The sequence below is a fragment of the Thermocoleostomius sinensis A174 genome (genome assembly GCF_026802175.1).
Classification (GTDB): domain Bacteria; phylum Cyanobacteriota; class Cyanobacteriia; order Elainellales; family Elainellaceae; genus Thermocoleostomius; species Thermocoleostomius sinensis.
Window position 1 is genome coordinate 173,014 of record NZ_CP113797.1, and the last position, 56,986, is coordinate 229,999.

At 49.4% G+C, this 56,986-nt stretch carries 56 protein-coding genes (1 of these 56 cut by a window edge); 30 read left to right on the forward strand and 26 right to left on the reverse strand.

Features of this window, described 5'->3' with window-relative positions:
- The 4 genes from OXH18_RS00660 to psbN form a co-directional block, all read right to left on the reverse strand.
- Positions 1-587, reverse strand: partial view of a helix-turn-helix domain-containing protein gene (locus tag OXH18_RS00660; RefSeq protein WP_268610465.1) — the start only. 1,318 nt of this gene lie to the left of the window's left edge; only the first 587 of its 1,905 coding nucleotides appear in the window; it begins with the start codon at positions 585-587; its stop codon lies off the left edge, out of view.
- A 235-nt stretch (positions 588-822) separates the two neighbouring features.
- Entirely contained in the window at positions 823-1,263 is a 441-nt protein-coding gene (gene infC, locus OXH18_RS00665; protein ID WP_268610466.1) for a translation initiation factor IF-3, read from the reverse strand.
- 623 nt (positions 1,264-1,886) lie between these two features.
- Positions 1,887-2,957 carry a class I SAM-dependent methyltransferase gene (locus OXH18_RS00670; RefSeq protein WP_268610467.1) on the reverse strand — a complete coding sequence of 357 codons (1,071 nt, stop codon included), beginning with the start codon at positions 2,955-2,957 and terminating at the stop codon, positions 1,887-1,889.
- Positions 2,958-4,360: 1,403 nt separating this feature from the next.
- A complete protein-coding gene (gene psbN, locus OXH18_RS00675) occupies positions 4,361-4,492 on the reverse strand; it encodes a photosystem II reaction center protein PsbN (protein WP_268610468.1) in 132 nt (43 codons plus the stop codon).
- Positions 4,493-4,570: 78 nt separating this feature from the next.
- Between psbN and psbH the strand changes: the two genes are divergently transcribed.
- From psbH to pth, 3 genes are all read left to right on the forward strand, one after another.
- Complete coding sequence (gene psbH / locus OXH18_RS00680) at positions 4,571-4,774, forward strand: photosystem II reaction center phosphoprotein PsbH (protein ID WP_268610469.1); 204 nt, start codon at positions 4,571-4,573, stop codon at positions 4,772-4,774.
- A 165-nt stretch (positions 4,775-4,939) separates the two neighbouring features.
- The gene (locus OXH18_RS00685) at positions 4,940-5,263 is read left to right on the forward strand and encodes a TatA/E family twin arginine-targeting protein translocase (protein WP_290428431.1); all 324 of its coding nucleotides are present in this window, start codon (positions 4,940-4,942) and stop codon (positions 5,261-5,263) included.
- Positions 5,264-5,317: 54 nt separating this feature from the next.
- Positions 5,318-5,959, forward strand: coding sequence for an aminoacyl-tRNA hydrolase (gene pth, locus OXH18_RS00690; protein WP_268610470.1), 642 nt, complete (start codon positions 5,318-5,320; stop codon positions 5,957-5,959).
- Positions 5,960-6,044: 85 nt separating this feature from the next.
- Here pth and OXH18_RS00695 read toward each other — a convergent pair whose 3' ends face one another.
- Positions 6,045-7,655 carry a DUF4912 domain-containing protein gene (locus tag OXH18_RS00695; RefSeq protein ID WP_268610471.1) on the reverse strand — a complete coding sequence of 537 codons (1,611 nt, stop codon included), beginning with the start codon at positions 7,653-7,655 and terminating at the stop codon, positions 6,045-6,047.
- 515 nt (positions 7,656-8,170) lie between these two features.
- Here OXH18_RS00695 and trpD point away from each other — a divergent pair.
- Positions 8,171-9,265 carry an anthranilate phosphoribosyltransferase gene (gene trpD, locus OXH18_RS00700; protein ID WP_268610472.1) on the forward strand — a complete coding sequence of 365 codons (1,095 nt, stop codon included), beginning with the start codon at positions 8,171-8,173 and terminating at the stop codon, positions 9,263-9,265.
- A gap of 20 nt (positions 9,266-9,285) precedes the next feature.
- Here trpD and OXH18_RS00705 read toward each other — a convergent pair whose 3' ends face one another.
- The 3 genes from OXH18_RS00705 to OXH18_RS00715 all read right to left on the reverse strand — a co-directional run bounded on the left by OXH18_RS00705 (position 9,286) and on the right by OXH18_RS00715 (position 11,848).
- Positions 9,286-10,257 (reverse strand): retropepsin-like aspartic protease family protein, encoded by a 972-nt coding sequence (locus OXH18_RS00705; RefSeq protein ID WP_268610473.1) that lies wholly within the window; start codon positions 10,255-10,257, stop codon positions 9,286-9,288.
- Positions 10,258-10,397: 140 nt separating this feature from the next.
- Complete coding sequence (gene surE, locus OXH18_RS00710; protein WP_268610475.1) at positions 10,398-11,075, reverse strand: 5'/3'-nucleotidase SurE; 678 nt, start codon at positions 11,073-11,075, stop codon at positions 10,398-10,400.
- A 200-nt stretch (positions 11,076-11,275) separates the two neighbouring features.
- On the reverse strand, positions 11,276-11,848 hold the full coding sequence (locus tag OXH18_RS00715; protein ID WP_268610476.1) for an SRPBCC family protein: 573 nt from the start codon (positions 11,846-11,848) through the stop codon (positions 11,276-11,278).
- A 491-nt stretch (positions 11,849-12,339) separates the two neighbouring features.
- On the opposite strand from OXH18_RS00715, the gene OXH18_RS00720 reads away from it, so the two are divergent.
- The 5 genes from OXH18_RS00720 (at position 12,340) to OXH18_RS00740 (ending at position 15,158) form a co-directional block, all read left to right on the forward strand.
- Positions 12,340-12,525, forward strand: a complete 186-nt coding sequence (locus tag OXH18_RS00720) for a hypothetical protein (RefSeq protein ID WP_268610478.1) — start codon at positions 12,340-12,342, stop codon at positions 12,523-12,525.
- Positions 12,526-12,561: 36 nt separating this feature from the next.
- Complete coding sequence (locus OXH18_RS00725) at positions 12,562-12,786, forward strand: hypothetical protein (RefSeq protein ID WP_268610479.1); 225 nt, start codon at positions 12,562-12,564, stop codon at positions 12,784-12,786.
- 116 nt (positions 12,787-12,902) lie between these two features.
- Positions 12,903-13,277 (forward strand): hypothetical protein, encoded by a 375-nt coding sequence (locus OXH18_RS00730; protein WP_268610480.1) that lies wholly within the window; start codon positions 12,903-12,905, stop codon positions 13,275-13,277.
- 36 nt (positions 13,278-13,313) lie between these two features.
- The gene (locus OXH18_RS00735) at positions 13,314-13,616 is read left to right on the forward strand and encodes an acylphosphatase (RefSeq protein WP_268610481.1); all 303 of its coding nucleotides are present in this window, start codon (positions 13,314-13,316) and stop codon (positions 13,614-13,616) included.
- A gap of 141 nt (positions 13,617-13,757) precedes the next feature.
- Positions 13,758-15,158, forward strand: coding sequence for an HlyD family type I secretion periplasmic adaptor subunit (locus OXH18_RS00740; RefSeq protein WP_268610482.1), 1,401 nt, complete (start codon positions 13,758-13,760; stop codon positions 15,156-15,158).
- 94 nt (positions 15,159-15,252) lie between these two features.
- On the opposite strand, the gene OXH18_RS00745 is transcribed toward OXH18_RS00740, so the two are convergent.
- Positions 15,253-15,612 (reverse strand): septal ring lytic transglycosylase RlpA family protein, encoded by a 360-nt coding sequence (locus tag OXH18_RS00745; protein ID WP_268610484.1) that lies wholly within the window; start codon positions 15,610-15,612, stop codon positions 15,253-15,255.
- A 207-nt stretch (positions 15,613-15,819) separates the two neighbouring features.
- Positions 15,820-16,827 carry a TauD/TfdA family dioxygenase gene (locus OXH18_RS00750; protein WP_268610486.1) on the reverse strand — a complete coding sequence of 336 codons (1,008 nt, stop codon included), beginning with the start codon at positions 16,825-16,827 and terminating at the stop codon, positions 15,820-15,822.
- A gap of 639 nt (positions 16,828-17,466) precedes the next feature.
- Between OXH18_RS00750 and dnaK the strand changes: the two genes are divergently transcribed.
- On the forward strand, positions 17,467-19,362 hold the full coding sequence (gene dnaK, locus OXH18_RS00755) for a molecular chaperone DnaK (protein ID WP_268610487.1): 1,896 nt from the start codon (positions 17,467-17,469) through the stop codon (positions 19,360-19,362).
- A 434-nt stretch (positions 19,363-19,796) separates the two neighbouring features.
- Entirely contained in the window at positions 19,797-20,552 is a 756-nt protein-coding gene (locus OXH18_RS00760) for a glutamine amidotransferase-related protein (protein ID WP_268610488.1), read from the forward strand.
- Between the two features lie 51 nt (positions 20,553-20,603).
- Here the strand turns inward: OXH18_RS00760 and cax (OXH18_RS00765) are convergent, their stop codons facing one another.
- Complete coding sequence (gene cax / locus OXH18_RS00765; RefSeq protein WP_268610490.1) at positions 20,604-21,722, reverse strand: calcium/proton exchanger; 1,119 nt, start codon at positions 21,720-21,722, stop codon at positions 20,604-20,606.
- A gap of 174 nt (positions 21,723-21,896) precedes the next feature.
- The gene (gene cax, locus OXH18_RS00770; RefSeq protein WP_268613259.1) at positions 21,897-22,991 is read right to left on the reverse strand and encodes a calcium/proton exchanger; all 1,095 of its coding nucleotides are present in this window, start codon (positions 22,989-22,991) and stop codon (positions 21,897-21,899) included.
- A gap of 156 nt (positions 22,992-23,147) precedes the next feature.
- Here cax (OXH18_RS00770) and OXH18_RS00775 point away from each other — a divergent pair, with 156 nt between their 5' ends.
- Complete coding sequence (locus OXH18_RS00775) at positions 23,148-24,227, forward strand: class I SAM-dependent methyltransferase (protein WP_268610492.1); 1,080 nt, start codon at positions 23,148-23,150, stop codon at positions 24,225-24,227.
- Between the two features lie 79 nt (positions 24,228-24,306).
- Here OXH18_RS00775 and OXH18_RS00780 read toward each other — a convergent pair whose 3' ends face one another.
- Entirely contained in the window at positions 24,307-25,161 is an 855-nt protein-coding gene (locus OXH18_RS00780) for a hypothetical protein (RefSeq protein ID WP_268610494.1), read from the reverse strand.
- A gap of 268 nt (positions 25,162-25,429) precedes the next feature.
- Here OXH18_RS00780 and OXH18_RS00785 point away from each other — a divergent pair, with 268 nt between their 5' ends.
- From OXH18_RS00785 to acs, 3 genes are all read left to right on the forward strand, one after another.
- Complete coding sequence (locus OXH18_RS00785; protein WP_268613260.1) at positions 25,430-25,981, forward strand: peroxiredoxin; 552 nt, start codon at positions 25,430-25,432, stop codon at positions 25,979-25,981.
- A gap of 173 nt (positions 25,982-26,154) precedes the next feature.
- Positions 26,155-26,604: a 4a-hydroxytetrahydrobiopterin dehydratase gene (locus OXH18_RS00790; RefSeq protein WP_268610496.1), complete on the forward strand. Its 450-nt coding sequence runs from the start codon at positions 26,155-26,157 to the stop codon at positions 26,602-26,604.
- A gap of 236 nt (positions 26,605-26,840) precedes the next feature.
- A complete protein-coding gene (gene acs / locus OXH18_RS00795) occupies positions 26,841-28,811 on the forward strand; it encodes an acetate--CoA ligase (RefSeq protein WP_268610497.1) in 1,971 nt (656 codons plus the stop codon).
- A 106-nt stretch (positions 28,812-28,917) separates the two neighbouring features.
- Here the strand turns inward: acs and OXH18_RS00800 are convergent, their stop codons facing one another.
- From OXH18_RS00800 to OXH18_RS00810, 3 genes are all read right to left on the reverse strand, one after another.
- Positions 28,918-29,319 (reverse strand): phage holin family protein, encoded by a 402-nt coding sequence (locus OXH18_RS00800; protein ID WP_268610498.1) that lies wholly within the window; start codon positions 29,317-29,319, stop codon positions 28,918-28,920.
- A 154-nt stretch (positions 29,320-29,473) separates the two neighbouring features.
- Entirely contained in the window at positions 29,474-29,662 is a 189-nt protein-coding gene (locus OXH18_RS00805; RefSeq protein ID WP_268610500.1) for a YqaE/Pmp3 family membrane protein, read from the reverse strand.
- Between the two features lie 168 nt (positions 29,663-29,830).
- A complete protein-coding gene (locus tag OXH18_RS00810) occupies positions 29,831-30,025 on the reverse strand; it encodes a hypothetical protein (RefSeq protein WP_268610502.1) in 195 nt (64 codons plus the stop codon).
- A 19-nt stretch (positions 30,026-30,044) separates the two neighbouring features.
- Here OXH18_RS00810 and OXH18_RS00815 point away from each other — a divergent pair, with 19 nt between their 5' ends.
- Positions 30,045-30,401: a hypothetical protein gene (locus OXH18_RS00815; RefSeq protein ID WP_268610503.1), complete on the forward strand. Its 357-nt coding sequence runs from the start codon at positions 30,045-30,047 to the stop codon at positions 30,399-30,401.
- 197 nt (positions 30,402-30,598) lie between these two features.
- Entirely contained in the window at positions 30,599-31,123 is a 525-nt protein-coding gene (locus tag OXH18_RS00820) for a universal stress protein (protein WP_268610505.1), read from the forward strand.
- Positions 31,124-31,150: 27 nt separating this feature from the next.
- Here the strand turns inward: OXH18_RS00820 and OXH18_RS00825 are convergent, their stop codons facing one another.
- Positions 31,151-31,810: a dienelactone hydrolase family protein gene (locus OXH18_RS00825; protein ID WP_268610506.1), complete on the reverse strand. Its 660-nt coding sequence runs from the start codon at positions 31,808-31,810 to the stop codon at positions 31,151-31,153.
- 189 nt (positions 31,811-31,999) lie between these two features.
- On the opposite strand from OXH18_RS00825, the gene recG reads away from it, so the two are divergent.
- Complete coding sequence (gene recG / locus OXH18_RS00830; RefSeq protein ID WP_268610508.1) at positions 32,000-34,486, forward strand: ATP-dependent DNA helicase RecG; 2,487 nt, start codon at positions 32,000-32,002, stop codon at positions 34,484-34,486.
- A 54-nt stretch (positions 34,487-34,540) separates the two neighbouring features.
- Here recG and rsmA read toward each other — a convergent pair whose 3' ends face one another.
- On the reverse strand, positions 34,541-35,368 hold the full coding sequence (gene rsmA, locus OXH18_RS00835; protein WP_268610510.1) for a 16S rRNA (adenine(1518)-N(6)/adenine(1519)-N(6))-dimethyltransferase RsmA: 828 nt from the start codon (positions 35,366-35,368) through the stop codon (positions 34,541-34,543).
- Positions 35,369-35,418: 50 nt separating this feature from the next.
- On the opposite strand from rsmA, the gene OXH18_RS00840 reads away from it, so the two are divergent.
- From OXH18_RS00840 to ppsA, 7 genes are all read left to right on the forward strand, one after another.
- Positions 35,419-37,374, forward strand: coding sequence for a S8 family serine peptidase (locus tag OXH18_RS00840; RefSeq protein WP_268610512.1), 1,956 nt, complete (start codon positions 35,419-35,421; stop codon positions 37,372-37,374).
- A gap of 121 nt (positions 37,375-37,495) precedes the next feature.
- A complete protein-coding gene (gene pds / locus OXH18_RS00845) occupies positions 37,496-38,941 on the forward strand; it encodes a 15-cis-phytoene desaturase (protein ID WP_268610514.1) in 1,446 nt (481 codons plus the stop codon).
- Between the two features lie 171 nt (positions 38,942-39,112).
- Positions 39,113-40,042: a 15-cis-phytoene synthase CrtB gene (gene crtB, locus OXH18_RS00850; RefSeq protein WP_268610516.1), complete on the forward strand. Its 930-nt coding sequence runs from the start codon at positions 39,113-39,115 to the stop codon at positions 40,040-40,042.
- Positions 40,043-40,202: 160 nt separating this feature from the next.
- On the forward strand, positions 40,203-41,351 hold the full coding sequence (gshA, locus tag OXH18_RS00855) for a glutamate--cysteine ligase (protein WP_268610517.1): 1,149 nt from the start codon (positions 40,203-40,205) through the stop codon (positions 41,349-41,351).
- A gap of 91 nt (positions 41,352-41,442) precedes the next feature.
- Positions 41,443-41,814 carry a DUF2237 family protein gene (locus tag OXH18_RS00860; protein ID WP_268610519.1) on the forward strand — a complete coding sequence of 124 codons (372 nt, stop codon included), beginning with the start codon at positions 41,443-41,445 and terminating at the stop codon, positions 41,812-41,814.
- Positions 41,795-42,517, forward strand: a complete 723-nt coding sequence (locus OXH18_RS00865; RefSeq protein WP_268610520.1) for a hypothetical protein — start codon at positions 41,795-41,797, stop codon at positions 42,515-42,517. The genes OXH18_RS00860 and OXH18_RS00865 overlap by 20 nt, the downstream gene beginning before the upstream one ends.
- A gap of 659 nt (positions 42,518-43,176) precedes the next feature.
- Positions 43,177-45,705: a phosphoenolpyruvate synthase gene (ppsA, locus tag OXH18_RS00870; protein ID WP_268610521.1), complete on the forward strand. Its 2,529-nt coding sequence runs from the start codon at positions 43,177-43,179 to the stop codon at positions 45,703-45,705.
- Positions 45,706-45,726: 21 nt separating this feature from the next.
- Here ppsA and OXH18_RS00875 read toward each other — a convergent pair whose 3' ends face one another.
- Positions 45,727-46,677, reverse strand: coding sequence for a core-2/I-branching beta-1,6-N-acetylglucosaminyltransferase family protein (locus OXH18_RS00875; protein ID WP_268610522.1), 951 nt, complete (start codon positions 46,675-46,677; stop codon positions 45,727-45,729).
- Between the two features lie 367 nt (positions 46,678-47,044).
- On the opposite strand from OXH18_RS00875, the gene psb27 reads away from it, so the two are divergent.
- A complete protein-coding gene (gene psb27 / locus OXH18_RS00880) occupies positions 47,045-47,443 on the forward strand; it encodes a photosystem II protein Psb27 (protein ID WP_268610523.1) in 399 nt (132 codons plus the stop codon).
- A gap of 93 nt (positions 47,444-47,536) precedes the next feature.
- Here the strand turns inward: psb27 and OXH18_RS00885 are convergent, their stop codons facing one another.
- From OXH18_RS00885 to OXH18_RS00895, 3 genes are all read right to left on the reverse strand, one after another.
- Positions 47,537-47,929, reverse strand: a complete 393-nt coding sequence (locus OXH18_RS00885; RefSeq protein WP_268610524.1) for a RidA family protein — start codon at positions 47,927-47,929, stop codon at positions 47,537-47,539.
- 126 nt (positions 47,930-48,055) lie between these two features.
- Positions 48,056-49,366 carry a TldD/PmbA family protein gene (locus OXH18_RS00890; protein ID WP_315874800.1) on the reverse strand — a complete coding sequence of 437 codons (1,311 nt, stop codon included), beginning with the start codon at positions 49,364-49,366 and terminating at the stop codon, positions 48,056-48,058.
- A 71-nt stretch (positions 49,367-49,437) separates the two neighbouring features.
- A complete protein-coding gene (locus OXH18_RS00895) occupies positions 49,438-49,638 on the reverse strand; it encodes a hypothetical protein (protein ID WP_268610528.1) in 201 nt (66 codons plus the stop codon).
- 374 nt (positions 49,639-50,012) lie between these two features.
- On the opposite strand from OXH18_RS00895, the gene OXH18_RS00900 reads away from it, so the two are divergent.
- The 4 genes from OXH18_RS00900 (at position 50,013) to OXH18_RS00915 (ending at position 52,805) form a co-directional block, all read left to right on the forward strand.
- Entirely contained in the window at positions 50,013-50,156 is a 144-nt protein-coding gene (locus OXH18_RS00900; RefSeq protein ID WP_268610530.1) for a hypothetical protein, read from the forward strand.
- Positions 50,157-50,433: 277 nt separating this feature from the next.
- The gene (locus tag OXH18_RS00905) at positions 50,434-50,580 is read left to right on the forward strand and encodes a hypothetical protein (RefSeq protein ID WP_268610532.1); all 147 of its coding nucleotides are present in this window, start codon (positions 50,434-50,436) and stop codon (positions 50,578-50,580) included.
- Between the two features lie 592 nt (positions 50,581-51,172).
- Complete coding sequence (locus OXH18_RS00910; RefSeq protein ID WP_268610533.1) at positions 51,173-52,477, forward strand: CCA tRNA nucleotidyltransferase; 1,305 nt, start codon at positions 51,173-51,175, stop codon at positions 52,475-52,477.
- Positions 52,478-52,616: 139 nt separating this feature from the next.
- Positions 52,617-52,805 carry a hypothetical protein gene (locus OXH18_RS00915; RefSeq protein ID WP_268610534.1) on the forward strand — a complete coding sequence of 63 codons (189 nt, stop codon included), beginning with the start codon at positions 52,617-52,619 and terminating at the stop codon, positions 52,803-52,805.
- A 203-nt stretch (positions 52,806-53,008) separates the two neighbouring features.
- Here the strand turns inward: OXH18_RS00915 and OXH18_RS00920 are convergent, their stop codons facing one another.
- The 4 genes from OXH18_RS00920 to OXH18_RS00935 all read right to left on the reverse strand — a co-directional run bounded on the left by OXH18_RS00920 (position 53,009) and on the right by OXH18_RS00935 (position 56,835).
- Positions 53,009-54,127 carry a hypothetical protein gene (locus tag OXH18_RS00920; protein WP_268610536.1) on the reverse strand — a complete coding sequence of 373 codons (1,119 nt, stop codon included), beginning with the start codon at positions 54,125-54,127 and terminating at the stop codon, positions 53,009-53,011.
- 80 nt (positions 54,128-54,207) lie between these two features.
- Positions 54,208-55,320, reverse strand: coding sequence for an LptF/LptG family permease (locus OXH18_RS00925; RefSeq protein ID WP_315874801.1), 1,113 nt, complete (start codon positions 55,318-55,320; stop codon positions 54,208-54,210).
- Between the two features lie 81 nt (positions 55,321-55,401).
- Positions 55,402-56,145, reverse strand: a complete 744-nt coding sequence (gene lptB, locus OXH18_RS00930) for an LPS export ABC transporter ATP-binding protein (protein ID WP_268610540.1) — start codon at positions 56,143-56,145, stop codon at positions 55,402-55,404.
- A 117-nt stretch (positions 56,146-56,262) separates the two neighbouring features.
- A complete protein-coding gene (locus tag OXH18_RS00935; protein ID WP_268610541.1) occupies positions 56,263-56,835 on the reverse strand; it encodes an LptA/OstA family protein in 573 nt (190 codons plus the stop codon).
- Positions 56,836-56,986 lie beyond the last annotated feature (151 nt).

Consider the following 56,986-nt stretch of genomic DNA (forward strand, 5'->3'; position numbering starts at 1 on the left):
GCAATCGACGGCGGGTGCGATCGAATTCCTACTAATTTTTCCAGATCCTCTAGCGAGAACCCACTGAGGTCTAACTGTTGCAACCAATCGCTAGCTGTGTGAAATGCACAGGCACTAATCACGATCGATTCTTGCCAAGCTGCATCTGCTGACACCGACGCCGACGCGGCATCCATTCCCACTGACAACAGATCGGGAATAGAGCAGTCAGATGGCATTCGTCCGTCCGTATCCCATTGTTGAAGCCGCGTTTGTATCCAGTTTGCCGCCTGTGTCCAAAAGACCTCTTGCTTCACCACGGGCCTAAACAACCGCTCTAATTCCGCGATCGATTGTTTTTGCAGCCGTCCAAGTGTTTCAGTTTCGCTGTAAACAGTCACAAAACCAGACGATCCGGTGGCTTTGCCTCGCTGTCGCCGCAAGCGATGGTGGTTGATGCCCGTTGCCACATTGATCAGCACAAGCTGGAGAAACGCCTTACTCGATCGCAGTTGTTCAGCATAGGCTTGTAGGCGCGCTTGCACCAGTTCTGGGTTGGCAGCCTGCTGATCCAGTTCATGGTTCAATTGCTGATAACGAACACTCATTGACATGATTGGAGCACAGGAACACTGGCTTGGGGCTTAGGAACCCCATTAGTATAGCGATCGATCGATTTTTGACAACCTAAACTTGCCACAATTTTGAAGTGAATGAACCAGCACCGACGGATCACTCGCTTGTTCAAACTACTGATAGTTGCACCAAATAAAAGAAACTAGGAGGATTGGCAGCAAACAGACCGCCCATCCCCCTTTAAGAAACATCGCTTGTTGTGATTCTTCAAGCAGGAACCATCTGCACAATCAGCGCTTGTCGATCAAACGATTGCACCTTGCCCGCTTTGCCTAAATCTAGAACAATGCGATCGAGCAATTCCATCGCCCGATTGCGGTGTTGATGTTCTCGCCCGCGCAACCGCACCTGAAACTTCACCGAATCCCCTTTGCTCAACCATTCCGTTGCTCGATGGATGCGTAAACTGTAATCTGACTCACCAATGTTGGGACGTAATTTCACTTCTTTCAGCGTTGGTCTAGCGCTCTGGCTTTGGCGCTTTTTCTGCTGATATTGATACTTGCCATAGTCCAGAATCTTTGCCACGGGCGCGTCTTTGTTTTCGGACACAACCACCAGATCTAATCCAGCCATTTCGGCCAGTTGCAGGGCTTCGCGAGTATCGATCAGCCCTCGGTTGGTGTTCTGTTGATCAATCAAAAGCACCTGAGTGGCTCTAATTTGGCGGTTAATCAATTGTTTCTTAACGATAATCCTGTTCCTCTTAATGTCAACGTGCGTTTATTGCGTTTATGCAGATACTACTAGGGTAGCGCAGCCACGCTGAAGTCCGATCGACTGCAATATTTCGACTTCATCCCCAATTGACCACCCGAACCAACCGATCGAACTTTATAACCTATTTGAATAGGCAATTTTGAATAGGCAATAATTTCCTGCTCTCTGTGACTAACTATCTCTTAGCCGTCTAGTGAGGCGAGGCAAAAGGTCCAGCAATGCCTAACCTCTGAGCTACAGAACCTTGCGCTTGGGAGCAGGCGAGGGCTGAACAAGTGTGGAATCAGTGATGCCGATCGCTACCGATAAAGAAGGCGGATTCAATGGCATTGTGTTGAGCACTGATTTTTGATATCGCAATGCGAATGAACAAAGTTGACACATAAGCATCCGTAAATTAAGTGTAGCTTTCCGTAAAGACAGTTTCACTGAAATCTTCACAATCGGTGTCAGAAGATTATTTGAACCGGATCAACGATGGCTCAAACTGCCCTCACCTCACCCTCTTCCAGAGGAGGTAGGGGATGAGGGGCGTAAAATTTGCGACTTTGCTATTTACACACAATGTAGTAATTGTTCTGAAAATCGTGGTCTAAGCGTCTGATTTCTACATGTCGAAACCCGGCATCTTCTAACATATTCAGCGCCATTTCCTCACCCCACATCGCCCCCAAGCCCATACCACCAGACGCAAGCGATACAGTCATACAGTGCATACAAGAAATGGTGTAGAGTAATGGGCCTGCCGGATGATTGAGGTTATTATCGACGTAGCTAGAGGCACGAATATCTTGCATCAGGTACACTCCATCGAATCGCAGCGCTCGATAAATACCTTGTAGTACAATATCGGGCCTTGCCTGATCGTGAATTGCATCAAAGGTCGTGATGAAATCGTACTGTTTTATTTCTGTTAACGTTTCAGCGTTTTGAATCTGAAATTGAATGTTTGTAAGACCCAGTTGCGCCGCTTCATCTCTAGCCGTTGCGATTGCCTCCTCGGAAATGTCGTAGCCCGTGAAGCGACTATTTGGATACAGGTTTGCCATCTTGTTCAGTGCTCGACCACTGCCACAGCCCACATCGAGGACATCAATTCCCTGGGTAAGAGCATCTATGAGTCCGGGTACAAGCGGTAGAACAAATTCTTCCAAGGCTGCAACGATCGTTTGTCCACTATCTTCTGCCATGACTTGATGGAATCGTTTATAAGCAGAATAGGGGACGCCGCCGCCATGCCGAAAGCAATCAATAATTTGATCTTCAACCGTTCCTAACAGTGCAATATATTGGGCAAATGCCGCAATATTGTCAGGGCTAGCCGATCGCGTCAAGAAAGCAGCATGTTCAGCCGGGAGCCAATAACAATCACTGGTCATATCGTAGTTAACGAAGTTTCCAGTCACCATAGCACCCAACCATTCGCGCACATATCGTTCATTCAGTTGGGCCATATCTGCAATCTGTTGACTGGTTGCCGGTGGTAGCGTTGCCATTACATCAAATAGTCCAGTTCGATGTCCGATCGAGGTCATTAGCGCCATCGCACCACTGTTCAACATTTGTAGCAAATGCCCAGCAAAGGCTTCTGCTTTGGTTTGATCAAGGAGTTGGGTTGTCATAGGGGGTAGGGAGGAGGGAGGAGGGAGGAGTATTAAGCAGGGTGTAGCAAGTTGAGTACTTTGTGAGTTGAATCGTCACTCGAATCAAATGCGCACGTCTGTAGAGAGTCAACTACAAATGAACTAATAATTCAAAATATGTAGTTATGAATAATTGAGCACAGCATAACCAGATAATGTAGAATCCCATTAACTAGAATCCTATTAACTAAGTGGAAAGCGAATCAGTCCAAGTATGATTGCATTCTCTAGAATTGAATACTGCTGCCGATTGCAATAATTATGATTGAGCCGCTGATTATTACTCTCAACACCACTAACCATAGTACTGGTGATGCTATGAGACCGATTGCAAGATGTATCTTGTGTTAATTTAGGGGATTGAATCGGATAAGTAGAATTTCTATTTTGAGTAGCTTCAGGGAACATCATAGGAAATATACCTTTCACCTCTAGAGAGCGATAAACAGAAGGAGAATATAACTAGAATGAATCTATAGGTTGTGTACCTATTTCAACAGTCTGTATCCTGTTTAGGCGATCGACGTTAGACTATTGGGAGTAATATGCTTTTCGGTTTCTAACCTAACTAGAGAGTGTGAAGATATCGGGAAGAAGGAGTGGGTTCTCAAGGTTTCATTCAGAACGCCTTCAGCTAGGCAAAGAGGATGAGGAGGATGAGCGAAAACCCGTTACGGTGAGTGACGGCAATTTTGCAACTATAATGATCAGGGCGATCGCCCCGGGAACCTATCATGATTGCAAATTAATGCATTTGCCCTTCTCCCCTACCCCCTTCTCCCACGGTTGAGAGGAGAGGAGAAAAAAAGGCGTCAATGTCCCTCTTCTACGCATAGGAGAGGGATTTGGATGAGGGCGCAAAGGTGATTTAAACACATTGCCTCTCTCGCCCTCAGAAGTTATCGAGGGTCAATGCAAAAATGTTCGGCGTTGCTGAACGCCGATAGGAATTGCCCTCATCCTCAACCCTGCTCCCCAGGGAGAAGGGAGCTAGGACTGTTGTTTCCTCTGCTTGGGGAGAGGGCTAGGGTGAGGACTGCAAGCATCTCCAGCCCAAGAATCATACTTCTGTTTAGCAACGCCAAATGTTCCGCAGCATCAGGTGCAGCCAAAAGTGCCGATCGATGACCTGATAGTGCACGGAGTGGCGACAGATGTCTAGTGGAGTTCAATGGAGATGTTTGCCTTGGTTATTTCAAACCTTCAATGAAGGCTGAGATAGCCTCTACTAGGATTAAGGCTTGATCGAAGCTTCAGCCGCATGAAAATTTGCAACAAATATTCACAGAATGCATCCAATTCTGCTTCAGAAAAGTTTAGGAGTAATTAAGATGTGCCTCCAACCAATCCCTTACGTTTGTGGGATGGTTGGCCAGTCGATTCTAGTCTTCATGATCCTCAAACGGATCGCTCAATTCTTTGGACGGTGGGCCAAACGAGGTATAGATAGAAATTCCTGTCACGGCAATTAAAAAGGCCCCGATCGTGATGATAAGAACTGTTGCAGATTCCATATTCTGAAAAAGCTTGAATAGTATTATTCTTATATTATTACGGAACATTAAAAACTTAGAGAGATATAAAGGTCACCCATGGCACAGCGGACTCGGTTGGGAGATATTCTAAAACCCCTAAACTCTGAGTATGGTAAGGTTGCTCCTGGTTGGGGAACTACGCCTTTGATGGCAGTTTTTATGGGGTTATTTTTCGTATTTTTGCTCATCATTCTGCAAATTTACAACTCCTCTTTGCTACTAGAGGGCGTCAATGTTGATTGGTCAAGCTTGGGCAGCTAACCTAGGTTTATTCCAGCAATGTAACTAACGACCCTTGCAAAGGGACCCCGGAACAGCCCGGGGTTTTTTGCTAGGTGTGGCTACATTCTGGTTCGGCATCCTAATTCTGCCCTCCTCCTCTACACTAAAGGGGAAGGGTATTGATCCTGTTCAGGAGAGCGAATCGTGAATTTCTTTAACATCGGATTACCAGAAATGGCGCTGATTTTGGTGTTAGCGCTGTTAATTTTTGGACCCAAGAAACTCCCAGAAATTGGTCGCAGCCTTGGCAAGGCAATTCGAGGGTTCCAAGAAGCGTCCAAGGAATTTGAAACAGAATTCAAGAAAGAAGCCGATCGCCTAGAAAAAACGGTGAATCAGCCGATGAAAGCCACCTTGGAGACGCCAGAACCAAAAGCCCTTGCACCCACTGCTGCTGAAACTACCACGGAAACTGAGTCCGTTGGTGACGCTTCGGTTGAGTCATCCGATCGCCCACAGGAAAGTTAGGGGGATGCCCGTTTAACAAATGACTAAAGAATAGACTGAGACTGACTTGTCCTTATGATCGCAGCAGATACTTCTCCTGAGATGGTTCCACAATTGATTGTGGGGCTAGGGAATCCAGGAGCAAAATACGATCGCACTCGTCATAATGTTGGGTTTGAGGCGATCGATTGGCTAGCTCGGCACTGGCAGATTTCGCTAGCGGAGCAGCGCAAATTTCAAGGTATGTTTGGAGAAGGGGTTGTAGGGCGCGGGGATAAAATCCGTTTGCTGAAACCCCTGACATACATGAATCGATCGGGACAGTCCATTCGTAGCGTGGTGGATTGGTACAAAATTCCGCCCGACGCAGTGCTGGTTATTTACGATGACATGGATTTGCCAGTCGGTAAACTGCGGCTGCGGCAGTCTGGTTCAGCCGGTGGCCACAACGGCATGAAATCGACGATCGCTCACCTAGGTACGCAAAACTTCCCTCGACTGCGGATTGGAATTGGCAGTCCTAATAATGGAGGAACTCGCTCGGATGGGGAAGTCGTGTCGCATGTGTTAGGTCGTTTTTCGCCTACTGAGACGAGGATAATGGCAGAGGTGTTACAGCTAGTTACGGATGCGATCGAACTAGGATTAAAGCAGGGAATCCCCAAGGCCATGAGTCTTTACAACAACCGCAGCGTTGGGCTGAGCTTAAACGAGTAATATCAATTCCTAAGAGTTGTGCAAACCAATTATCAAAAAGCAGAGTGGGCATTGCCCACCCTACATACTCACTCCTCACCTTCGTCTAGGGAAGCCACTCCAAAACCGCTTCATCCTTAGTATTGGTGTGGCGTTCTGGCGTTTCTCGATTAAACCGCATGTGAATCGATCGCATTTGTTCGCCATCGGCTGCCACTGCCATAATCGGGAAATCAATTTCTCCGTCAGGGAAGGACATTTGAAAACGGAACGTGCCATCTGGATTGAGTTGCACAGGCCGACCGCCGATCGTCACGGTTGCATCAGGTTCAGTGGCTCCATATACAATCAGCTCAGCATCGGCAATGAGCCAGAACTTGCGTGGCCGCATCGGCGGCATCGAGGCGGAGAAGCCGATACCAGACATGCCAATCCCGGACATGCTGTACATACCCACACCCGACATACTGTATAGACCAACGCCAGAGGTGGTGTACATACCCACGCCGGACATACCCACACCCGACATCGTCGGGACGCTCATCATGCCCACACCAGACATGCCCATGCCAGAGGTGGTATACATGCCCACGCCAGACATGCCCATGCCAGAGGTGGTATACATGCCTACGCCAGACATCCCAACTCCAGACATGCCCGTAACGCCTAGCCCTATGCCAGACATCATGCCCACACCAGACATGCCCATGCCAGAGGTGGTATACATGCCTACGCCAGACATCCCAACTCCAGACATGCCCACACCCGACATCCCAACTCCAGGCATGCCTACACCCGACATCCCGACTCCAGACATGCCTGCTGCGGCTCCAGACATGCCTGTCACTCCTACCCCAGAGGCCCATTTACCAACCCCTGAAGGAAAGACATAGGAGCTAACGGTTTCTTCGGGCACATGCTGCATAGAGCCAAATACTGAACCTGCTAGGCGTTTAGCTTCGGCTGCTTCTGCCATCTCAAATACTTGAGCGTGCACTGATTCAGGTGCTTTTGTGACCGATCGGGTTGAGTAAGACAGTTCTAGGAAGGTTTTGGCTTGCAGATCTTCTTCCCAAGCAATCGTCAAGAATTGATCGTCAATCCAATCTGAGGGATAAATCGGTGGAATTCGGACGGGCGCCGATTGAGCCAACAGCAACCAGCGGCCATCTACCGCAATATAGCCAATTTCAATCATGTAATCCCGATCGCTGACCGGAACTGGCAAGTACCATTCCCGCGCTAGTTCGTCACATTCATACTGTTGCAGGCTATGGGGACGCTGAGTTTGTAGATTGATATCTGTCACATCGTAGAACCGCAGCGCCAGTCGAATGCCACCTTGCCGCCGCATTTCTTCTTTGCGTTCGTTCGGTACATCCCAGTAGGCGTAAGCCCATTGCGGATCGCGAGGCATTAGCACAATCCGACTTTCGCCATAGCCATCCGGCAAGTCTGCCAACCCTTCATCGACCACAGACAAGGTTTCTTCACGATCGGTCAATCCAACATCAAACTTTGCTGCTTCCACTGCTTCTTGTGCCTCTAAGGAACGGGATTGTGTAGGTTCAAATCGGGTGCGTTGGGCCGCTTGGATAGCGCGCAACAGGTCTTCTTTCCGCATCCGGCTATAACGTGAAATACCGTATTCACTGGCCACTCGGCGGAGTTGGCGCAGGGTCATTTCCTCTAAAGGAGGGCGTTGTGGTGACGACATAGCGAGAAGTTAACCTCCGGTAACTTGGACAACAACTTGAATCGGGCAACAGACAAGATGGAACCCTTTGGCGGTCTCTTAAATCCCTGGTTGACATCAATGAGGGTTAGATTTGGGGATCGCGGGGATCAATTTCTGGTCTCTATAGTGCAAAAAAAACCTAAAGAAAGCAAGAGATGATCCCCTTAAATTTGCTTGATTTTACGAGTTTTCAAGGCAAATGGGGATCGTTATGTCAGGATATTGTGACATTGGTAGCAGATTTCGCGAAACCGGGATCAGTTAATGTTATGTTTTCATGACATTGGCTTGGTGCTGATGCCGATGGGCTTTAGGATGCGAGCACTCCCTTCAAATCCCGATTGTCATCATCGGGTAATGGAACTCTCGGACTAGCGAAGTTCCAGTAAATACTGCTAAATCGACCAACTAAGGTTCGGCGATCGGGTAAACAACCAGTAAAATTTGTCTAATTCCTGTCATGGATTTAATACGCCTATTGGCTGAACAAGGCTATGAGCAATTTTTCTTCCCATCCTGCAACGCCCGATACCAGCGTTTCTGAACAAGATTGGTCGCAGTTGTTGCAACAACTGCTCGATCGACAATCCCTGGAGGTTTCTCAAGCGTCGGTGTTGATGCAGGGATGGCTTACAGACACCATTCCTTCGGTGCTTTCGGGTGCTATCTTGGCAGCTATTCAAGCGAAAGGCGTTACTGCCAGCGAATTGGCTGGCATGGCTCAGGTGCTACAAGCTCAATCTTTAGGAAGTGCCCAAACGATCGCCTTGCCGACTCCTTTAATTGATACCTGCGGAACGGGTGGGGATGGCGCTTCTACATTCAATATTTCAACAGCCGTTGCGTTTGTAGCAGCAGCAGCGGGGATTGCTGTAGCCAAGCACGGCAACCGTGCAGCCTCTAGCCGGGTAGGCTCAGCAGATGTGCTAGAAGCGTTGGGAGTTAACTTGGCAGCAAGTCCCGATCGGATTACTGCTGCTGTAGATCAAGTGGGAATTACATTTTTGTTCGCACCAGGCTGGCATCCAGCCATGAAGTATGTGGCACCGATTCGCAAAACCTTGAAAGTGCGCACCGTCTTTAACTTGTTGGGACCATTAGTCAATCCACTTCCCATCACCGGTCAGGTCATGGGCGTGTTTGATCCGCAATTGGTTGTACCGATCGCAGAGGCCTTACAGCAGTTAGGGCGATCGCAAGCCATTGTGCTGCATGGGCGGGAAAAACTAGACGAGGCCGGGCTATCCGATTTGACCCATCTAGCTGTCTTGTCAGATGGACAAGTGCACTCGATCGATCTCGATCCTCGAACCTTGGGATTGCCGCCTGCCCCCACCAGCGCGTTGCGGGGTGGCGATGTGTCTACCAATGTCGAAATTTTGCGATCGGTTTTACAGGGAGGAGGAACCACAGCGCAGCAAGATGTTGTGGCTCTCAATGCCGCTCTGGCACTGCAAGTAGGAGGAGCCTTGCCAGACAACGGTGATCCCGAAACGACCTATCGTAAAGGAATTGAACTAGCCAAGTCCATCCTTGCCAGCGGCGCCGCTTGGCAGAAAGTCGAAGAATTAGCGGCTTTTTTGAAATAAGCTAGCAGTCTAGTAGCAGTCTAGCGTTCTCGAAATTCAACCTCGGTTTCTCGGATCGTCACATCATAATTACCAAAAAAATCATGCCCTAATAACCCGGTGGACAGTTGTGGCCCAGCGATTGCCACCAGCACATTGTTCGCAATGGCTCCATTAACCCGGATGGAACTGACATAGCCCAGCGGAACAGTGACTCCACGCTGACTAGCTGTGTCTACCATCGCTGCTGCTACCGGCACCACATTCAAGGCTTGTGCCATTTGGTTAGTAATCAGCGTGCCACTGGCTCCCGTATCTACAATCATGTCGAAGGTTTGCTGCTCGTTGAACGTGACCTGAATCACGGGCGTATTGCCTTCACGACGCACGATCGGTGCATAGAAAACAGCAGGGTTGGCAGTCGGCGAACCAGACACATTGCCTACAGATGCGGGCATGATTGGCTCTGTCGATCGCATAGGCATCACGGGTTGCGACTGGGGTGGCTCGGGTTCCGGCTGAGTATGAATCACGACAGTCGTGTCTACTACTGAATCTCCAATCGAGTGATTGGCTTGCTTTTGAGCATAGGTTGCGTTTTGCCGATATTCGAGAATCTTACGCTGAGCGTTGGCGTGGTTGGGGCTAGAGTTGGGCACAGACACCATCAGGTCAATTGCTTGCTGCCAACGACTGGCCACTAAACGCCAATCATCTTGCGATTGTGCCGAGCGACTGAGGGCAAACGCTCTAGAGGCCCGATCGATGGCGCGTTGATAAGCGTCATCTGGCACTGAAAGCTGTGCTGTAGCCGGGGCTGCCTGCGTTGAGCTAGGTACGGGCGCAGTTGTCAACACCTCTTGAAGCGAAGTGGGTGCACTTTCGGTCGCTAAATTTTCTATCTCTAACTTCTCTAAGGTTAAGCGGGTAGCAGAATCACTACAACCACCCATGGCTCCTGCTACTAAACTGGCTAAAATGGCTAAAAAAAGATGATAAAAGGGCTTTGGCATGACTGCACCAAGGTTCAACTAATAGCTGATGGTTAAAACTTGTTGTGAGTGGATGGAGAGGGAATGTTTCTATTTACTACTCGCCCTTCAGCACTGACAACTCGCTACTAATGACTGACTAAGCTCGTCTTTAGTTGCCCTCAAATCTTGACCTGAGTCATCGAAATATGACCAGAGAAGCACACATCAACATCAGAGCCGGGATCGCGAGTCCGCTTGCCATACTCACCAGCATAGTATAAATACTCTCCTTCCAAGCGATACTCAGCGGGAAGAGGTTGGGTACACAGCGGACAGACTATAAGCTCGGGATCTGGAGCACCAGCTTCTAGATGAGGCAAGTTGACATTCCAAAACGTACCCGCTTCTATAGGATACGTTAACAGTTTATCAAGCACCCGCAGAGCTAGCCGAGTTGCCAAATCCCAATCGATCGGACGCTTCCGTTGAATATAGTGAGAAATAGCAATAGCGGGAACACGATGAAGAGCGGCTTCGCGAACGGCTGCCACCGTACCAGAAATATAGATATCTGCCCCCAGATTGCCTCCAGCGTTGATTCCTGCCAAAACCCAGTCAGCATTGGGATAGAGGTGGCATAGCCCTATCCGTGTACAGTCGGCAGGAGTCCCCTCTATAGCATACTCGTTAACCCCGCGTTGTTCCAAATGGATTGGCCGATGCGTTGTTACCTGATGCCCACAACCAGAGTGCTGCTGCTTGGGCGCTACAATGACTCCTCGATCGCCTACCGCTTGCCGTAAGGCTTGCAGCCCTGGCGCTTCAATCCCATCATCATTGGTTAACACAAACACCATTAGCGGTTGTGGGATATACCCAAGTGGAACAATCGGGAAAGCAACTCGTTGACTCTCTTAGAGAATGTTTGACACGTCGCAACTTTTACGCGCTCATTCCTCAACCCCTGCTCCCACGAGAGAAGAAGAGGGAGTGGCCGGTTGCCTCTCCTGCGGGAAAGGGGAGTTTGAGCCATCATTGATCCGGTTCAAACAACCTCTTAGAGGTTGCATAGCACTTGTCGCATCTTTCGCATATTAGCAGGTAAATCCAACCGCATCGCCTGCTGAATCAATTGGCTGGGAACGGGAATTGTTGGTGTGGCTTGCACCGAGTAGGTTAAAAGCGTTCCAGCATGGAAGTCCTGCAATTTCAGCGTCGCCGCAAAATCGTTGAAACTTCCTTTGTCTAGCTGAAACTGAATTTGCTGATAAGCTGCATGGACAGATTCAAACACGTTTAAGTAAATTTCCACCTGAGCCGTGAACAAAAGAAACGCTTTAGCGGCAGCTTGATAAAGACGTTTGCAACCAGAGGTTTCGCAACGAGTGAGCACTTCACTGTGAGTTAAATCGGGAAAAAACTGAGTCCAACGGGGATAGTTGGTCAGTTGGGGCCAGACCTGCGATCGCTTCAGGGGCAAATACATCTGCGCGGTGACTGCCCCTCCCCAGGCTGAGTGCGATCGGGTTTGCAGCAGGATGTCCCCCTGCAAAAGAGATTCTCGCTGTTGCGGAGGCCAATCCAATGTTGTTGTATGGTCGGCATCTACCAGGCTTAATGCTGCGGTCATAACTTTCACTCGTTTTGTCCTAACTGCACATCTCAACTACATCGGCAGGGTAGGCAAAACGCCGACATGGACCAGTTTTTTATCTGTCACATCGGCGTTTCACACAGTATCATCAACAGGGACAAATCAGATGTACAAACCGTTTTGTTAGGTTTTGAAACGTTTTGTAGGACATTGTATAGAACGTTCGTCAGGCTTTCTGCGAGGCTTGCTTGAATTGGTTATCAGAGGAGTGCTGAAACAGAGAGCAAAAGGTTCGGAGTTTACGTAGAATTGAATTTCGCCTCTTCTCAGAAGACTTTACGACAAAACAGTTTATAAATGTTGCATAGTCTGAACAATCGGCTTTACAGTCATGCTCTAGTTGTAGCGTTTGTTTTCTCAAGAAATCATCAATCAACAGGGGTGCAACTGTGAAGATCCTGAAAAATCTCTCCTTGTGCAACAATAGGGGCGACAGTTTTTCTAATGATTAGGAGGTGCTGCTGTTTGTGAATCAATCCCCAAATCCCGCTGTCAGAATTTTTTTGTATATTGTCGGCACACTGCTTGTGTTTATGGCCATTGTTCTGATCCTTCAAGGCTTTGGTGTCATCGTACCCAGAGAGATTATCTATGCACTGGTTGTGTTGGCAATCGGGTCTGGTATTTTAGCTGGCGTTCGTCGCTGGTATTGAACCAAGCTGAGCGATAGTGCTCAGTCAATTGTAGGCATGACCGTTGCATACCCCGTGAACCGCTCCATGAACCGTCCCATGAGTAGACGACTGCGCCCCGATACAACTATTTTCCTAACTGTTCTTTTCATTACCATTTTGGTCTGGGTTCTCAGAGGAGTTGGAATTTTGACCTTTTTACCAGGCAGTGTCATCTGGGTGTTATTGATTTTGACGATCGGCACTGGCGTATTTAGCGGTATTCAGCGCACAAGACGCTGATGTAAAAGGATAAAGTCGTAAGGATAAGGAGCAAAGATTTAGTTCCTAGGTTTAGCCTTCAGCCTGTCGCCTTTGTTCTTGGCCTTGATCTTTTAGCTTTTAATTAAGTAAGCGGCATGATTATCGTTACACGGGAAGAAGTTGAGCAGTATCGAACGGAATTGGCAGATGAAGCCAGCGCCTTAAGTGCCCTCGACATGCTAGAAGACTGTGAAGGAAATTTGGAAGATGCGGCGATCGCGCTGGGGTTGCGCGTAGGGCAAGAACCCGATCGCTCGGAAGATTGGTTAGATGGGTTGGCGAAGCGCTGGCGGGCGTTTGTTTGTCAAACGGGAATTAAGGAGTCGCTTCAGTCTGGCTCGATCGCCACTGCCGTGAAACTGCTGGCGGCCGAGTCTACTATGCCTGATGTATTAGCCTTGCCTGTGGTGTTGTACGTGGTGAAAACCGGAGTTGAAGAATTCTGTAAACCGTTGCAAGAAAAACTGTAACCGTTACGCCTTATTCATTAGGATTCATCAGCCGTTATGCATCAACCGCAATCACCGTTAGATACTGTTCAAGCCCATGTTTTTATTTCTGGAGTGGTGCAGGGAGTGGGTTATCGCTTCTCAGCCCAAGATATGGCGCTGTTGCTGAAGCTGAATGGTTGGGTTCGCAATCTGCGGGATGGTCGAGTTGAGGCCACCTTTGTTGGGTCACCGGCTCAAGTGGATGAGATGATTCGCTGGTGTCACCACGGGCCACCAGCCGCGATCGTGAAGGAGGTGATAGTTGAATACGAACCTCCCGAGAAATTCCAAGGGTTTGAAGTTCGGCGATCGGGGTAGATATGGATCAATTGAGACGGCTAAATGGTGCTGAATTAAAAGTCACTACACTTTGCTTGGTTCTGAAGGAACAAGTGGCCGTGCAGAAACGTATTAAGTTTGGGAAGGATAGACTCAACTCTGTATCGCTTCAAGGTTGGAATGATGGACGCTCAAGAATCGCCCCGACTCGTTACTGCTCCGGCAACTGCCCGCCAAACCCGTCAGCAGTTTGTGAATCCAGAAGACTACCTTTCCTATGAACTGGGCAAAGCAGTGCGGGAACTGCCACCGCTCTATACTCGGCTGTTGGCAGGCACCTTAAGTGCGATCGTGTTTGGAGCCATTGCTTGGGCCCATTTCAGCAAGGTCGATGAAGTGGCGGTAACGCAGGGCGAGTTAATTCCGTCTTCCCAAGTTCGACCCGTGCGGGCCCTTGAGGGCGGCGTGATTAGCGAAATTCGTGTTCAAGAAGGCGATCAGGTGGCGCAGGGCGATGTGTTGATGGTGCAAGACCCAGCCCTTTCGCAAGCAGAAGTCGATCGGCTGTCGCAATCGGTAGACCTGATTCGCCAAGATATCAATCGTTTAGTGGCGGAACAAACCGGGCAAACGTTCACAGGCAATGCTCTACAAGACAATTTATTAGACGCGCGATTGCGAGAATTTGATACCCGTCGATCGGCGGCGGAAGCCGAAGCTGCCCGTTATTTAGCCGCCATTGGCGAAGCCGAGGCACGGTTGGTCCGACTGCAAGAGAACCTTCGCAACGCCAATACTACCCTAGCGAATGCCCAAGAGCGAGAAGCCAGAATGCGATCGTTGGTTGACACGGAAGGAGCCGTGCCTCGCTTTGACTACCTCGAAGCCAAAGATCGATTAACACAGGCGCAAGATCAGGTCAGTTCGCTGGAACAGGAAATTGCTGCACAGCGACAAGCCATTCGGCAAGCAGAACAGGCCCACCAAACAGCGCAGCAAACAGTCAACCGAGTGAGGGCGGAACGCGAGAGCGAAATTTTGTCGCAACTAAAGCAACGCCAAGAAGAACTAACCAGTCTAGAAGGGCAGTTGGCTCAGGCCAAAATCAAATCAGACGGGGATACAATTACCGCGCCTATTTCTGGACGAATTTACAATATCCAAGCCACCTTAGCCGAACGCACGATCGAACCCGGCGAAGAACTGCTCTCTATCTTGCCTGCTGATCAGGACTTGGTATTAGAGGTGAAAGTGCTCAACCGCGACATTGGCTTCATCGAAGTTGGGATGCCTGCCAAAATTAAACTGGCGACCTTTCCGTTTCAAGAATTTGGCACGATCGACGGTGAAGTCATGCACGTTAGCCCCAATGCCACTGTAGACAAAGATCTGGGGCTGGTGTTTACAGCCCGAGTCAAGCTCGATCGCACTACTATGCCCGTTCCGGTGCAGCAACGGGATGTGCAACTGGTTCCCGGCATGAGCGCCACCGCCGAAATTGTCACCCGCCAACGATCGGTATTGACCTTCTTGCTAGAGCCAATCACTCGCCGCTTCAGCGAAGCCTTCTCAACGCGATGAGCGAGCAAAAAAGTGAAAAAAAGTGAATGAGTCGCTTGAGTGGGTGAGTTTTCTACTTTTTTAACTTTATAATCCCCAATTCCTAACACCCAACTTACCAATAAATGCAAACCTGGCGCAGATCAGAGGTTTGATTTGGATCAATGATATTAATCACCGCTGGTGTCATATCTAAAATGCGTTCGCCATCCCACGGCCCGCGATCGTTAATTCGTACCTCTGTAGAAATGCCAGTGTCCTGATCCACAACTGTTACCCATGAATTAAGAGGTAGCCATGGGTGAGCGGCGGTTAATGCACCCGGATCAAACGCTTCTCCATTTGCTGTAACGGTTCCTTGGTCGTAGTAAGCGGCCGTACCGCATTGGCTACCGGCGTGGGCTGGGTCAGCGGAACCCAGTACGGCGATCGCAGAGGCTGCTGATAGCTTGCAAACGAGCACAGGTAATTTCATAGAGCAAATTTTGATAGGGGGCAAAAATCTCCACCCAAGATAAACAGGTGAAAAGACAAAACGCCCCTATCTTACCAAGGCTTTGGCTTAACTTCGTAATTTCTCGAAATTTTCCGCAGTTTTGCCGTTAATTGACGCAAATCAGTGACATTGAGGAATGTAAAGGATAGGATAGATGTTCGCGGCAGAATATAAAGATTTGATTTTCTAGAACAGGGTGCGAATAATGCGCTCTCCTGGATTTCGATCGACCGCCGATTCTCCCAAATCTCGCACGACAAACGACCGTTGTAACCAGCGATCGAAGCCATCATAGCGGGGGGCAAACGACGATCGACCGTGGACCGTGCGGCGATTGTCAATACAGAGTAAATCGCCCACATCTAACTTAATACCGCGATAGACTTGCGCAATTGCCTGCTTCAGCGCTTCCAGTGCCGCTCGGGCTTCATCTGTAATGGCTTCCATCAAATCTTCGTCATAATTCAAAAACGGATCATGACGATTGCCATAGAGCACAGGTAAAACCGGGCCATTTCCCTTGATAGTTTGCAGGTTGCCAAAGGAATAGTCAATACCAGTGCGATAGAGCGGTTGAAACAACAAATCCCGTTGTGGTTCAGAAAGCAACGGTAGCGCTTGTGTAATGCTGGCATAAGTAGTTTCAGCCAGTCGCTCGTGATCGGGACGCAAACAGAACAGCAGTAAATACTCTGGCGCATAGGGATGGAAGACGGTTTCGCGATGAAACTGTAACCGCGTTTTAGAACCACCTGATGATTGAATTTGTTCCTGTTCTTTCACAGGGGCCAGATTTTGAAATAGATCGCCGTTCTTCTCTTGAATATACGAAACTAGATGCCCTAAACGGCTACCAATCATCGCTAAACAGCGCTCACTGACAAAGGTTGTTTTCTCGATCGATCGTTGCGCATTCAAGGGCGTGTGCACGTGATATAGACTAGGATCAATCGGTAAGCCCCGCAACAGCAAAATTCCTTCTGGGTTCGATCGCACTTGAAACTCTAGTAGTGCACGTCGTACATACCGGGGCATCTCATCAGCCCGCATTTCACAATCAAATAAGAACTCTTCTGTTTCTTGATACGGATTTGGTCCAGGTGCCAGAAATAGATTGATCGTGGTCTCGTCAAAGCCTCGGCAGTCTACCACCTGCACATCAGTGGAGACTGACGGCATTGCCATCCTTTGCATCGCCATCTCCTTATAAAGTTTTAATCTTTAAGGGTACGAATATTGAAGCAGATATTCAAAAACAACCCGTATTGCGTAATACCAGCCTAACCTTTTCACCTGATTTCCATAGCTACACGTTATGGAACGCAAAAATCTGATCAGACGGGCGAAGGACGGCAACCACACCTGCAATGATACGGTTCGCCCCAACCCCCGGCTGGCAGATCATCTCTACACTAGGAAGCGTTAGTGAACAAAGACAAAGTTCGGTGATTGGGATGTGGTCAACGGGTTAGATTGTGCCAATGGTTTGTTGTGTCATGATCCTTGCCACCCTATTTCATTTGTTTGAAATCCATTCCTTTAGACTGGCACGATCGATCCCAACGTTGACTTCTAAGCATCTGCATCGGCTAACCGTCCTATCCTATGTTCGGTAAACCCGCCTTCATCGAAACGGAAAAGGTACACAGTATATAAATAGTGCTGCGTCCCTGCTGCATGGCTTTAGTCGCGTGCTTTAAGACCAAGCTGTGCGAACGAGGTAGGACGGTTGGGAAAGCCACTCATAGCCGAGGGAAGTGCAACCCCCAAATGCATTCAAGTGCATTCAGTCAGTTAGGAGCGAGATTTTACTAGAACCGGAGTGTTAGTTTTATGCCAAAAGTTGTTGGAATCGACTTAGGAACAACCAACTCATGTGTCGCAGTTATGGAAGGGGGAAAGCCCACCGTTATTGCTAACGCGGAAGGGTTTCGGACTACTCCCTCGGTTGTTGCCTATGCCAAAAATGGCGATCGTCTGGTGGGACAAATTGCCAAGCGCCAGGCCGTGATGAACCCAGACAACACCTTTTATTCGGTGAAGCGATTCATTGGTCGCCGCTATGACGAAGTGACAAATGAGTTGACGGAAGTTTCCTACAAAGTGCTGAATGTCGGCGGCAACGTCAAGTTGGATTGTCCTGCCAAAGGCGAACAGTATGCACCAGAGCAAATTTCGGCAGAGGTGCTGCGCAAACTCAAGGAAGATGCCAGTAAGTATCTGGGCGAAGAAGTTACTCAGGCGGTGATTACTGTTCCGGCCTACTTCAACGACTCGCAGCGGCAAGCGACCAAAGACGCGGGTCGGATCGCGGGGTTAGAAGTCCTACGAATCATTAACGAGCCAACGGCAGCGTCGCTGGCCTATGGCTTGGATAAGAAAAACAATGAAACCGTCCTAGTATTCGACCTGGGGGGTGGAACGTTTGACGTGTCCATCCTGGAAGTGGGCGACGGTGTGTTTGAAGTGTTGGCTACCTCTGGGGATACACATCTAGGTGGCGATGACTTTGACAAGAAAATTGTGGATTACCTAGCTGAGGAGTTCCGCAAGACCGAAGGCATTGACCTGCGCAAAGACAAGCAAGCCCTGCAACGCCTGACCGAAGCGGCTGAAAAAGCCAAGATTGAGTTATCTAGCGTAACTCAAACTGAAATTAACTTGCCGTTTATCACAGCCACGCAGGATGGGCCGAAACACCTGGACATGACCCTGACTCGTGCCAAGTTTGAAGAGCTTTGTTCAGACTTAATCGATCGCTGTCGTGTTCCCGTTGAGAACGCCATGCGCGATGCCAAGAAAGACAAAAATGGTATCGATGAAGTGGTGCTGGTTGGTGGTTCTACCCGCATCCCGGCGATTCAAGAACTGGTGAAGCGGCTTCTGGGCAGAGACCCCAACCAAACCGTGAACCCAGATGAAGTGGTTGCCGTGGGTGCAGCCATTCAAGGCGGTGTTTTGGCAGGCGAAGTCAAAGATATTCTGCTGCTTGACGTATCACCCCTGTCTCTGGGTGTGGAAACGCTGGGCGGTGTGATGACGAAGATCATTCCTCGCAACACGACCATTCCGACCAAGAAGTCTGAGGTGTTTTCCACCGCTGCTGATGGTCAAACCAATGTAGAAATTCACGTTCTACAGGGCGAGCGGGAAATGGCAAATGACAACAAGAGCTTAGGAACCTTCCGGTTAGACGGTATTCCTCCCGCTCCGCGTGGCGTACCGCAGATTGAAGTCACCTTTGACATCGACGCAAACGGTATTCTTAACGTCACAGCGAAGGATAAAGGCACTGGTAAAGCGCAGTCAATCAGCATCACCGGAGCTTCGACCCTGCCCAAGGACGATGTGGAGCGTATGGTTCGTGAAGCCGAGCAAAATGCCTCTGCCGACAAAGAACGTCGTGAGAAGATTGACCTGAAGAACCAGGCGGATTCCCTAGCTTACCAAGCTGAGAAACAAATGACCGAATTGGGTGATAAGGTTTCTGCTGAAGATAAAGCCAAGGTGGAAGGTCAAGTTAAGGATCTGCGCGAAGCTGTACAGCAAGAAGACTTCGATCGCATCAAGTCTGTCTCTGCTGAGCTTCAGCAAACCCTATATACCATTGGCAGCAACCTGTATCAGGGCGCTGGCGGCACAACCCCTCCTGAAGAGGGTGGTCCCACAGGGGGAGCCGCTCCCGGTGGTGAAGATGTGATCGACGCTGAATTCTCAGAAGACAAGTAGGCAGACCTATAGGGTGGGCACTGCTTACCTTACCTGATTAAACCTGATTAAACTTTACACTTGAACATTTGCAAAACAGTAGGGTCATTGTGGCTCTACTGTTTTTCGTATAATTGCCGATTTGACCGCGCAATAGACAAGGCTGTTCCTAGGATAAAGCTGTCCTTGAAGTCACCGATCGCCCCTTCAATGTTTCGATTGCGTCATCCTGAGTGGTGCGTTGCCCTACCGCCTTGTATTCAGACTCAGAATAGGGTTCCCTTCTGGTTTGGCTGTTTTTACCATGCGACCTTAGCCATTATTAGCTATTAATCGAGCGAGCAGTGGAGCTTGACTTTGAAGCGACTGCCCCTTCGGTTGGGTTGTAACAGTTCTTCGTTAGAGAAAAAGCTAGACTCAACAAAGGTTTTTAATAAAGAAACGTTACAGGTCTTGTGAAACGCATTTTGGTGATTGTGCATCAGGAAACATCGGATTCTGGGTTGGTAGGACAAGTACTGCATGAGTTCGGCTACCAGATTGATCGATGTTGTCCGGCGATCGGTCAAACGTTGCCCACGATTGAGCCATATGATGGGGCGATTGTGTTTGGCGGGCCCATGAGCGCCAACGATGATACATCACTGGACTTTATTCGCCGAGAATTAGATTGGATTCCAACAGTATTAACTGCACAGAAGCCCTACTTGGGGATTTGTTTAGGTGCTCAACTATTGGCACGAGTATTAGGGGCAACCGTGGCTCCTCATGCTGACGATCGGCGGGAAATTGGCTATACCAACATTTGCCCGGTGGACTTGCCGCACAACCCCATCGCTTCTCTGAACCAGGTGTATCAGTGGCACAGGGAAGGGTTTACTCTAGCATCAGGAGCCGTACTGCTGGCGACAGGGGAGGTCTTTCCCCATCAAGCCTTTTGCTATGATGACACCGCCTATGGATTACAGTTTCATCCCGAAATTACCCGCGAGATGATCGATCGCTGGACGACTCAAGCCGCCGATCAAATGGGACTTCCCGATGCCCAACCTCGGGCAGAGCAACAGAAATACCATGCTGTGTATGCCGTAGCGGTAGAAGCTTGGCTGCGGAAGTTCCTGCTCCAATGGCTGAATGTGGCTGGGGACAAAGAAGCAACCGAGGACTCATCAGCGCGATTACCAGCACCAGCCAACGATTCCCCTTCTTGAACTAGAACGCGGTTTTTCCCCAGCCAACACGATCCTTACTTAGCTCCTTAGTTAAAGGAGTTGGGCCAGTTCTTCGGCAACCGGATGAAAATAGAAAGCCGCTCCCAGTACCGCATAGGTGGCCAGCAACAACACCCCTTCTAACCAGTTCGATCGCCCATCTAAGCTGATCAAGTTCGCGAGAAGCACTGCAATCGTGACAGCTACCACCTCAAACAAATTGAAGTTCAAGTCCATTGGTTGACCAATAAGTTGCCCAACCACAATTAAGATAGGAGCCACCAACAGCGCCACCAACAAACTCGATCCCATAGCGACCGACACCGACAGATCCATATTGTTTTTCAGCGCCACCCGGACTGCTGTTACGTACTCGGCGGCTCCACCCACCAGCGGCAACAAAATGACGCCTGTAAATAGTGAGGATAGACCCAAACCAGCCGTCGCTTCCTCGACTGCCCCCACAAAAATTTCCGACTCGAAAGCAACGGCGATCGTGGATACCACTAGTACCCCTAGCCACAACCAGAGATTGGGCTTGTGGGCTTCAATATGCTCCCCGGTTGCCTCGTCCGATCGTTCCTCCAGATCAACCACGCCTACGTCGTATAAATAGCTGTGGGTTTTTAAGGAAAATACCAGACTCAACACATAAACAACTGCCAAAATCACAGCAGCGGCGATCGATAGTTTGCTAATTTCTGTTTCGTTAACGCCAGAGGTAGACACCACCAAGGCTGGTAAAACTAGGGCTGTAACGGCAAGTGTCATCGTAGAGCCATTGACCCGTGCCACCACTGGTTGAAATTCTTGTTCTTTATAGCGCAAGCCGCCCAACAGCATCGATAGTCCCATTACCAGCAGCAAGTTGCTGACGATCGTGCCTGTGATACTGGCTTTGACAATATCTACCAGTCCTTCCCGGAGGGCCACCAGCGCGATGATCAATTCTGTGGCATTCCCAAACAACGCATTCAACAGCCCGCCGATCGATGGTCCCGCAACAACCGCCACTTCCTCAGTTGCCGTACTCAGCCAAATAGCCAGCGGCACAATAGCAATAGCCGACGTAATGAACACCGTAAGCGCCCCCCAGCCCAACTGCTCAGCGGCGATCGAAATGGGGATAAAAATTAGCAAGCCAAATGAAATTAGGTTTTTGACTGACATAAATTAGATGTAGAGATAGCTGTAGAGATTAACGAACTGGGTAAGGATAGAAGAGTAGAGAAGTGGATGAGTACATGAGTGGTAGTTGACGATTCACTGATAATTACCAATTACCCTTGTCCCAGATTAGGACTCTCCACATTATGACTGTCCAAGTCTACAAGTCTACTGCCTCTAACCAATTCCATCGATCACAGGATGGAAAAAGAAAGCGGCTCCAATAACAAAATAAGTGGCCAGCAGCAACGTTCCTTCCAGCCAGTTCGATCGCCCATCCGAGCTAACCGAGTTGGCAATGAGGACTGATACCGCCACAGCAACCAATTCAAACGCATTAAAATTCAAGTCCATCGGTTGATGAAGCCCCCAGCCTGCTAGTACCAATACCGGAGCTACAAACAGCGCAATTTGCAAGCTAGACCCTAGTGCTACAGACATTGCCAAATCCATTTTGTTTTTTATGGCCACTACCACAGCCGTGGCATGTTCAGCCGCATTGCCAATGATGGGGAGCAAAATCACAGCGGTAAATAGTTCTGTCAACCCAAGTTGTTTCGTAGCGGACTCCAACGCTCCCACCAGTAATTCAGACTCCACGGCTACCAGCACTGTCACTCCTAGCAAAACTCCTATCCAAAGGAAGAGATTGGGTTTAGATCCATTAGCGGCGACGTCGTTGTCTTCTCCAGCCAGTCCCACATCATAGAGGTAGCTATGGGTTCTCATGGAGAACAAAAGTGTCAAAATATACACAATAATTAATACGATCGCTACCACTGTTGATAATCGCTGCATCACGGGTTCATCCACGCCAGCAGAGGTGAAATTCACCACCGAAGGCATCAAAATCGCAATAACGGCTAAATTCATGGCAGAAGCATTGATGCGGGCAACGGTAGACTGAAACCCCTGCTCTTTATAGCGCAAACCGCCCAGCAGCATGGAAAATCCTAGAACTAGTAGCAGGTTACTGATAATGGAACCCGTCAAGCTAGATTTGACGACATTGACGGCCCCAGCCTTCAACGCCACTAGCGCAATAATTAATTCTGTCGCGTTGCCGAACGTAGCATTCAGTAATCCCCCAATCGATGGCCCAGCTACGATCGCAATTGCTTCAGTAGCAGTTCCCATCCAGGCAGCCAGCGGCAATATGGCTAGGCACGCAGTAACAAAAACAACAAGCGCTCCCCACTGTAAGAACTCAGCCGCCAGGGAAATAGGAATAAATACCAACAGGACTGAGAAAATAACATCTTTAATGCTCATGCGTCCAACGACAGATTTTTCTATAGTCATACCCTAGAACGCCCGATTGCGGTTATTTTGCACCCCGATCGCTCCGGAAGATGAATAATTTCTTCGTTACACTTATTTACAGTTCCTTTTGTTTCTGTAAAACCTCTTCTAATCTAGGCAGTTCTCATGGCCGAGACTCTGACAAAGCTGGCATATCAAACCTTCCAGCAAGGTAAAAGTTACTTTGGGCTTGCTCACAAAACCTTGAGCACGCAACTGTTAAATGTGTTAGCCCCCGACGCTAAGCGTGAAATTGAACCGCTTTCCACTGAACTGCTGCTCCAACTTCAGCAGCGCTTGAATGATTTGCTGGAGCGCGATTGGCTGGATGCAGAACAAGGCGTTTATCCTGCCAGCCTATTGTTCGATAATCCCTGGGAAGATTTCTTCCGCTACTATCCGCAGGTCTGGTTAGATATGCCCAAAATTTGGCAACGGGTGAGTGAAAAACGCTATCAAGATTTCTCGCCCACTGTGCGCCTGTCCGGCTATCCTGCCTACTATGTGCAAAACTTTCATCACCAAACAGATGGCTATCTAAGCGATCAGTCAGCGAATCTCTATGATCTTCAGGTTGAGATTTTGTTCAATGGTACGGCGGATGCTATGCGACGACGGGTTTTGTCGCCCTTGAAGCGCGGTCTTGAAAGTTTTGCTGTGGCTCCCCATCAACTGCGAGTGCTGGATGTGGCTTGCGGAACAGGACGAATGTTGCGACAAATTCGAGGCATGTTGCCCAATGCTTCGCTGTATGGGATTGACCTCTCTCCTGCCTACCTACGCAAGGCCAATCAACTGCTATCAGAATTACCAGGCGAATTGCCGCAACTGATTCAAGCCAATGCCGAAGAATTACCCTATTTAGATAATTACTTTCATGGAGTTGTTTCGGTTTTTCTATTCCATGAATTGCCGCCAGAAGTACGGCAAACGGTGATTGAGCAGTGCTTCCGAGTGCTGCAACCGGGTGGGGTATTCGTCATTTGTGACTCGATTCAACTCAGCGATTCTCCCGAAATGGCCCCCGCTATGCGTAATTTTGCCACGATGTTCCATGAGCCATACTATCGTCACTACACAACGGATGATTTGGGCGATCGTCTAGAAGAAGCAGGATTTTCAGCCGTACAATCGGAAACTCACTTTATGAGCAAGTATTGGATTGCTCGTAAAGCTGCCCAAGCCGAGACTACGGTTAATTCCTAGCCTTGAGCCTGGGTAACACTGATTTCAATGGAACCTGTCAACCGGGTGGGTCATCCCCACCCACTACGCAATTTGGTGCTCAGTTCAATTGATAGGGGGGTTCAGCCGTATAGTCTCGAAAATTCTCTTGGGGGTTGCCGTCGATCTTGAGTACAGCCAACGGGCGATCGCCCGCTTCAATGAGGTGATACCAAGTGAAGTTGTTGCGTTGATTCAAAGACTGTAAGCCGCTTGAATTTCCTTCTAGCGCTTGAGCAATGGCTTCTTCAAACTCTCTTGCTGCCAAGAAACGCTCGAAGACTGGTTCACCGTTAGCATTCACTTGAAAATTGCTGTGACGCCACAGCAGCGCTTCGTCCTGGGGATTGGGAACATAGAGTGTAATGTTTTGCACAAACGACAAACTCCCCAAGGCCGTTAACAGTTCTGGCAATGGTCTGGGAACGATATTGGATACAGAGGTGTCGATTTGGTTAAGCGGGGGAATAATTTGACTGGTAAACTTTTGCGTTTGTTCGGCAGCAATTTGCTTAAAGACTTGACTGCGATGGGTTTGAACACGATAGTCTGCCAATGCCAAGACACCAATGAGGGCTGAAAACGACAGAAGCAACCCAAACATATAACCTACATAGGTCAGGCGTTGAGACCGAGAAGTTACAAGAGACGGATCGATTTGTCCTCGTTGGTGCAGCGATTCTACAGCTTCCACAATGCGCTTGATGCCCAACACAAACGTGGTGGCAACTCCGAAAATACTCAGCAGCAGACAAGAAAAGAAAACACCATACAAAACCGTTTCTACTTGGGGACTAAATATGTCCCAACCTAATTGTTGATTAAAGATCCCTAAAATAACAAGAGCCGCGCCGATCGCTAACAGCCAGACTGTCAACCAAACAGTGAACGATAGCAACTTAATCCGTGCATTCATTGAGGAGATATTTGAGAGAAGCAACAGACTCTAGGGACTGATTTGCCGTTTAGAATGTGCCAAGGCTCTGTGAAGATACGGGCTGTTGCTCAATCGATATGTAAAGTTCTGCTGATATTTCAGCATGGGGGGCATTGAGGGTTGTCAGTCATTCAGGACGAAGCCAAAAAGACCTTAAATAAGCATGAATTTTTGTTAACTTATTTTCGCTAAACTAATAGTCAGCGTCTTGCCTCTGCTGTTCTCATCCAATCTTGTCTTAACTATGATGCTACGTCGATCGGTTCTGAAGTACATCTTGACTTTCTGTTGGGTTCTCCTAGTTTTCTTGAGCATCACTCCAGCGGCCTCAGCCTTGGGAGGGCCACAGCCACCCCTGAACCAACCCGCACCTGATTTCAGCTTACCCACTAATTCAGGGGATGGAATGGTGTCGCTATCTGACTATCGCGGACAGTGGGTTGTTGTCTATTTTTATCCCAAAGACTTTACTCCAGGGTGCACTTTAGAAGCCCGGCGGTTTCAGCAAGATTTACCTAAATATTTAGCTCGTAACACCCAAATCTTAGGGATTAGCGCCGATGATGTTGGGTCTCATGCTGAATTTTGTGATTCTGAAGGCTTGAAGTTTCCACTCCTAGCCGATCGACAGGGTATAGTTAGCAAAGCCTATGGGTCTTGGATGGGCTATGTTTCTCTCCGTCACACTTACGTGATCGATCCAGACGGAATCTTACGAGCTAGCTTTTTAGGGGTTCAGCCTGCGGTGCACAGTCAAGAAGTATTGGCAACGCTAGATGAGTTGCAGGCAAGATCATAACATCAGGTCATAGTCGTCATATCGGTTTTGGTTCTGTTGCCTCACTTGCCTCACTTGTGAACAATCCTGACTCAAACTCTCATACCATCTAGTTTAGTTATGCGCGAATATTAATTAAATCGTTGACCGTACTCACATTGTCGTAGTTTTACAAGCTATTTAGCCCATCTATCATGGCTCAAAAGAACTTTCATCGTCGATCGCTATCCTGGATCTTCCACGTTGTTATAGGATTGAGCTTGGTAGGGTTTATGGTGGCTGCGATCGGTCAAACGCGCCTAGCTGTTGCTCAAACTTCCCCCGCTTCGTCGTTTATTGCCCAACATTCGACTATGGCTGCTCCAACTCCCCTTTCCGCCAACGAACTAGATACAGCACTGAGTGAATTAAACGGCTGGGATTTGCAAAATGGCAAACTCCATCGCCAGTTTCAGTTTCCCTCGTTTGTTGAAGCATTTGGCTTTATGTCGAGTGTAGCGCTGGTTGCAGAAGCCATGGGACATCATCCAGAGTGGTTCAACGTGTACAATCGCGTCACGGTGGATCTAACCACGCATGATGCTGGAGGTATTACGATCAAGGACGTGGAATTAGCACGCAAGATGAACGAATTGGCGCAGTAATTGCAACTGAGCAAGCCCGATTCGGTTGGATGAGAGGCGTGAGATGGGGATGTATGGTTTTTGTCCACCCTCTTAAAGAAACCCTAACTTCTGAACCAATGGACAACTAAAAAAAGTATGTTGAAAGACGAAAGCAGGGCGAGAAGGCTAAAAGCTAAAGGCTAGTTCTATTCTTTATTCTTCATCCTTTTCGTACTCTTATATTCTTTTCAACTGTACGTCCATCACAACGTCCTATGACAGAAGCTACGATCGAATCCGTTCTTCAGGAGAATCGCTCTTTCCCTCCTCCTGCCGAGTTTTCACAGCAGGCACACATCAAAAGCTTAGAAGAATACGAGCAGTTGTACGACCGAGCCAAAGCCGATCCAGAAGCATTTTGGGCAGAACTGGCGGAACAGGAACTGGATTGGTTTCAGAAGTGGGATAGGGTGTTGGATTGGCAGCCACCGTTTGCTCAATGGTTTGTCAATGGCAAACTTAATATTTCTTACAATTGCCTCGATCGTCATCTGACCACATGGCGACGTAATAAAGCCGCGCTGATTTGGGAAGGCGAACCGGGGGACTCTTGCACATATACCTATGCGCAGTTACATCGAGAGGTCTGTCAGTTTGCCAATGTGCTAAAGCAACTGGGCGTGCAGAAAGGCGATGTCGTTGGAATTTATATGCCAATGATCCCAGAGGCCGCTGTGGCGATGTTGGCCTGTGCTCGCATTGGTGCGCCGCATACGGTGGTTTTTGGTGGATTCAGTGCCGAAGCATTGCGCGATCGGCTCAATGACGGGAAGGCGAAGCTGGTAATTACAGCCGACGGCGGTTGGCGTAAAGATACGATCGTGCCGTTGAAAGAACAGGTGGATAAAGCGCTGGCAGAGAAGGCTGTCCCCACCGTTGCCCATGTGTTGGTGGTAGAGCGTACCAAGCAGGGCGTTCACATGGAAGCAGGACGCGATCATTGGTGGCATGATTTGCGCCAAGGTGTTTCGGCAGATTGCCCGGCTGAACCAATGGACAGCGAAGACATGCTGTTTATTCTCTATACCTCTGGCAGCACGGGCAAGCCCAAGGGCGTGGTGCATACGACCGGGGGCTATAACCTCTATACTCACATGACAACGAAATGGGTATTTGACCTGCGCGACACAGATGTGTACTGGTGTACCGCGGATGTCGGCTGGATTACGGGACACAGCTACATTGTCTATGGCCCGCTGTCTAATGGAGCAACGTCGCTGATGTATGAAGGGGCCCCTCGTCCTTCCAATCCCGGTTGTTTTTGGGATGTGATTGAAAAGTACGGCGTCAACATTTTCTATACCGCTCCTACAGCGATTCGAGCATTTATCAAAGCAGGAGAGCATTTGCCAAAGGCGCGGGATCTCTCGTCGCTGCGGCTGTTGGGAACGGTGGGCGAACCGATTAATCCGGAGGCTTGGATGTGGTATCACCGCGTGATTGGCGGCGGGCGATGTCCGATCGTGGATACGTGGTGGCAAACCGAAACCGGAGGGCATATGCTAACGCCACTACCGGGAGCCATCCCAACTAAACCTGGGTCTGCTACCCGACCTTTTCCAGGCATTCTGGCAGATGTGGTGGATCTAGAAGGGAACTCCGTTGGAACCAATGAAGGAGGATACTTAGCTATCCGCTATCCCTGGCCCGGCATGATGCGCACGGTTTATGGGGATGACGATCGCTTCCGCCGCACCTACTGGGAGCACATCCCCCCCAAAGATGGGCAGTATTTTTACTTTGCAGGCGATGGGGCCCGGAAAGATGCCGATGGCTATTACTGGGTGATGGGGCGCGTGGATGATGTGATTAACGTCGCCGGGCACCGTTTGGGCACAATGGAGATTGAGTCGGCACTGGTTTCACATCCGGCAGTGGCAGAGGCGGCGGTGGTGGGAAAACCCGATGATCTCAAAGGCAATGAAATCGTAGCGTTCATTACCCTCGATGGCAATGTCACACCCAGTGAAGCCCTCAAAGCGGAACTGCGGCAGCATGTAGGTAATGAAATTGGGGCGATCGCGCGTCCGGGTGAAATTCGCTTCAGTGACGCCCTGCCCAAAACCCGATCGGGCAAAATCATGCGGCGATTGTTGCGTTCGTTGGCCGCCGGGCAAGAGGTCTCTGGAGACACATCTACCTTGGAAGATCGATCGGTATTAGACAAACTTCGAGAAGGCGTTTAAGGAGAATGTTGAACACGCTGAGTGATCTTAGGTGAGTCAGCAAAAACATTGAAGGGTGGGGAATGCCCACCCTCCTTTTTTTCCTTTTCGTTTTCCTTCACTTCATCTACTTGTTAGTCGTTTCCAGTGTCGAAGTTGAAGTGACAGTGGCTGATGATCCAATACCTTTACGCGCAAAGTAGCTGTTCAAAAATGTTGTTCCTAATGACAGCACGACGGGTCCAAGCAGAAACGCAATCAAACCATGTACGGCAAATCCAGGAACCAACAGCGAAGCTAGCCAGAAGCATAAACCGTTGATTACCAAGGAGAATGCTCCTAAGGTAACAAAATTAACTGGCAACGATAAAACAGATAAGATGGGTCGAACGAATGCGTTAATGAAACCGATCACAATGGCGGCAATAATTGCTGCGGGAAAGTTTGCAAGTACAACGCCGGGAACTACTAAATCAACAATCAAAAGGCTAAGTGCCGTGATCAATGTTGTGAGTGCAAATCCAATCATTTTGTTCTCCTGATTCTTCTAGTATCTAAGTTTCATCTGGGCTATGAGCTTAGGGGAGGGAAATCTGGCAATTGGTAATTGCTAATTGGTGATTGCCACTTGACAATCAAGCCTGGAAATAACACCCAATCCCTAATCCCCAATCCCCAGCCCTCTACACCATAGGCTCTTGGCTCGCTTTTTCATCGGCTTTGGCGATCGCCCACACCGCATGAATGCTGCCTGGCAACCAGCCCAAAAGGGTCAACAGCACGTTGATAACCAAGGTTGAACTCAGTCCATAGGTAAGAAAAATCCCAACAGGGGGTAACAAAATCCCAAGAATGTAGCGCGTTAGTTTCATACCATTACCTCATTGTTGCAATTTGTTTCAAAGACCGTGAATTCTCTAATGAATCATTCTGAACTGCTTGAAGAAAACATTAGATGTATTCTTTGGTGACACGTTTATCTTCTCAAATTTTGCTGAAAACCTCTGGTGTGGAGAACCGACAGATTGGACGTAGCTTCCTCACCTGTCGATCGCTGGTGACTGAGAATAATTGACGTAGTATGATTTGGCTTGGAATGAAGCGATCGAAAAGATGCGCTGATGGAGGCACTTTGCAATCAGAAAAATTTGACGGGCGATCGCATAAAAGCGGCGCTGGACAAGGCGGTAGTGGACAGTGAGTAATCTAGAGTAGACACTAGAACGGTAAGTCATTGAAACTGGAGAAATGGTCATGACTCGTCATATCACTCGTCTTCCTGGCTGTTTAGCAATGGCGATTGTTGTTTTGCAAGTGATTGGAGTCAGTTCAGCGCTGGCTCAAGCCTCGTTACCCAATCATCCAACGGAGCCAGAACAGCCGATCGAGCCGTCTAATTCCCAACCAATAGAGTTTCAAACGGTGCCAGATTTACCACAATCCAGCCCCATGCCTGTACCCAACGGTTCTGTGTCTCAACAGCCCGCACCCGCTTGTCCTCCGGGTCAATTTGCCTCGGCTTTTTCAGATGTCACCCCTAATGACTGGGCCTACGAAGCCGTGAATCGACTCGCGGCTCTAGAGATTCGGTGTTTTCCTTTCTTGCCATAACCATAGTTGATAGCCAATCAACCTACAAAAAACAATGCATTAGTTTGCACTCTGTAACAGAATGCAGACTGAGGTTGAAACTTTATTACGGATTTTGGGCATTCTAGCAGGAGCAGCGGCTTCTTTCCTATGTTGAAAGTAGAGAAGTTCAATAACACGTCACTCGGACAATGTCACATCAGACATCACCTCAGACAATGGTTGAAAAAATTCTAGTGGCCCTAGATGAGTCCCAAAGCAGTGAGCTTGTTTTTGAAGAAGCCTTGACACTCGCCAAGCAGACCGATGCTCAATTGTTGTTACTGCATGTTCTATCTACTGATGAACGCGATAACTCTGCTCTGACTTGTTTAGTGCCCTACTCTACCCTCATGACTCGTGAGCAATTGGTGCAACATTACCGAGCACAACGTCAACAAGCTGAAGCTGAAGGATTAACGATGTTGAGAGCTTGGGCAGAGATGGCCAAATCTCAGGGAATTCATGCACGGTTTATCCAAGCGATCGGCAATCCCCGTAACTTGATCTGCGACAATGCCCGCACTTGGCAAGCTGATTTAATTGTGATGGGACGCCGCAACCACTCACGTCTGAGTGAATGGTGGACAGGCAGCATTAGTAAGCATGTCTCTTGCCATGCACCCTGTCCAGTGCATGTAGTGCAATGCCAGGAGAGGCCTCGTTCTAGGCAGTTACAGTCCGATCGTTGGCAATTGGCTTAGACGAAAGCCCGGCTATTGACTGTGCGGCTAAGCAGCTAAATGGTCCTGAAAGAACGCGATCGTGCGTTGCCAAGCATCGGATGCGGCTTCGGCATTGTAGACCTCTGGGCGAGTGTCGTTGAAAAAAGCGTGCTCAGCCCCTGGATAGGTGTACGTGTCGATTGTTTTGCCAGCCTCTCGAATTTGAGATATCAACTGTTCGACAGCTTCCGGCGTCACAAAGCTATCTTGCTCTCCAAAAAATCCCAATACCGGAGCCTTCAGCCGAGAAAAATTGGGATGGACGTTGGGGTGAATGCCATAAAAATCGACGGCTGCACCAATGCGATCGCTCACCGTAGCCGCCAGTAGTGCCAGTTGTCCACCCATGCAAAAGCCAACCACACCCAGCTTTTCGCCCGTAACTGCTTCATGGTTGGCTAAAAAAGTAGCCGCTTGTTCCAAATCTTGCGCCGCCTGCTCAATGTTCAGCGCCATTAGCATCCGCCCTGCCTCATCCGGGGAATTGGTTGTCGTGCCTCGATATAGATCCGGAGCCAACGCCACATAGCCTGCTGCTGCCAAGCGATCGGCTATATCTTTGATGTGTGGCACCAGTCCCCACCACTCTTGCAGCACCAAAATACCGGGTCCTGATCCCGCTGTTGGAACGGCGAGATACCCAAACTCATGATCTGTTTCCATCATCTCCCTTCTCATCATCTCCCTCGCTAACAAAGTAAAGAAGCCATGATTATACTGAGCAATCGAATGCGCTACGCTATGGCTAGTATAAGCAAAAGCATGGGGGATGAAAGAGAGGAAACAGGCGGCAATCCCCAACCCCAATCCCTCCAACGTCCAACCCCTACCCCCCTACCCCAACTCTCAACCTCTATGGATTGGTTGCGTCTGCAAAAAGCACTCTCAGTAGAAGCCGATCGCGGATTTAATGACCTGATGGGTAATGAGTTTCGCTTCAGCGAATTTCTCAGCCGTAGCTTGAACCAATCCTCGATCGATTTGCCATCGCGATCGCAAGAGAAACTTCAGGAACTTGCCAATGAGTTTGCCACCTATGCCGATTTAAGCTTTTCGCAGCGTCAGCATTTGGTTGCTGAAACGCGCCGTTTTTTGCATCAAACGAAGCGGTGGGTCGAGGAACAGGTTGAACTAGAACAGGGAATCGGGAATGAAACGCGATCGCGGTCGGTTGCGGTTGTGGCTCCGGCGAGGACGCCGCGCACGAAGCCCCTTGTTGAATCTAAGATGGTCAAACGGGTGACATTAGATCAAGCTGTCACTTTTTTGCCAGGAATTGGAGCAAAAAATAGTGAACGTCTGGCTAAGCTAGGGCTACACACCGTGCGGGATGTGCTGTACTACTATCCCCGCGATCACTTAGACTATGCTCGACAGGTGAATATTCGCGAATTGGTCCCTGGCGAAACGGTCACGATCATTGCCACGGTCAAGCGCTGTAATTGCTTTAATAGTCCGCGTAATGCCAAACTGGTGATCTTTGAGTTGACGGTGCAAGATCGCAGCGGGCAGATGAAGCTGAGCCGGTTCTATGCGGGAACGCGCTATCGCAATCGCGGCTGGCAGGAGTTACAAAAACGACACTATCCGATCGGTGCGGTGATTGCTGCCTCTGGGTTAGTCAAACAAGACAAATACGGTATAACGCTGGAAGATCCGCAAATTGAAGTAATCGATCATTTTAATGCCTCGATCGACTCGCTGAAAGTGGGGCGAGTGGTGCCGATCTATCCGCTAACCGAAGGCGTTGGAGCCGATGTTTTGCGCAAGGCGGTAGTAGCAGCACTGCCTGCTGTCTCTCAGCTACAAGATCCCCTACCAGAGAAACTACGGCAGAACTATGACCTGGTAGGGTTACAAGAGGCGATCGCCAATATTCACTTTCCGCCCAATAGTCAGGGCTTGGATGTGGCGCGCCGACGATTAGTGTTTGATGAATTCTTTTACCTCCAGCTTGGGTTGTTGCAGCGACGGGCTGCTCAACAGCAAGAGCAAACGAGTATTACCTTGGCTCCAACAGGCAAGCTAATTGAACAGTTTTACCAAGTTTTGCCTTTTCAATTAACCAAAGCCCAGAACCGTGTCGTGAATGATATTTTGAATGATTTGCAGAAGCCAACGCCTATGAATCGACTGGTGCAAGGGGATGTAGGGTCGGGTAAAACGGTGGTGGCGGTAGTAGCAATTTTGGCTGCAATTCAAGCGGGATATCAAGCGGTGCTGATGGCTCCTACTGAGGTGTTAGCCGAGCAACACTATCGGAAGTTGGTTGAGTGGTTTAATTTGCTGCATCTGCCTGTAGAGTTGCTGACTGGCTCTACCAAATCCACCAAGCGCAAACAAATTCATGCAGATTTAGCCACAGGTGCTTTACCGCTGTTGGTGGGAACTCATGCGTTAATTGAAGATCCGGTGCAGTTTCAGCGGTTGGGACTGGTGGTAATTGATGAGCAGCATCGATTTGGGGTACAGCAACGGGCCAAGCTTCAGCAGAAAGGTGATTTTCCCCATGTGCTGACGATGACGGCCACGCCTATTCCTCGCACCTTAGCTTTAACACTGCATGGCGATCTCGATGTCAGTCAGATTGATGAATTGCCGCCGGGGCGCAAACCGATTCAAACCACCCTGCTCTCTGGACGCGATCGATCCCATGCTTATGATCTAATTCGCCGAGAAGTGGCGCAGGGACGGCAGGTGTACGTGGTGCTGCCGCTGGTGGACGAGTCGGAGAAACTAGACCTGAAATCGGCGATCGAGGAATATCAGCATCTTCAAGAAGGGGTATTTCCTGAATTCAAAGTAGGGCTATTGCACGGGCGCATGTCTTCGGCAGAAAAAGACGACGCCATTACCCAGTTTCGCAATCATCAAACCCAAATCCTAGTCTCAACAACGGTGGTAGAAGTAGGGGTGGATGTGCCCAATGCTAGCGTGATGTTGATTGAGCATGCCGATCGGTTTGGCTTGTCACAGTTGCACCAATTGCGCGGTCGGGTAGGGCGCGGTGCTGAACAGTCCTATTGTTTGCTTATGAATAGTTCCAAAACCGAAACCGCACGACAGCGACTAAAAGTATTGGAACAATCCCAAGATGGGTTCTTTATTTCAGAGATGGATTTGCGCTTTCGTGGGCCCGGTGAAGTTCTTGGTACTCGTCAATCGGGGTTGCCTGATTTTGCCTTGGCCAGTCTTGTAGAAGATCAAGATGTGTTAGAAATTGCTCGAGAAGCGGCTGAAAAAGTGATCGAAAAAGATCCACGACTCGATCGCTGGTTATTAATGAAACAAGAATTACAGTATCGCTATCAGCGGTTAATGGGCGGTACAATTTTGACGTAAATTCTTAACGTAACTATTTCATTGAGAATCTAGCGTTTCTTTCCTTTTTCCTCGTTAGCATTTCTCTTTATCCTTCTTGAGTTTGTTACTTAACGTCACCCAGTTTTCTACGCTCAGGTTTTCGGCGCGCACTTGGGCATTTAGATTCATGTCTTCCAATAGAACAGAGAGCCGATCGCGATCGATTACGCTTTGTAGATTATTGCGCAGCATTTTGCGCTTGGTTGCAAACCCCAATTTGACGAGCGTCTCCAACCAACGGGGATCAGTGGCGATAGGTTGAAACAATCGAGGAATCAGCTTGACGACGGCGGAATCGACTTTGGGTGGCGGCTGAAAAGCTTTAGCCGGGACATGGCACACCCACTGACAATCGGCAAGATACTGCACCCGCACAGTTAGCGCCCCAAAGGTTTTGGAGTTGGGTTGAGCGCACAGGCGATCAGCCACTTCCTTTTGCAGCAACAGCACGATCGCCTCAAATGGTTTGGGGTTGGGCGCGGCGATCGTTCCCAACAGTTTTTCTAGAATGGGCCCAGTGATGTTATAGGGGATGTTGGCGACGACTTTGTTGGGGGATTGAAATTGAGGCAAATCCCGCAGTGTCATGTCCAAATCCAAGCTGAGAATGTCACCTTCTAGCAGTAGAAAATTTCCCGAGCGATCGAACTGTTGACGCAACGACGGCAGTAAGTCGCGATCGAGTTCCACAGCAACGACAGACTGTGCCAGCGGCAGCAATGTTCGCGTCAACACCCCCGTCCCGGGCCCAATTTCCAAGACGCGATCGGTGGGTGTCAAGGCAGCGGCTTGCACAATCTGCGTTAGGGCCTTCTCGCTGCGCAGCCAGTGCTGTCCAAATCGTTTACGGGGCTGAATCATGACACTGTGATGGATACGTTCCTACGATACGCCATAATAGAACGTCGGTTATGGCCATTTCCCTTACTTGCAGTCGTTTTATTAACATGGTAGGAGCCGCAGTCACGCAGGGCGATCGCGCCATCCGAGCCACTCTTGCCCGTCGCTGGTTTGGATTGGATGGACAAGGTATCACGATCGGCATTATTTCGGACAGTTTCAATGTCTTGAGAGCGGCGCGGCGGGATGTGCGTCAGGGCGATCTCCCCGGTCTCAGCAATCCCAATGGCTACATCCGCCCGGTGCGAGTGTTGCAAGATGCGGTGTTTGGTTCTGACGAAGGACGAGCACTAGCCCAAATCATTCATGATATCGCGCCCGGCGCGGAGTTGCTGTTTCACACCACTGGCAATACTGAACAGGACTTTGCAACGGCTGTGCGATCGCTGACCCATGCCGGAGCCAACATTATTGTCGATGACATTCTGTTTGCCACATCCACCTTTTTTCAAGATGGCATTCCGGCCCAAGCAGTAGATGAAGCAACCCGACGAGGCGTTGTCTATGTCACAGCGGCAGGGAATAATGGCGATCGATCCTACGAAAGCCCATTTCGTGCTGGTCCTCAGTTCACCTTTCGCGGTAGCACCTACGAAGCTCACGATTTTGATACAGGCACTGGCGTGGATCTGTTTCAAGATATTCGGATTCCAACCGGAAATGCGATCGATCTGATTTTGAACTGGGATCAAGCCTCTGGACAGGTTGAAACCGATTTAGAGCTATTCCTCCTAGACCGACCACAGCTACCTGGAACTGGTAGTCGGGTTTTAGATGAAGGCACCCTGTTACGCGGTCGAGAGGCTGATCCGGCTAGACGGGTGGGTTACAGACCTCTGCGGAGCGAAGAAACGGTTTACCTGATGATTGCTCGTCGTATTGAGGGCAATGGCACGGCTCCTAATACCCTCAAATGGATTAGTTTTGCCAATAACCGCGATAACCGCACCAGCTACCAGTACATCACCGATGGTACGGGCAGTTCCACTATCTACGGCCATCAAAACGCCGCAGGGGCTATTACCGTAGGAGCCGTTCCGTTTCGCCAAACTCCTGCCTATGGAAATCGAGCATTGTCTCTGGAACGTTATTCCAGTACGGGGGGAGTTGGCATTCTGTTTGATGCCCAGGGCGATCGCTTAACATCACCGGACGTTCGCCAAAAACCAGATGTTCTGGCTCCAACGCGGGTCAAAACAACGGTGGCAGGCTTTCGATCGTTTTTTGGCACGTCTGCGGCGGCCCCCCATGTTGCGGCGTTGGCAGCACTGATGTTGCAGCGAGCGGGAAGGCACGGGCGCTTAACCCCAGCCCAAATTCTGGCCGCCTTACGCAGTGGGACAATTCCCTTGTCTATTGTGCCCAACAATTTTCCCGATGGCGTAGGCTTGGTGCAAGCAAATGCTGCTGTGTTGCGGGCTTCACTCAATGAGATCATGGGCACCGAAGCAGACGATCGCTTGCTGGGCACCGAAGCGGCTGACAACCTGGTCGGGCGGGGTGGCAACGACCAGTTATTTGGCGGCAACGGCTTTGATGCGCTGTTTGGGGAAGCTGGCAATGATCGATTGCAGAGCGATGGTGGCAATGATTACTTGTTGGGACAGGCGGGTCACGATCGGCTCATTGGGGGACGGGGACGCGATTGGTTGAACGGCGGCGTGGGTGCAGACGAGTTGCGGGGCGATGGTGGCAATGATGTGCTGAGGGGGGGGACAGGTCGTAACCAAGCAGTTGGCGGCAACGGGCGCGATTTGTTTATTCTCGATCGCAACGGCCGCATGAAAATTGCCGATTTTCAACCCCAGCGCGATCGACTGGGGTTGCCGACTGGCTTACCACTTAGCCAGCTATCGATCGAGCAGAACAAGCACTCTACATTGATTAAAGGCTTTGAGCAAACCCTGGCTATTCTAAGCGGTATTCGCAGCGATCAAATAACGGTTGCAGATTTTGTCACGGTTTAGGGGCAGTTCGCGAACTGGCTTTACTAAGGTTTTCTGAGATTAGCCCGCCAAACTGTTACAGATTGCAACATAATAAGATGAGGAATAAGTAAACGTCGGTAGCGCAAAGGAAGTAGCGTTGATGCGAGTTGCGATCGCTGGAGCCGGGTTAGCTGGGCTTGCCTGTGCCAAGTATTTGGTAGATGCCGGACATACCCCCCTCGTGCTAGAAAGTCGGGATGTCTTGGGTGGGTTAGTAGCCGCTTGGAAAGACGAGGATGGAGACTGGTACGAAACTGGGCTTCACGCCTTTTTTGGAGCTTATCCTAATATGCTCCAACTGCTAAACGAACTGGGAATCGAAGATCGGTTGCAGTGGAAGCAACACACCCTAATTTTCAACCAGCCAGAGAAACCAGGGGTGCTGTCGCGCTTTGATGTGCCAGACATTCCAGCCCCTTTTAATGTGATTGCGTCGATTCTGCGTAACAATGACATGCTGACCTGGGAGCAAAAGATCCGCTTTGCTGTGGGTCTGCTGCCGGCGATCGTCCGCGGTCAGAAGTATGTCGAAGCCATGGACAAATACAGCTTGCTGCAATGGTTGCGACGGCAGGGCATTGGCGAACGGGTCAGCAGTGATGTGTTTATTGCCGCATCAAAGGCACTGACATTCATTGACCCCGATCAGGTTTCTGCCACCATTGTGTTAACCGCGCTGAATAAATTTCTGCAAGAGCGCTATGGCTCCAAAATTGCTTTTCTAGACGGCTCGCCTACCGAGCGTTTGTGCCAGCCGATCGTCGATTACATTGAAGCAGGCGGCGGGTCAGTGCAGCTTCAGAAACCGCTGAAAGAAATCTTGCTGAACGAAGACGGCACAGTACGCGGCTTTGCCATTCGTGGCTTAAACGGCGCACCGGACGAAGTCATTACCGCCGATGCCTATGTGTCGGCTACCTCTGTTGATGTGATGAAGGTGCTGCTGCCAGCCGCGTGGAGGTCGATCGAATTCTTCCAAAAGCTAGATGGACTAGAAGGTGTCCCTGTCATTAATCTGCACCTCTGGTTCGATCGCAAGCTGACCAATATCGATCAACTCCTGTTCTCTCGATCGCCTCTGCTTAGCGTTTATGCCGACATGAGCGTCACCTGCAAAGCCTATGAAGATCCCGATCGATCGATGCTGGAGTTGGTATTAGCCCCGGCAAAAGACTGGATCGATAAGTCCGATGACGACATCATCACCGCCACCATGCAGGAAATTGAAAAACTTTTCCCGCAGCATTTTAAGACGGACAACCCAGCCAAGCTGCGGAAGTATAAGGTAGTGAAAACGCCGCGATCGGTTTATACTGCCTCTCCAGGGCGACAGGCCTATCGCCCTGATCAAATCACACCGATCGAAAACTTTTTCCTGGCGGGTAGTTACACCATGCAGCAATACCTTGGCAGTATGGAAGGAGCCGTGTTGTCTGGTAAACTAGCGGCTCAAGCAATTATCAGTCGGTTGTCCGTTAGTGCTCCATCTTCAGTTGCATCTAGGATTGGGTCTGAAGCGGATTCATCTACGCTTCTAACTCATTAAGAATCTACCGAATCTTGTTCGGTGAGCCAGGAGTTGTTCGTGTTGTGATCCCTCTCCATAGGAGAATAACTAACAGGCAAGTAGTGAAGGGCGACGGGTTTTCTGAACAACTTCCTGCCTATCGCCCATTGCTAATTGCTTTGCCAAAACTAACCCTCCGCTTGCGATGTGATGCTGCAATTGCCTGAATCTCCCCGTGTATCTTCTTTGGACTCCTTAAAGGATGCCTACGAGCGTTGTCGCCAAATTACGGCCGAATTCTCCAAAACGTTCTATCTGGGCACTTTGCTGATGCCAGAGGAGAAGCGACGAGCAATCTGGGCGATCTATGTTTGGTGTCGGCGCACTGATGAGCTAGTCGATGGCCCACAATCGGAATTAGCCACCGATGCCACCCTAGATCAGTGGGAGCAAAACCTAGAGTCTATCTTCGCCGGACACCCGATCGACGATGTGGATGTAGCTCTGGTTGATACGCTGGAACGATTTCCTGTTGATATCCAGCCCTTTCGTGACATGATCGAGGGGCAGAGGATGGATCTTTACCGCAACCGCTATGAAACCTTTGAAGAACTGCATCTCTACTGCTACCGAGTGGCAGGTACGGTGGGGCTAATGACGACGCCTGTCATGGGTGTAGATGAAACCTGGAAAACCGCTCCGTGGCATCGCGATCAACCAACTCCCAACCCAGAACCGGAAGCCGTAGCATTGGGCATTGCCAACCAACTCACCAACATTCTGCGAGATGTAGGCGAAGATGCCCGACGAGGGCGAATTTATTTGCCGCTGGAAGATTTGGCCCGATTTAACTACACCGAAAAAGATTTGTTCAACGAAGTGGTAGACGATCGCTGGCGGGCCCTAATGCAATTTGAAATCAAGCGGGCCCGCAAGTTTTTTGCTGAAGCTGAACGTGGCATTCGCCTACTTAGCCCCGATGCTCGCTTTCCGGTGTGGGCAGCGCTGATGCTTTATCGCGGCATTCTCGATGCGATCGAACGTAACCACTATGATGTGTTTCGCCAGCGGGCCTATGTGCCGGGGTGGCGCAAATCTCTCTATTTGCCGTTGGCTAAGTTGAAGGCTGAGGTACTCTAAACCAATTGAGGTTGGTGCTTGGCTATTGGCACAATTCCAATCGCTTTCTGCCCAAAAACTAGTAGAAGTTAGCCTCCAAACACGCTAATTCTATAGCAGGATGTATTATCTCGCTCATCCCCGATACTAAATAAAGGAGATCACACAAGCGAGGGGAGCTATGCTATCGAAAGGATTTGAAATTGAAATGTATACAGGGACACCACAGGGAGAGGTGGTGGGCTTATCTGACAAGATTGTGTCAGCACTCGATGGCTTTGTGCGCGAACCCGATAGCCGCAATGTGGAATATACAACGGCTCCTCTCTGTCGCTACGATCGCTTGTTGTGTGAGTTAGTGCGACCTCGGCAGCGCTTACGTGCCTATCTGAAGCAACTGGGAAACTATACGCTCATTCCTGGCAGCACCTTGGCCTTGGGTAACACCGATCGCTTCTTCCGCTCTGACCCAAGCAATCCTTATCATGATTTTATTGAAAAAACTTATGGCACCACGGTGGTGACAGCCAGTGTGCATATCAACGTAGGCATCAGCGATCCAGAAACCCTGATGCGGGCTTGTCGGCTGATGCGTGTCGAAGCTCCCTTGTTCTTAGCCCTCAGCGCGGCCTCTCCCTTCTTAGGCGGTGAGGTGACGGGCAATCATTCTACCCGCTGGAGCGTCTTTCCCAAAACTCCGGCTTCTGTCCCTCTGTTTGATAGCCATGCGCACTACATCCGCTGGACTGAAGAGCAACTGGTGCTGAAAACGATGCAGAATGTTCGGCATTTGTGGTCATCGGTGCGACCCAATGGCGATCGGCGTCCCTACAGTCTCAACCGCCTAGAACTGCGCATTTGTGATTTGGTCAGTGATCCGATCGCGCTGTTGTCCATTACGGCTCTGATGGAAGCCCGGCTACTGCAACTGATTGCCGATCCGAGCCTCGATCCGCTGACGGCCAGTCATTTACCGGCTGCCACCCGTGCCGAGGATTTGGTCACTCTGACGGATGCAAACGAAATGGCCGCCGCCCACCACAGCCTAGATGCAGAACTGCGGCACTGGCAAGATGGCCGCCCGATTGTGGCTCGTGACTGGATTGAAGCGCTATACCAAGAAATATGGCCAATCGCCAAAAAACAAGGCTTTAGCTGTTTCCTTACCCCCGTCAAGAAAATTTTGCGAGACGGCAATGAAGCCCAACGTTGGCTAAAACTCATCGAGCAAGGGCTGGACGTACCAGCGGTTGTGGCCCGATCGATTCAGACGACCCTAGAACACGAATTGAGCTTGGCAGATGAATTGTGCCAACCAATTGCTGCATAACCAAAAAATCAGATGAAGATGCAACAAACTGTTATAGGATTCCGGGCGCGATCGATAGGATAAAGAATACAGTCGTTGAAGGATAGAAACTATGACCGAGGCCCGCAATGTTCTAGGAGGAACCCTTGAACTGTGCTGCACTGATCCGATGACCGGATACTATCGCGATGGCAAATGCAATACCGGCGGAGGCGATATGGGGGCGCATGTTGTCTGTGCCCAAGTTACGGAAGAGTTTTTGGCGTTCACCCAATCACGCGGTAATGATTTGAGCACCCCTATGCCCATGTTCAACTTTCCTGGCTTGAAACCCGGCGATCGCTGGTGTTTGTGTGCCTCTCGTTGGAAAGAAGCGCTCGATGCAGGGGTTGCGCCACCAGTTGTCTTAACTGCCACTCATGCCTCAGCATTAGAGTATGTGTCCCTTGAAGAGTTGAAGCGTTATGCAGTTGATTCGGTTTAAGAAAACGTTACAACAAACGGTCTGTACCGATACGCCTAGTTGGAATGAGTCTGCTGGAACTAGATTGTCTCAAGTTCCAATGTCTCAAACCTCCCCTAACGTTTCTCGAAAAGTTTTGCCTCGGTCTTGCGGGTTGATGTCGTGGGGAATGTGGTTATTCCCGGAAGCAACCAATCTAGCCGCATTAAGCAGCACTCTGATTATCGTCGGCGTTCTGAATCTTGTAAGTTTGCCAGGATTGAGCGCGCCCAGTCCTAGCCTAAGCCACAACCTCGATCGATCGACCGCGATTCCTGATCCTCTACAACTAGCTCAAACAATTCCGCTGAATTTGGAAGGGCGTCATCCCGATGATATTGCGGTGCGGGTTCAAGGCATTCGGTTTGTTGAAAACAGCATTGTGCTTAATTTGGAAATTGTCAACGGTTCTGATATTGCCATTCACCTTAATAGCGGCGATCCCCAGCAAGGCATGGTGCTGCGGGATGATGTGGGCAATCGATATAACCTGGTTACTCCTGAAAGAAATTCGTCGATTGGGCTACTGGCAGGCGAAACCTTGACTGAGGAATTCACGTTTACTGGGCCGGTGTCTTCATCGGCAACATCGCTCACACTGATTACTAATGATCAAGCAGGACAGACAGATGTCGTGCCCACGATCGTACCTAAGATTGTGATTTCTGGTATTCCAGTCAAATAAGCTGCCTCTGTCTAACACCCTCTAATTTTTCAGCGACCTTCGACATCAGGAACGTTCTCGCCTCTGCGGAAGGAGACAGAACTGATGCACTCATCTTCTCAATAGTTCAATTTTCCGAAGCTAGGGAACTTCAATTGAGTTCTCCTACAAATAGGAGAACTCTTGGGTCGCTAGGGGGGTGGCAACTGCTGAATCGCATAAGTCCTACGCAAGTCCTATAATAGATGGAACCCATGAACGTTGAGTATGCTTTGCTTGCAAGCAACTTTTGATGTGGTTCAGCATTACAGCAGAGTTAACCCCTAGATGCATTGAACTGTGCTAAATTCAGCACTCTCTGCTTCATTCAACTTAATAAAACTCAGGTGGTTTCACCAGCTTCTCCAAACTTTTCTTTAAGAATGGTGAAGGTTTAGCTTTTCCTATTCATCCTATCGGAATCGTCAAACTCAATCCCTATGTTGGTGCAGTCCTTGCTTACCGTTATGAACTGAGTGCAGATTCAATTCAAGGCTCAAAGTCAAGGCCCAAAGTTGTCTCTTTCCTGGTTGATCGATTCTGGTTGTAGTTGTGTCATTTCGGTCGGTTTCTGCTAATCACATTTTTGATTTCAAACGCTTTATTTTTTATTTCAAGTTCATTGGTGGGAGAAATCTTGCATGTATACCGCTAAACAATCTGAAGACAATCTAAATTTAGAACAAGGTTCTAGAGAGCAAGCGTTGGTTTTGTGGTACGAAGAGGTTGGAATTGATGATATCCATTTAGTGGGTGGCAAAAATGCCTCGTTGGGCGAAATGATTCGTCAGCTTGCGTCTCAGGGTGTAAATGTTCCGACTGGGTTTGCCACTACCGCCTATGCCTTTCGCTACTTCATGGAGCGGGCTGGATTGGACGATCGCTTGCGAGAGTTGTTTTCAGACTTGGATGCCGAAAACCTCAGTAATTTGCAAGAGCGAGGACGGCAGGCACGAGCCATGGTTTTGCATACCCCATTTCCGCCTGAATTAGAAACCGCCATTATTGAGGCATATACGAAACTGTGCGAACGCTATGGAGCCAACGACAATGATATTTGCGATCGGCTGACATCCCACGAGCTAGAGGCCTATCGAGATTACAATTGCGGCGTGGATGTAGCAGTTCGCTCCAGCGCTACGGCCGAAGACTTACCCGATGCCAGCTTTGCTGGTCAACAGGAAACTTATCTGAATGTGTATGGAATTAAGCCTGTATTAGAAGCTTGTCACCGTTGCTTTGCCTCTCTGTTTACCGATCGAGCCATTTCCTACCGCGCCATCAAGGGTTTTGATCACTTCGACGTGGCGCTATCGGTGGGGGTGCAAAAGATGGTGAGATCGGATTTGGCCACATCAGGAGTCATGTTCTCAATCGATACGGAAACAGGCTTCAAAAATGCGGCACTTATTACAGCGGCCTATGGCTTGGGTGAGAATGTGGTGCAGGGAGCGGTAACACCGGACGAGTATCTGGTGTTCAAACCAACGCTGAAAGAAGGCTTCAGACCGATTCTCGACAAACGCTTGGGCAGTAAAGAGATCAAGATGATCTACGATGAGGGCGGCGGTAAGCTAACTAAAAACGTACCCGTACCCAATCGCGATCGAACCAAGTTTGCCCTCAGCGATGACGAAATTATTACGTTGGCCCGCTGGGCGTGTATCATCGAAGACCATTACTCGGCGGTGCATGGTTCCTACAGCCCGATGGATGTGGAGTGGGCTAAAGACGGACAAACAGGCGAGTTATTCGTGGTGCAGGCGCGACCAGAAACTGTGCAATCGCGGCGATCGAGCAATGTGCTGCGGCAATATCGCTTGCTAGAAAAGGGCGAAATTCTGGCTACGGGGCGAGCGGTCGGTGATTTGATTGGGCAAGGGCAAGCGCGCATCATTCAAGACATTGAAAAGCTGGCTGAATTCCAAGCGGGGGAAGTGCTAATTACCGACAAAACTGACCCTGACTGGGAGCCGATCATGAAGAAAGCCGCGGCGGTAGTCACCAAACATGGAGGGCGTACCTGCCATGCTGCCATCATTGCTCGAGAACTGGGCATTCCAGCGATCGTCGGTTGTGGCAGTCGGCTGGATGATTTAAAAGATGGGCAAGAAATTACGGTTTCCTGCGCCGAGGGTGATGAAGGTCAAGTGTATGCAGGGTTGCTGCCCTTTGAGGTCGATGAGGTACAGCTAGAAAGCTTACCGGAAACGCGCACCAAAATTTTGATGAATGTAGGCAATCCGCAAGAGGCGTTTGGGCTGGCTTCGATTCCAAGTGATGGGGTTGGGTTGGCGCGATCGGAGTTCATTATTGCCAATCACATCCAAATTCACCCCTTGGCCTTGCTGCACTTTGAGGAGTTGCAGGACAAAGCTGCTAAGTGGGACATCAGCAATTTGACGGAAGGCTATGACAACAAAGCCGATTACTTTGTCGATAAGCTGACGCGGGGCATTGCCATGTTGGCGGCGGCTTTTTATCCCAAGCCCGTAATTGTGCGCATGTCTGATTTGAAGAGCAACGAGTACGCCAATTTGATCGGGGGGAAACAATTTGAACCGCACGAAGAAAACCCAATGATGGGCTGGCGGGGGGCGTCTCGTTATTATGATCCGCGCTATGCGGAAGCGTTTGGCCTAGAATGTACGGCTCATCGGCGCGTTCGGGAAGATATGGGGTTAACTAACGTGATTCCCATGATTCCTTTCTGTCGCACACCTGAAGAAGGGCAACGAGTCTTAGCGGAAATGGCCAAACATGGTCTGAAACAGGGCGAAAACGGGTTGCAAGTTTATGTCATGTGCGAATTGCCCAGCAATGTGGAACTGGTGGATGAGTTTGCTCAAATCTTTGATGGGTTTTCAATCGGCTCCAATGACCTGACACAGCTAACCTTGGGACTCGATCGCGACTCAGATTTAGTAGCACACTTGTTCGATGAGCGCAACGAAGCCGTGAAGCGCAAAATTCGCCGAGTGATTGAAACCGCGAAGCAATTCAATCGCAAAGTCGGTATTTGTGGACAAGCTCCCAGCGATTATCCCGATTTTGCTGCATTCCTCGTAGAATTGGGCATTGATTCGATCAGCCTCAACCCAGACTCGGTGCTGAAGATGCTGCTGGAGGTGGCCAAGACCGAAGCAGCGATCGAACAACGGGAAAGATAGCCCCCTTAAGTCTGCCAAACCCTAGCTTGCTTGAATGTCCGTTGGCAAGCCTGATGCCGTCCCCAACACTCGCCGATCCAGCCAGTCCAGCACCGTACTGTCGATGGCTGGATCGAATTTGCGGGCAAAGAAGGCCCCAGAGGCCGCAATCCGATCTAAATCTTTCATTGTCAGGATACAGGGGAGACCTCGTTCGTTGTGGGCAACGTCAATAAAGAAATGCTGCTTACCACTGAGTGTTAGATCGGGATTGTTTGCTAGCACTGTGTGGGGGTAAACTTCGCTCGGTACATTCATGCGGCTGAAATGTAGCACCACGTTCGGATGCGATCGGGTGAATTCACAAAGATAAGTGGCTGCTCGGTAGGATAGAGTCATATAGTACGAGCCGCCAAATAGCGGGAATGTAGCTCCAATGATGCCCGATCGATCGCGTAATCCAATCTGTAAGGCATAGCTAGTATCAAAACGCACCCAAGGTTGAACCTTGTGTAGCGCTACCCGCATCGCTCCTAACACCTTGCGCCATACCCGTGCAGGTTCCCTACGGGTCAATCGCCAGTAGTACTGATAATGATAGCGACCGTGGGCTTCGTCGTAGGGCCAGATGCCGCCACCGCGCCCTTGAACATCGAAGACTTGACGATGATCGATAAAGGCATCTACTTGGGACTGCTCCAATGAACTCACAAACTCGCGCAGCGGCCGCACAGGGTAGCACTGTCCGGTTAAATTAATGACCCAATCAAAACGAAGCCCAATTTTCTGCGCATAGTCAAGGGCAGCTAAATAAGAAGCCGGAAGTGAAAAATCAATCCGGCTACCATTTGAAATATTCACAATGTAAACATCAGTCAGCCCTTCAAACGCAGCCCTCTCCAGGATGAATGCTTCCCGGTTATGACTGATCAAAACGACTCCCGACGGGTCGGACTGTCGAATCACACGCACAAGCCGAACAATTTGAGGCAAGTTTTTAAATGTTTGGATTAGGTACAACACCCGCATGAGTGACCCCTATGTACGAATGACAAATTTCTATATGAATGACAAATACACGTTTGATTGAGAACACGTTGTGGTTTGATTTGTTCCCACCATAAACTGGCTCTTCTTGATCGACCATGATTTAGCCAGCATCTTCTTTAAATCATCATTAAATCTTGATTAAGTTCTGATTTAGGTGAGCACCTGTTAATGACGAGATGACTTGAGGCTCTCCCCGCAAATCATCCTCAAGCTCTCAGATCACGATACAATTTGTAATAAATCTCTTGATCCCCCTCTTACGCTAAAGCGGGATCATGGTAAACATGATGGCGCTCTCTACTGAGGTTTTATGAAAACAATTTTGTCTCGTGTTCTTGCTCTAGTGCTGGTTTGCGTTATAGGTCTCATGGGTTGCTCGGCTTCACCTGCTGGCATGTCCGGGGACTATCGCCAAGACAGCCTTGCTCTCATTGAAACTCTCAGAGGAGCGCTGGAGTTGCCTGACGATTCGCCTGACAAAACTTTTGCCCAAGCTGAAGCTAAGCAGAAAATTAATGACTTCATCTCGCGATATCGTCGGGATAATTCTTTGTTGAAACTAGGCTCTTTTACCACCATGCGCACCGCTTTAAATTCGCTGGCGGGACACTACACTTCGTATCCGAATCGCCCAGTACCACAGAAGTTGAAGAATCGGTTAGAACTGGAATTTAAGCAGGTAGAAGCTGCCCTGCGGCGAGAAGCTTAGAGGTATTGTCTCGTCAATCTTGCAAGGGTCAATTTTGCAGTGTTTGGAATGATTGATTGAGGGGCGGGACAGTCTCGCCCTTCTCTATTCAGCTTATGCTTTGACCGCAATACATTCAATCTCAACCCGTACATCTTTGGGCAACCGAGATACTTCTACACAGGCGCGGGCCGGAGCCGTCTCTTCGGCAAAGTATTTAGCATATACCGCATTCATCGCTGCAAAATCATTCATATCTGCCAAAAACACTGTGGTTTTAACCACATCACTGAGTCCAACCCCTGCGGCGGTCAAAATCGCTGTCAAATTAGCGATCGACTGCTCAGTTTGTTGGGCAACATCATCGTCGCCGACAATTGTGCCCGTGTTGGGATCGAGTGGAATTTGCCCAGCGACAAAGATAAACTGCCCCGTCGCGGCGATCGCTTGATTGTATGGACCAACGGGAGCAGGGGCTTGATCTGTGCGAATTACATGAGGGGCCATAGGACGGAGTTTCGTAAATATGAATATAACTGCGATCGTTAACTGTAGCGGAAATAGAGTCAATACGGTGCTTTAAAAACGCTACAAAATAGGGCTGCACAACAAAGAGGAGTGCTCAAGCTTGCGTTAAAGTCTGCCGGTAGTTGACAAACCCTCGACAATCACAGAAGGCGTGTAGCAAGAGCCATTCCATTCTGCATCGCTTCCCATAGCTACTAAATTTTTCAGCGCAGCATATACATTACCAGCTACCATTGTGTCCTTTACCCGTCCAACAACTTCCCCTTTTTCAATGCGATAGCCCAAATCGACGTTGACCGAAAAATCGCCCGACATCCCGGCTACGTCTCCGAGCATTTGATCGACAATGATGCCTTGATCCAAGGATTTGATTAGCTCGGCAAAGGTCATCAACCCCGGCTGAATCACAAAGTTATACAAGCCAGGTGTAGGATAGCTGCCCAAGCTGGGGCGGAAGCCATTGCCCGTTGTGCCACTGCCCAAAGCTCGTCCGATCGTTCGATCGGTATAGAAAAGCTGCAATATTCCATCTTTAATAAATGTGATGGGTTGGGTGGGGGTGCCTTCGTCATCAAACGGACAGCTAAAGGGTCCATGGTCGGGCTGTTGAGAAATGGTAATCTGGGATGACAACACTGGTTCCCCAAGCCGATCGCTCCACGGTGACGCTCGCTCTACTACTTGTTTACCGTTCATAGCCGCTTGAACGGTGCCCCACAGCATATCAGCCGCTTTGGCAGTAAATAGAACGGGGATTTTGCCGATCGGCGGAGCTACATTAGTTTGAGCCCATTCAATGCGCTGAATAATTTGGTCTACGAGCAGAACCGGGTCAAGCACATTCCGCTGAGTTTGGCCATCGGAAACGCTGAGGAAGTCTTCTCCTCGCACCCATTCCGCCGAAAGATAGCAGCTTAAGGTGGTATCAGTATAGCCGCAATCGACTCCTGCTGAGCTAATCAAGCGAATGGTTTCAACATCACATTCCCATTCTGCGGTGCAAAGAATTTCTGGATAGGAATCGCGAATTAACGCGATCGCCTCTTGTCCCCAATGCACCAATTGTTCTACTGGTACAGATTCTCCTAAATCAGGATAGTGTTTGTGCGACGCAGGCGATAATTCAATTGTTTCTGGTTCATTGAGTTGACTAAGCGCCAACGCCCGATCGACCAACAACTGCGGTGTCACGGCTCCATAGGCAACTGCCAGACCTGGACGCCCTTGACGCCAAAGCCGCAGAGCAATGCCCTCTGATTGGGATGTTTCTAGTTGTTTAAGTCGATTAGCCTCAAAAAACACGGGACGAGAGAGCGACTGCGATTGAAATACTTCGGCCGCATCTGCCCCCGATCGCATGGCCAGTTCCAACAGTTCCTCTGCTGAAGCCGCTGGTTGCGAGAGATCAGAGTCCATCATCAGTGTGAGTCGTACCGAAACGAAAGGAACGAAACTATCAGCTACGAGCAAGCTAGCCGTGGCAACTATCAGCAGAATAATTGGCTAGTGACCGATAGCGATTGACTAATTCCAGAGAAAGCGCTCTGCACGATCGCTGATCGATCGTGCACTCGATTTCGATCGCTCGATTCGATCGAATGCTCATTCAGCGTTTCGCAGAGTTGCGCCAACACTCGGGAACACAATCGAGCCAACAGTAAAACACTAACCAACCGCCTAGATGACAAGTCCCTGCTAGCTAAAGCTACCTAATATCTTCCGGGATCATGGTACTTTACGCCAGTCTCTACTTCTACCGCTACGATCGCCTGCGTTGGAAGGTGGTAGTTTTCTCAAGAAAGCACTCGATCTCCACTAAGCGATCGTTGAGTTTGGTTTCCTGCTCAGTCGAGCAAGCGCGAATGTGCCCTGCAAGTTCTTTCGAGCCATTGTAGGAAGTGATGTGCTGAGTGTTGAAGCTCTCAAGAAGCTCTCAAAATGAGTCTCAATTAAATCAATCCGATGATTGACCGTTTGAATTTGGGTTTGAAGTCTTTCTCGAACCGCAAAAATCTTCCACAGTGTCCCGACAATCGGAATCGAGAAGGCAACGAAGGTGAGGATGGCAATCGTCATTTCGGGATTCATAGCTACTCAGCCAGTGGGAGCCATCCCAGTACCAGGTCAGGCGATCGAACGGGTCCAGCCATCGTCTATGGAGATAGGGGTTGTTGGGACGATCGGCGCTTTCTATGCGGTAATGTAGCGGACCTGATGCCGTTTATCTAACAGCAATGCCTCAATAGTTTTGACTATCTGTTCTTTGAGTTCCTCAATGTTGATAAAGCTTCTTTTTATCATGTCTGGATTAATTCAGAATCTAATCGCATTCATTACCCGTGTTGCTTCCGCAGAAGAGTAACAGTTTACAATCACTTTTGAATTATCTTTTAAAGTGAAAATGTTTTCCCATACCCTTTACGATAGCTTGGCAACATAGGCTTTATGCCTGCATTACCTTTTGTTCTAAGGAGGGTGAGAGATTGGAATCGGGAAAGGGAGTAGTTACCCATCCGATCGCGGGCGTCGGGATGGGGTGGGAATCGGGGCAGGGCTATCGGGTGTCGCTGGGTTCAGCGTTAATCCGGGTGATTGAAAGGTGGGTTCCCGCCGGGCACAGTCACCCCTAGCAGGGTGCTAGGAGCCGAGTTGGAAATGGCTAGCCGAGTTGAGCTAGTGCTAGGAATTGCGTAGGTAGGCATTAGGCCGCTTTAAAGTCCTGCGGGATGGACGCGTCGCTAAGCGGGACAACGTGATTCCACAACTTGCTGGTGTATTGGAAATTGGAGTTAATTTTCAGAGTTAATTTTCATGCTGAAGACTTTATCGCCCACCGAAATGGGGCAGTCAGCCGATGGGCCTTCTTTTGTGGCTCGCAGGCAGTGAGGGCAAGAAATGTTTCACCTTCTGGGAGAACAAGCACAACCAAACCTGCGGCCGCAGCGTCAGCGAGTTTATCTGCACGAGCGGTGGCCGCAGTGAAAACCTTACTATAAGATCATAGGAAATTTGCAAGGTTATACTTGCAGCTTTCTCTTTCAGTTGTTGCTCAGGTCTTTATAATTTCCTGTACCTGAGTTTTGCCAAAACACGAATGGGCGGATGAGGAATGTTGCAAAATGAAGTAATTTGCAGTAGCCGCCCTGGTCATATTGTTCAAGACCTATTGTTCAAGACCTAACTCTCACGACCTATTCTCTAGCCACTGGACCTACGTCGTTGTTGGATATCACTTCTCTGTTGCCGTCTACTCAGTTACGGGAGATGCCCGCTTCGGTTCTATCACCGCATACTTGGCCGATCGATTTAGCCTTGTTGCCACCAGCTACCTACCTTGTGGGAGGAAGCGTGCGCGATGCGTTACTTGGACGACAGGCGGAATATTTAGATTTAGATTTTGTGCTGCCTGACAATGCAGTTCAAACGGCTAAGGCAATCGCCCACTACTATGGGGCAGGGTTTGTGCTGTTGGATGCAGAACGACAAATTGCCAGGGTGGTGTTTGAAAAGGCAACCGTCGATTTTGCGCAACAGGTGGGGGATAGCTTAGAAGAAGATTTGGAACGGCGAGATTTTACCGTCAATGCGATTGCCTACAGTCCCCACAGTCAGGAGATTCTTGATCCCTTGCAGGGATATCAAGATTTGCAACAGGGCTGGCTGCGGATGATTGCGATCGAAAACCTGAAAGAAGATCCACTACGGCTACTGCGGGCCTATCGTCAAGCCGCTCAGCTTGGATTTGTGGTAGAACCCAACACACAACGAATAATTCAGCAACTTGCTGGGTTGCTGCAATTTATTGCAGCTGAACGAGTTCAGGCCGAGCTTGGCTATTTGTTAAGTGCTGCCAAAGGCACGCCCTTTTTGCAACGAGCTTGGTACGATGGGCTGTTGGCACACTGGTTGCCCCATGCCAGCACTGCTAGCCTGGTTACTATTGAACAAATCGATCGAGCCGCAGTAGTCTTAGAACAAGACTGGCCAAGCCTAGAATTGTCGGGCTGGATTCGCGATCAACAGCGAGTGTCTGGAACAGGCCGCAGTTGGCTGAAGCTAGCAAAGTTGACGGCCTTGGTGTCGCCCGATCTACCCGTTGCCGAACGAGAGTTGTGGCGTTTAAAGTATAGTCGGGCAGAAATTCAGTCGGTTTTGATGGTGCTTAAAGCTTGGCCGCAGGTGCAAGCAACTCGGTTAGCTGCGCTGTCGTTAAAAGAGCAGTACACGCTATTTCGTGCGGTTGGGGTCGCCTTTCCTGCTTTAGCGGTACTAGCGGTGGCATCGGGTACAACGATCGAAGCGATCGCGCCTCTGATCCAACGGTTTCTTACACCAGATGATCCCGTAGCCCATCCAACCTTGCCTGTCACTGGGCGAGATCTGATGTCGGCGTTACAGCTACCTCCTGGACCACAAATTGGTCAGCTTTTAGAAGCCATCCAGCTTGCCAAAGTGGAAAACAAGCTGCAAACCCGTGAAGAAGCCCTACAATTTGCCCAGTCCATGTTGGAGTTCAAATCCGACTAAAAATTTTGGTAGAATGAGAATTCTGTGGAAATGACGCAACGGAGTTAGATTCAGTTTACATCGTTCTGCTCCAGCCATTTGTCCACCAGTTTCGCCCAACTAATGAACTATTTAGCCCACTCGCATAAAGAGGTTTAGAATGGCTAAACGCCGCAACCTAAAAAAAGAAAAAGCACTCCGTAACTTAGCGTATGCCCGCAAGTTTCGCAAACGCACGAACACGGGACGAGGTATGAGAAGGGGACGCCCCGGTGGCGGTAATGCTGCCCAGGATATGGATGATATGGAGCAAGACACCACGCAAGATAGCACTGGAGCGGCCGAGTAAGTTTGCTGGGTTGCTAAAACTAAGCCTGGTCTGACCATTTTTGTGACCATAGTTTAACCGTTAAATTAGTAGACGGTTAGGCTGAAGATTTTGGATGCATCACGGCATCACATTTAAACCCATGGTGGAGATGTTGATAGAAACCGTAAGAGGGGGCGTAATGCCCCTTTTTTTGTTTGGCGTTTTGTTCGCCATTTTGCGTTCTACGGATTGGAAAACGTATTGATGGCTCCACCACCCATCGATCGACCCGGAACGGCACGAGGAATTGAAAACGGCAGCGATGCCTCGGACGGCACAGCGTTTAAGCCAGGTTGGGCTGGTTGTACAGCAGACGGACGATCTTCGTGGCTCTGCCTATTGATCGATCCGAACCCGATGGGCGTTCTCAAAGCAGGGGGCAAGGTATAGCCTGTAGTTCCAGGGGCAGGAGACGTTTGCGGCAGAAATTGCGGATAGGGTTGGGTTTGTAGCGACGCAGGCTGACCTGGCAAGGGCTGAGGTTGCACTGCATTGGTAGACTGTGGCCAGGAAAGCGGCGCTGTAGCGGGTGCAGTTCGATCGCCTGTGGTGGATGTCGTTGATGTGGTGGATGTCGTTGAATTGACACGTTGGCTGGGAGAGGCAGACAATTGAGCCGCATCATCGACAGCATTGTTTTCTTGAGCGTCAGCTAACTTGTGGCGCTCGATTGCTGCTTGCAACGAATTGAAGCTAGACGCGGACGCAGTGGGTCGATTGAATGTGACAATGCTCCCTATCACAGCACTTTGGGATGGTTCCACCCGTTTAGCCACATCAGCAGACAATCCAGTTGAGCGCAGTGCTTCTGAGAAAGACGGATCGTTCCATTGGGGTATGACCAACTCGGTCTCGGAAGAAACTAGACGGCTATGAACCGAAGTTGAAGCAAACAGAGGATTGAGCAACAGCGCTTCTAAATCGGCGGGTGCGTCTAGCCAGGTCAGGTTATCCTTCAACAGATCGGTCTCGGTCTTCCGCAGATTTGCTATTGGAGACTCTGCATCAGCTAGTGCAGCGATGTCTTCAACGGTTAAATCATCGACAGACGAATAGGGATCAAGTGGGGTCAATACTGATTCAGCGTCGGATTCAAGCAGATCGGTAGCAATTGGGGTGGCGATCGGGCGATCGGTTCGGTGATTAGTTGCAAACTGCTGCGACTCAGACCAATATTCAGCTAGCAGTACCACTGCTGCCATGAAGAGAGAACCAGAGATCCAGACTGTGGGACGCTTAAGAATGGTAAAGCGTGCTTTCAAATACCGCACCGAGGCCGGTAACAGCTTGACACTGGGCATAAAGCCCTCCTGAAGCATTAAAATTAAGACAAAATAAGACTGTATCAATTCTAACAATAGAAATGATTGAGCGAGAACATTCACTGAGAGGATTTGATCAGCAACCATATCGCAATAATTAACCCAAAAATATTGGGCAACCATCCTCCTAACACAGGGGGAATATAGCCAACTTGGGCAAATGCTCCGCTGAGAATGGTTAATAGATAATAGCCAAACACCATCAGTAAACTAATAGCAAACCCCGTAGCCCGCCCAGTGCGATTCAGTCGTGTACCCAAAGCGGCCCCCACTAACCCAAAGGAGATGCAGACAAACGGTAGAGCCAACTTCTGCTGAATTCGTACTCGTAGCTTTTGAATTTTGCTTTCACTACCGCTTTGCCGGAGTGTTTCTAAATAATCTAGCGATTCAGCGATATTCATCTCATCGTAGTCACGTTTGCGAGAGGCCAGATCTAGAGGAGCGCGAGGCAATTGCAATTGTTGCTGTTCAAAGGTAACGATGTTGCGAAAGCTACCATCAGCCGATACTACGTAGATCGTGCCATCAGAAAAATCCCAAGTTTTTTGATCGCTATTCCATTCTGCTGATCGAGCACTAACGATCTGATCGAGACCGTTTTGGGAAAAATCTAGAATGGTCAACCCTAACATTTGCTGCCCATTAAATTCTTTGGCATAGAATAGCCGTGATAAGACTTCTTCGCGATCGCCATCTTCATCTTCAACATTGCGAAATTCTTGATAGAGGATATTACGCTCTTGAAATAATGGCTCATCGCTTTTTAGAGCCTCGGACAGGGTGGTAGTGGCTCGAAAGTTAGAGGCAGGAACGATCGACTCATTGAACACAAAGGTTAGCCCTGTCACCAACGTACATAACACCAAAGCCGGCAACACCATGCGATACACACTCACGCCACAGGACTTCAGGGCTGTCAACTCACTGTCACTCGACAGGCGGCTGTAGGTCATGAGATTAGCCATCAGCGTCGAGGTAGGAAACGAGTAAACAATGAACTGGGGAAATTGCAGCAGCAGTACCTTAAAAGCGATCGAAAGCGGCAAGCCGGATTCCGTGACTCGGCGAATCAGTTCAAACAGGGCCCCTACGGACACCCCCAACGACGAGAAGGCTCCTACTCCAAACAAAAACGGCGCAATCAATTCTGTGGCGATGTAGCGATCCATGACAGAGAGTTTGAATGCCCCATCCCAGCGGAACGGCAGGCGAGGAAGCTTCGAGAAACCAGCGGACATAGATCTCCTTCATCACAGTTGAAAGCTTTCACCAAGGTAATATTGTCGCACCAGCGGATTTTCATAGAGTTCATCCGAGCTACCGGCAGCCAAAATTTGACCATCTCGCATGATGTACGATCGATTAGTCGTGGCTAGGGTTTCTCGAACGTTGTGATCAGTGATAAGAATTCCCATCTGCCGACTGCGTAATCGCGAAATGATGTCTTGAATTTCAGCGACCGCAATGGGGTCAATGCCTGCAAAGGGTTCATCTAAAAACAAAAATTTGGGGCCATGCGGACCCGCTGCCAAGGCACGGGCGATTTCTGTCCGACGGCGCTCTCCTCCCGATACGCGATTTGCCAGAGTTCTTGCTACTTTTTCTAACCGAAATTCTTTGAGCAAATAATGCAGCCGATCGTGATGTTCATCGGTTGGAATGCCCGTTTGTTGCAGCACAAGAAGAATATTGTCTTGAACGCTGAGGTGGCGAAACACGCTGGGTTCTTGTGCTAAATAGCCAATTCCCAACCGAGCACGCTCGAACATCGGCAAACACGTGATATCTTGCTCATCAAGCCAGACCTTGCCTTGGTCAGGTTTTTCTAAACCTGTCGCAATGTAAAACGTTGTGGTTTTACCAGCACCATTAGGTCCCAATAGCCCCACTACTTCACCACGACAAACAGACAAGTAGACGCGATTGACTACGACGCGCCGACCATAAGCTTTGTGAACATTTTCTAGTACTATTTTCTCTAGCACTATTTTCAACGAGTTGCTCTCAAGAACTGCCAGGATCAAAGTTCAGGACTTGATTGTAGCAGAGAGCGCTACAAATCTTAGCAAAAGCGAAGTCCCCCGATCGCTATAGGATGGGAATTACCAAGTTTAAGGACTCAGAGGAGCTTTAAACTCTGGCTTGGGATTAAACGGATTATCCTCAGTTACCGTTCCTGTGGTCGAACCAGTTGGTGAACCGTTTGATGAACCAACCGATGAACCAGTTGTGGTAGAAACGGTATTTGTATCTTGAATAAGATAGATGGATTCTACCTGTTGCCCACTGTCAGGAAGGGCTACAAATCGTCCTTCATCAACCAGATAGGTAATGATCTCGCCGCGCAAACTATTTCCTGCTTGTAATACATAAACATCCCCAGTCAACACAATCCGGCGTTCGCGGCTGTAATACTGGGCTTGCACGGCTGTTGCTTGAATTTGGCGAGCCGGGTAATTGATTTGCACATTGCCACGGGCTGTAATCACACCTGTAATAGCGTTGGCTTCTTGGACATCAGCCCTTAAAGTCAACGCTTGACTACTGTTGGCAGTCTGTGCCTGAGCAGACTCAGGAAAGGTGACAGGAGTGAGGGTTACGCCCATCAATGTAGAAATTGATAAGAGCGCTAGCCCCAGCCACTGAAATTTGAACCAATACCACGATCGAGAGACGGACACCATAGCACTAGAAAATAAGCGATGAATCAAAAATAACAACTGAACTAGTGAATATTAGCAGTGATACCCTACTGTCTTGGCGATTATGTCTGGCCTGGTCTATCTAACTGTCTAGCTGTATGTTAGTTTACTTGGCTACCCCATCAGTATATTT

Excerpts from the sequence above, each read along its gene's own strand:
- OXH18_RS00670 (WP_268610467.1), bottom strand. The coding sequence starts at position 2,957 with ATGACAACCCAACTCCTTGATCAAACCAAAGCAGAAGCCTTTGCTGGG.
- psbN (WP_268610468.1), bottom strand. The coding sequence starts at position 4,492 with ATGGAATCTGCAACAGTTCTTATCATCACGATCGGGGCCTTTTTAATT.
- psbH (WP_268610469.1), top strand. The coding sequence starts at position 4,571 with ATGGCACAGCGGACTCGGTTGGGAGATATTCTAAAACCCCTAAACTCT.
- pth (WP_268610470.1), top strand. The coding sequence starts at position 5,318 with ATGATCGCAGCAGATACTTCTCCTGAGATGGTTCCACAATTGATTGTG.
- OXH18_RS00695 (WP_268610471.1), bottom strand. The coding sequence starts at position 7,655 with ATGTCGTCACCACAACGCCCTCCTTTAGAGGAAATGACCCTGCGCCAA.
- trpD (WP_268610472.1), top strand. The coding sequence starts at position 8,171 with ATGAGCAATTTTTCTTCCCATCCTGCAACGCCCGATACCAGCGTTTCT.
- OXH18_RS00705 (WP_268610473.1), bottom strand. The coding sequence starts at position 10,257 with ATGCCAAAGCCCTTTTATCATCTTTTTTTAGCCATTTTAGCCAGTTTA.
- surE (WP_268610475.1), bottom strand. The coding sequence starts at position 11,075 with ATGGTGTTTGTGTTAACCAATGATGATGGGATTGAAGCGCCAGGGCTG.
- OXH18_RS00715 (WP_268610476.1), bottom strand. The coding sequence starts at position 11,848 with ATGACCGCAGCATTAAGCCTGGTAGATGCCGACCATACAACAACATTG.
- OXH18_RS00725 (WP_268610479.1), top strand. The coding sequence starts at position 12,562 with ATGACCGTTGCATACCCCGTGAACCGCTCCATGAACCGTCCCATGAGT.
- OXH18_RS00730 (WP_268610480.1), top strand. The coding sequence starts at position 12,903 with ATGATTATCGTTACACGGGAAGAAGTTGAGCAGTATCGAACGGAATTG.
- OXH18_RS00735 (WP_268610481.1), top strand. The coding sequence starts at position 13,314 with ATGCATCAACCGCAATCACCGTTAGATACTGTTCAAGCCCATGTTTTT.
- OXH18_RS00740 (WP_268610482.1), top strand. The coding sequence starts at position 13,758 with ATGATGGACGCTCAAGAATCGCCCCGACTCGTTACTGCTCCGGCAACT.
- OXH18_RS00745 (WP_268610484.1), bottom strand. The coding sequence starts at position 15,612 with ATGAAATTACCTGTGCTCGTTTGCAAGCTATCAGCAGCCTCTGCGATC.
- OXH18_RS00750 (WP_268610486.1), bottom strand. The coding sequence starts at position 16,827 with ATGCAAAGGATGGCAATGCCGTCAGTCTCCACTGATGTGCAGGTGGTA.
- dnaK (WP_268610487.1), top strand. The coding sequence starts at position 17,467 with ATGCCAAAAGTTGTTGGAATCGACTTAGGAACAACCAACTCATGTGTC.
- cax (WP_268610490.1), bottom strand. The coding sequence starts at position 21,722 with ATGTCAGTCAAAAACCTAATTTCATTTGGCTTGCTAATTTTTATCCCC.
- cax (WP_268613259.1), bottom strand. The coding sequence starts at position 22,991 with ATGAGCATTAAAGATGTTATTTTCTCAGTCCTGTTGGTATTTATTCCT.
- OXH18_RS00775 (WP_268610492.1), top strand. The coding sequence starts at position 23,148 with ATGGCCGAGACTCTGACAAAGCTGGCATATCAAACCTTCCAGCAAGGT.
- OXH18_RS00780 (WP_268610494.1), bottom strand. The coding sequence starts at position 25,161 with ATGAATGCACGGATTAAGTTGCTATCGTTCACTGTTTGGTTGACAGTC.
- OXH18_RS00785 (WP_268613260.1), top strand. The coding sequence starts at position 25,430 with ATGCTACGTCGATCGGTTCTGAAGTACATCTTGACTTTCTGTTGGGTT.
- OXH18_RS00790 (WP_268610496.1), top strand. The coding sequence starts at position 26,155 with ATGGCTCAAAAGAACTTTCATCGTCGATCGCTATCCTGGATCTTCCAC.
- acs (WP_268610497.1), top strand. The coding sequence starts at position 26,841 with ATGACAGAAGCTACGATCGAATCCGTTCTTCAGGAGAATCGCTCTTTC.
- OXH18_RS00800 (WP_268610498.1), bottom strand. The coding sequence starts at position 29,319 with ATGATTGGATTTGCACTCACAACATTGATCACGGCACTTAGCCTTTTG.
- OXH18_RS00805 (WP_268610500.1), bottom strand. The coding sequence starts at position 29,662 with ATGAAACTAACGCGCTACATTCTTGGGATTTTGTTACCCCCTGTTGGG.
- OXH18_RS00810 (WP_268610502.1), bottom strand. The coding sequence starts at position 30,025 with ATGACTTACCGTTCTAGTGTCTACTCTAGATTACTCACTGTCCACTAC.
- OXH18_RS00815 (WP_268610503.1), top strand. The coding sequence starts at position 30,045 with ATGACTCGTCATATCACTCGTCTTCCTGGCTGTTTAGCAATGGCGATT.
- OXH18_RS00820 (WP_268610505.1), top strand. The coding sequence starts at position 30,599 with ATGGTTGAAAAAATTCTAGTGGCCCTAGATGAGTCCCAAAGCAGTGAG.
- OXH18_RS00825 (WP_268610506.1), bottom strand. The coding sequence starts at position 31,810 with ATGATGGAAACAGATCATGAGTTTGGGTATCTCGCCGTTCCAACAGCG.
- recG (WP_268610508.1), top strand. The coding sequence starts at position 32,000 with ATGGATTGGTTGCGTCTGCAAAAAGCACTCTCAGTAGAAGCCGATCGC.
- rsmA (WP_268610510.1), bottom strand. The coding sequence starts at position 35,368 with ATGATTCAGCCCCGTAAACGATTTGGACAGCACTGGCTGCGCAGCGAG.
- OXH18_RS00840 (WP_268610512.1), top strand. The coding sequence starts at position 35,419 with ATGGCCATTTCCCTTACTTGCAGTCGTTTTATTAACATGGTAGGAGCC.
- pds (WP_268610514.1), top strand. The coding sequence starts at position 37,496 with ATGCGAGTTGCGATCGCTGGAGCCGGGTTAGCTGGGCTTGCCTGTGCC.
- crtB (WP_268610516.1), top strand. The coding sequence starts at position 39,113 with ATGCTGCAATTGCCTGAATCTCCCCGTGTATCTTCTTTGGACTCCTTA.
- gshA (WP_268610517.1), top strand. The coding sequence starts at position 40,203 with ATGCTATCGAAAGGATTTGAAATTGAAATGTATACAGGGACACCACAG.
- OXH18_RS00860 (WP_268610519.1), top strand. The coding sequence starts at position 41,443 with ATGACCGAGGCCCGCAATGTTCTAGGAGGAACCCTTGAACTGTGCTGC.
- OXH18_RS00865 (WP_268610520.1), top strand. The coding sequence starts at position 41,795 with ATGCAGTTGATTCGGTTTAAGAAAACGTTACAACAAACGGTCTGTACC.
- ppsA (WP_268610521.1), top strand. The coding sequence starts at position 43,177 with ATGTATACCGCTAAACAATCTGAAGACAATCTAAATTTAGAACAAGGT.
- psb27 (WP_268610523.1), top strand. The coding sequence starts at position 47,045 with ATGAAAACAATTTTGTCTCGTGTTCTTGCTCTAGTGCTGGTTTGCGTT.
- OXH18_RS00885 (WP_268610524.1), bottom strand. The coding sequence starts at position 47,929 with ATGGCCCCTCATGTAATTCGCACAGATCAAGCCCCTGCTCCCGTTGGT.
- OXH18_RS00890 (WP_315874800.1), bottom strand. The coding sequence starts at position 49,366 with ATGGACTCTGATCTCTCGCAACCAGCGGCTTCAGCAGAGGAACTGTTG.
- OXH18_RS00900 (WP_268610530.1), top strand. The coding sequence starts at position 50,013 with ATGGCAATCGTCATTTCGGGATTCATAGCTACTCAGCCAGTGGGAGCC.
- OXH18_RS00915 (WP_268610534.1), top strand. The coding sequence starts at position 52,617 with ATGGCTAAACGCCGCAACCTAAAAAAAGAAAAAGCACTCCGTAACTTA.
- OXH18_RS00920 (WP_268610536.1), bottom strand. The coding sequence starts at position 54,127 with ATGCCCAGTGTCAAGCTGTTACCGGCCTCGGTGCGGTATTTGAAAGCA.
- OXH18_RS00925 (WP_315874801.1), bottom strand. The coding sequence starts at position 55,320 with ATGGATCGCTACATCGCCACAGAATTGATTGCGCCGTTTTTGTTTGGA.
- OXH18_RS00935 (WP_268610541.1), bottom strand. The coding sequence starts at position 56,835 with ATGGTGTCCGTCTCTCGATCGTGGTATTGGTTCAAATTTCAGTGGCTG.